The organism is Streptomyces sp. YIM 121038 (assembly GCF_006088715.1).
Classification (GTDB): Bacteria; Actinomycetota; Actinomycetes; order Streptomycetales; family Streptomycetaceae; genus Streptomyces.
Genome location: NZ_CP030771.1, coordinates 8,199,516 through 8,257,186 on the forward strand (window position 1 = coordinate 8,199,516; position 57,671 = coordinate 8,257,186).

At 74.7% G+C, this 57,671-nt stretch carries 15 protein-coding genes (2 of these 15 cut by a window edge); 14 read left to right on the forward strand and 1 reads right to left on the reverse strand.

Annotated elements, in window-relative coordinates; all coding sequences use genetic code 11:
- From C9F11_RS48950 to C9F11_RS34590, 14 genes are all read left to right on the forward strand, one after another.
- Nucleotides 1-8,099 carry the 3' portion of a type I polyketide synthase gene (locus C9F11_RS48950; protein WP_275940277.1) on the forward strand. 9,109 nt of this gene lie to the left of the window's left edge, so only the last 8,099 of its 17,208 coding nucleotides appear in the window; its start codon lies beyond the left edge, outside the window; its stop codon occupies nucleotides 8,097-8,099.
- Nucleotides 8,100-8,130: 31 nt separating this feature from the next.
- Nucleotides 8,131-18,945, forward strand: coding sequence for a type I polyketide synthase (locus C9F11_RS49715; protein ID WP_138963135.1), 10,815 nt, complete (start codon nucleotides 8,131-8,133; stop codon nucleotides 18,943-18,945).
- Between the two features lie 36 nt (nucleotides 18,946-18,981).
- A complete protein-coding gene (locus tag C9F11_RS34535; protein ID WP_138963137.1) occupies nucleotides 18,982-29,934 on the forward strand; it encodes a type I polyketide synthase in 10,953 nt (3,650 codons plus the stop codon).
- Nucleotides 29,935-30,005: 71 nt separating this feature from the next.
- Complete coding sequence (locus tag C9F11_RS34540) at nucleotides 30,006-35,543, forward strand: type I polyketide synthase (protein WP_138963139.1); 5,538 nt, start codon at nucleotides 30,006-30,008, stop codon at nucleotides 35,541-35,543.
- Between the two features lie 77 nt (nucleotides 35,544-35,620).
- A complete protein-coding gene (locus C9F11_RS34545; protein WP_138963141.1) occupies nucleotides 35,621-46,231 on the forward strand; it encodes a type I polyketide synthase in 10,611 nt (3,536 codons plus the stop codon).
- 28 nt (nucleotides 46,232-46,259) lie between these two features.
- The gene (locus C9F11_RS34550) at nucleotides 46,260-47,129 is read left to right on the forward strand and encodes an arylamine N-acetyltransferase (protein ID WP_138963143.1); all 870 of its coding nucleotides are present in this window, start codon (nucleotides 46,260-46,262) and stop codon (nucleotides 47,127-47,129) included.
- 47 nt (nucleotides 47,130-47,176) lie between these two features.
- Entirely contained in the window at nucleotides 47,177-48,250 is a 1,074-nt protein-coding gene (locus C9F11_RS34555) for a 3-dehydroquinate synthase family protein (RefSeq protein ID WP_249401998.1), read from the forward strand.
- 56 nt (nucleotides 48,251-48,306) lie between these two features.
- Nucleotides 48,307-49,530 (forward strand): 3-deoxy-7-phosphoheptulonate synthase, encoded by a 1,224-nt coding sequence (locus tag C9F11_RS34560; RefSeq protein ID WP_212767923.1) that lies wholly within the window; start codon nucleotides 48,307-48,309, stop codon nucleotides 49,528-49,530.
- Nucleotides 49,527-50,411, forward strand: coding sequence for a shikimate dehydrogenase (locus C9F11_RS34565; protein ID WP_138963149.1), 885 nt, complete (start codon nucleotides 49,527-49,529; stop codon nucleotides 50,409-50,411). Before C9F11_RS34560 ends, C9F11_RS34565 begins: the two co-directional genes overlap by 4 nt.
- Nucleotides 50,412-50,636: 225 nt before the next feature.
- Nucleotides 50,637-51,797, forward strand: a complete 1,161-nt coding sequence (rifK, locus tag C9F11_RS34570) for a 3-amino-5-hydroxybenzoate synthase (RefSeq protein ID WP_138963151.1) — start codon at nucleotides 50,637-50,639, stop codon at nucleotides 51,795-51,797.
- Nucleotides 51,794-52,894: a Gfo/Idh/MocA family oxidoreductase gene (locus C9F11_RS34575; RefSeq protein ID WP_138963153.1), complete on the forward strand. Its 1,101-nt coding sequence runs from the start codon at nucleotides 51,794-51,796 to the stop codon at nucleotides 52,892-52,894. Before rifK ends, C9F11_RS34575 begins: the two co-directional genes overlap by 4 nt.
- Nucleotides 52,895-53,007: 113 nt before the next feature.
- A complete protein-coding gene (locus C9F11_RS34580; protein WP_249402259.1) occupies nucleotides 53,008-53,637 on the forward strand; it encodes an HAD-IA family hydrolase in 630 nt (209 codons plus the stop codon).
- A gap of 14 nt (nucleotides 53,638-53,651) precedes the next feature.
- Nucleotides 53,652-54,629 carry an ROK family protein gene (locus tag C9F11_RS34585; protein ID WP_249401999.1) on the forward strand — a complete coding sequence of 326 codons (978 nt, stop codon included), beginning with the start codon at nucleotides 53,652-53,654 and terminating at the stop codon, nucleotides 54,627-54,629.
- A gap of 247 nt (nucleotides 54,630-54,876) precedes the next feature.
- On the forward strand, nucleotides 54,877-56,121 hold the full coding sequence (locus tag C9F11_RS34590; RefSeq protein ID WP_138963155.1) for a cytochrome P450: 1,245 nt from the start codon (nucleotides 54,877-54,879) through the stop codon (nucleotides 56,119-56,121).
- 70 nt (nucleotides 56,122-56,191) lie between these two features.
- On the opposite strand, the gene C9F11_RS34595 is transcribed toward C9F11_RS34590, so the two are convergent.
- Nucleotides 56,192-57,671, reverse strand: the 3' portion of a protein-coding gene (locus C9F11_RS34595; protein WP_212767855.1) for a bifunctional 3-(3-hydroxy-phenyl)propionate/3-hydroxycinnamic acid hydroxylase. It continues 146 nt past the right edge of the window; only the last 1,480 of its 1,626 coding nucleotides appear in the window; its start codon lies off the right edge, out of view; it ends in the stop codon at nucleotides 56,192-56,194.

The window sequence follows — 57,671 nt, forward strand, 5'->3', positions numbered from 1 at the left end:
CGGCACCCAACGGCCCCGCGCAGCAGCGCGTGATCCGCAAGGCCCTGGCCCACGCGGGCCTCGGCACGTCGGACGTGGACGCCGTGGAGGCGCACGGCACGGGCACGACGCTCGGCGACCCGATCGAGGCGCAGGCGCTGCTCGCGACGTACGGACAGGACCGGCCCGCCGAACGACCGCTGTGGCTCGGGTCGGTGAAGTCGAACATCGGGCACACCCAGGCGGCGGCGGGCGTCGCGGGCGTGATCAAGATGGTCATGGCCATGCGCCACGGCACGCTCCCCAGGACGCTGCACGTGGACCGCCCCTCGTCCCGCATCGACTGGTCCGCGGGCGCGGTGGAGCTCCTGACCGAGGCGCGGGAGTGGCCGCGCGACGGCCGTCCGCGCCGGGCCGGGGTGTCGTCCTTCGGCATCGGCGGCACCAACGCGCATGTCGTCCTGGAGGAGGCCCCCGATCCGGAGGTCCCCGATTCGGAGGTCCCCGATCCGGAGGTGCGCGATTCGGAGGCTTCCGGCCAGGTGGCCACGGGCCCGCAGGTCTCCGGCCAGCAGGTTCCCGGCCCGCCGGTCCCCGACCACGCGGCGGCCGTCGAGCCCGAGCCCGGCGCCCGGCGTGCGGACGGCCCGCCCCCGGCCCCGGCCCTGGTCCCGGACCCGGCCTCGGTCCCGGTCCTCGTGTCGGCCCGTACCCCCGACGGCCTCCGCGGCCAGGCCGGCCGGCTCGCCCGCTTCCTCGACGACCGGCCCGACGTACGCCTCGCCGACGCGGCGCACGCCCTCGCCACCACGCGCGCCCGGCTCGACCACCGTGCCGTCGTCCTGGCGTCCGGCCGGGGGCAGGCCGGCGCGGACCTCCGCGCCTTCGGCAGGGGCGAGGAGAGCCCCGCCGTGGTCTCCGGCACTCCCGTCCCGGGCAAACTCGCCGTCCTCTTCACCGGGCAGGGCAGCCAGTGGCCCGGCATGGGCCGCGCACTCGCCGCGGCGCACCCGGTCTTCCGCGACGCCTTCGCCGCCGCGTGCGCCGCCGTGGAGGCGCACCTGGGCGGGCACGCGGCACGCCCGCTGCACGAGGTGGTGTTCGCCGAGCACGGGGCGCCCGGCAGCGAACTCCTCGGCCGGACCATGTACACGCAGGGCGCCCTGTTCGCCCTGGAGACGGCGCTGTTCCGGCTCTTCGAGTCCTGGGGGGTACGGCCGGACCTCCTCGCGGGACACTCGATCGGGGAGATCACCGCCGCGCACGTCTCCGGAGTCCTCGGCCTGGCCGAGGCGGGCGAACTCGTCGCCGCGCGCGGCCGGTTGATGCAGGCCCTCCCCGCGGACGGCGCGATGGTCGCCGTCCGGGCGACGGAGGCCGACGTCGAGCCGCTGCTCGCCCGGGCGCGGGGCACGGTCTGCGTGGCCGCGGTGAACGGCCCCGACGCCCTGGTGCTCTCCGGCACCGAGGACGCCGTACTGGCCCTCGCCGACGAACTGGCACGCCAGGGCCGCAAGACGCGGCGGCTCCCGGTCCGCCACGCCTTCCACTCGCCGCTCATGGAGCCCATGCTCGACGAGTTCCGCACGGTCGCGGAGCGCCTGTCGTACCGCACGGGCGAACTCCCCGTCGTCTCCACGCTGACCGGCGCCCTCGCCCGGGACGGGCGCCTCGCCACCCCCGGCTACTGGGTCGACCAGGTGCGCGGCACCGTACGGTTCGGCGACGCCGTCACCGCGCTCGGCGGCCTCGGGGCGACGACGTTCCTCGAACTGGGCCCGGGCGGGGCCCTCGCCGCGATGGCGCTCGGCACCCTCGGCGCGCCGGAGCGGAGCTGCGTCGCCACCCTGCGCAAGGACGGCGCGGAGGCCGCCGACGTCCTGACCGCGCTCGCGGAACTGCACGTCCGCGGCACGGCCGTGGACTGGACGGCCGTACTCGCGCCCCCGGCCACGGCGGCCGGAGCCGACCTGCCCACGTACGCGTTCCAGCACCAGCGGTACTGGGTCGACTCCGACTCCGCCGCACCGGCCGGAGCGGAGGCGCTGGGCGCCACCGGCGCCCGGCACCCGCTGCTCGGCACCGTCATCGACGTGCCGGGCGACGACGGCGGCAGCGGTGGCGTCGTGCTCACCGGGCGGCTCGCACCCCACGGCCCGGGCCGCCTCCCCGGCCCGAAGGGCGCCGACGGCACCACCGCGATCCCGGCCGCCGTACTCCTGGACATGCTCGTCAGGGCCGGTGACGAGGTGGGCTGCGGCAGCCTCGAACAGGTCGCGGTCGAAGAGCCGTTGACGGTGCCGGGCCGCAGCCACACCCACGTACGGGTGTCCGTGGCGGCCCCGGCGCCGGACGGCCGCCGCCACGCCACCGTCCACGGCCGCCCCGCGGGCCCGGAGCAAGGGCCCTGGACGTGCCACGCCCGAGCCGTCCTCGTCCCCGGAACCCCGCACCCCGCCTTCGACGTGCGCACCTGGCAGCCGCCCGAGGACAACACCGCGCTCCTCGCCGGGGCGCGCGTGTGGCAGCAGGGCGACCACACCTGCGCCGAGATCACGCTTCCGTCCGAACTGGCCGACGAGACAGACCGGTTCACCCTCCACCCCGTGCTCGTCGACACCGCGCTGCGCGTCCTGGCCGCACGTACGGGAGCGGACCCGGCGGCGGACGCCGACGACCTCGCCGACTGCGCCGGTCTCGCGGTGTACGCGGAGGGCGCCGCCTCGCTGCGGCTGCGGATCACACCGGGGCGGGACGGCCGCCATCTGCTGGAGCTCGCGGACCCGGACGGTGAACCCGTGGCGGCCCTGGGCCCGTTGAGCCTGACCGCCCCGGCCGGGCGCGGCGCGGCTCCCGCGTCGTGCGTCGGCGGCACCGCCGACGCACCCGCGGCGACCGGGGCCGTCGCCCGCCGCGTGGTCGCGCGTCGGGAAGGCGCGGAAGCCGCCTTCGCCGACCGGCTGGCCGGGCTCTCCGCCGCAGAGCAGCACCGTGTGGTCCTCGACCTGGTCCAGGAGAGCGCCGCGGTCGTGCTCGGCCACCGCGCACAGGACCGCTTCGACGAGGACCAGCCCTTCAAGAACCTCGGCTTCGACTCCCTCGGCGCGGTCAGGCTCCGCAACCGCCTGCGCGACTTCACCGGCGTGGAGCTGCCCAGCACCCTGGTCTTCGACCACCCGACCCCCGCCCTCCTCGCGGCCTTCCTGCGGGCCGAACTCCTCGGCGAGCGGCCCGACACGCCCGCCCCGGGCCCGGCAGCGATCGCCGACGAGCCCATCGCGATCGTCGCGATGAGCAGCCGCCTTCCGGGCGGAGCGGACAGCCCCGAGGAGCTGTGGACGCTGCTCGTGGAAGGCCGGGACGCGATCTCCGGCTTCCCGGTGGACCGCGACTGGGACCTGGAAGGGCTGTACCACCCGGACCCGAGCCACCCGGGCACGAGCTACACGCGCTCCGGCGGCTTCCTCCACGAGGCGGCGCGGTTCGACGCCGGACTCTTCGGGATCTCCCCGCGCGAGGCCCTCGCCATGGACCCGCAGCAGCGGCTGCTCCTGGAAACCTCCTGGGAGGCCCTGGAACGGGCGGGCGTCGACCCGCTGTCGGCCCGCGGCGGCGACATCGGCGTCTTCACCGGAATCGTCCACCACGACTACGTGACCCGGCTGCACCAGGTGCCCGAGGACGTGCAGGGCTACCTCATGACCGGTACGGCGTCGAGCGTGGCGTCGGGCCGCGTGTCGTACGTCTTCGGCTTCGAGGGCCCGGCGGTCACCGTGGACACCGCCTGCTCCTCGTCCCTGGTCGCCATGCACCTGGCGGCGCAGGCGCTGCGGCAGGGCGAGTGCTCGATGGCCCTGGCCGGGGGAGCGACCGTGATGGCGAGCCCGGACGCCTTCCTGGAGTTCTCCCGGCAGCGGGGCCTGGCCGCCGACGGCCGGTGCAAGGCCTTCTCGTCCGGCGCCGACGGCACCGGCTGGTCCGAGGGCGTGGGAGTGGTCGTACTGGAACGCCTCTCCGTCGCACGGGAACGCGGCCACCAGGTCCTCGCCGTCATCCGCGGCAGCGCGGTCAACCAGGACGGCGCCTCCAACGGCCTGACCGCCCCCAACGGCCCCTCCCAGCAGCGCGTGATCCGCAGGGCCCTCGACGCGGCGGGACTCACCCCCGCGGACGTGGACGTCGTGGAGGCCCACGGGACCGGCACGGCCCTGGGCGACCCGATCGAGGCCCAGGCGCTCCTCGCGACGTACGGGCAGGGTCGGGAGCCCGAACAGCCGCTGCAGCTCGGCTCGTTGAAGTCGAACATCGGTCACACGCAGGCCGCCGCGGGCGTGGCGGGCGTGATCAAGATGGTCATGGCGCTGCGGCACGGCCTCATGCCTCCCACCCTGCACGTGGACGAGCCCACGACCGAGGTCGACTGGTCGGCGGGCGCGGTCGAGCTTTTGACGGAGGCGCGCGCGTGGCCGCGCGAGGGCCGTCCGCGCCGGGCGGGTGTGTCCGCGTTCGGTGCCAGCGGCACCAACGCCCATCTGATCCTGGAGGAAGCTCCCGCCGAGGAGGTGTGGCCCGCCCCCGGGCAGTCGGGCGTGGTACCGCTGGTGGTGTCGGCGCACAGCGCCGGATCGCTGGCGGGCCAGGCCGGTCGCCTCGCGTCGTACGTGGAGTCCGGTGCCGCCGGGGTGCCCCTCGCGGGCGTGGCCGGAGCGCTGGCGTCGGGCCGTGCCGCCCTGGCCGAGCGCGCCGTGGTGGTGGCCGACGCCCCGGCGGAGGCGCTCGCCGGGCTGCACGCGCTGGCCCGGGGCGAAGGCGGACCGAACGTGGTGACCGGCAGCGCGACCGGCTCGGGCACGCTCGGCAAGATCGTGCTGGTGTTCCCCGGGCAGGGGTCGCAGTGGGCGGGTATGGGCCGTGAACTCCTGGACGCTTCCGCGGTGTTCGCGGAGCGGGTGGGGGAGTGCGCGGCGGCGTTGGAGCCGTGGGTGGACTGGTCGCTCGTCGATGTCCTACGGGGTGACGCTGATCCCGAGCTCCTTGAGCGGGTGGATGTGGTGCAGCCCGCGAGCTTTGCGGTGATGGTGGGTTTGGCTGCGGTGTGGGAGTCCGTCGGGGTCCGCCCGGACGCGGTGCTCGGTCACTCGCAGGGGGAGATCGCGGCCGCGTGTGTGGCGGGGGCGCTGTCTCTCGACGACGCGGCCCGTGTGGTGGCCTTGCGCAGTCAGGCCATCGCCACGGAGCTGGCCGGGCGGGGCGGCATGGCGTCCGTCGCGCTCGGCGAGGAGGACGCGGCCGCGCGCCTGGAGCGGTGGGCAGGCCGGGTCGAGGTGGCCGCGGTGAACAGCCCGTCCTCCGTCGTGGTCGCCGGTGACGCCCAAGCCCTGGACGAGGCCCTGGCGGCCCTCGACGCCGAGGGCGTCCGCACCCGGCGCGTGGCCGTGGACTACGCCTCCCACTCCCGCCACGTCGAGGACATCCGCGCCACCCTCGCCGAGGCCCTGGACGGGGTGAACGCCAAGGCCCCGGTGGTGCCGTTCCACTCGACCGTGACCGGCGACCGGGTGGCGGACGCCGAGGTCCTCGACGGCGCGTACTGGTACCGCAACCTGCGCGGGCAGGTGCGGTTCGGACCCGCCGTGAGCGAGCTGCTGCGGCAGGGCCACGGCGTGTTCGTGGAGGTCAGCGCCCACCCGGTCCTCGTGCAGCCCGTCACCGAGGCCGTCGACGGCGCGGACGCCGAAGCGGTGGTGACCGGGTCGCTGCGCCGCGAGGACGGCGGCCCGCGGCGGCTCCTCGCCTCGATGGCCGAGCTGTTCGTGCGGGGCGTGGCCGTCGACTGGTCGGCCGTGCTGCCCGCCGGGACCGCGGCCGCGGCCCGCTCGGCGCGCGCGGACCTGCCGACGTACGCCTTCGACCACCAGCACTTCTGGCTGCGCGAGGCCGCGGCCGACGACGACACCGCCGACGCGGCGGAGGGCGCGGACGCCGACTTCTGGGCCGCGGTCGAACACGCCGACGTGGACTCCCTCGGCGCCCTGCTCGACACGGCGGCGGCCGACCAGCTCGGTGCCCTGAACACCCTCGTGCCCGTACTCGCCGAGTGGCGCGGGAGGCGCCGCCGGATGTCGACCGCCGAGAAGCTGCGCTACCACGTCACCTGGCAGCCGCTCGCCCACGAGGCCGCGGGCGTGCCCGGCGGCCGGTGGCTGGTCGTCGTACCCGCCGGACGCAGCGACGACAGCGGCACCGACGCGCTCCTGGCGGAACTGACCGGCCTCGGGCTCACCGCCGTGTCGCTGGAGGTGGGCGCCGCCGATGGCACCCGCGAGCGGCTCGCCGAGCGCCTTGGCGCGGTCCTCGCCGAGCACGACGTGACCGGCGTGCTCTCGCTGCTCGCCCTGGACCGGGGCGCGCGCGGCGGCCCGCAGGACCCGGCCGCCGTCACGGCCTCGTCGCTCGCGCTGATCCAGGCCCTGGGGGACACCGGCGCGACACCGCCGCTGTGGTGCCTGACCCGGGGCGCGGTGAACACCGGCATCCACGACACCCTCACCTCGCCCGCCCAGGCGGCGCTGTGGGGCCTCGGCCGCGCCGCCGCGCTCGAACGGCCCGACCGGTGGGGCGGCCTGATCGACCTGCCCGCCGCGACCGGCCCGCGCACGGCCCGGCAGCTCCTCGGCGTGCTGAACTCCGCGGCCGGTGAGGACCAGCTCGCGGTCCGGCGGTCGGGCGCGTACGCGCGCAGGCTGGTCCGCAAGGCCGCGCCGGACACCACCGGCGACGGCGGCTGGCGGCCCCGGGGCACGGTCCTGGTGACCGGCGGCGCCGAAGGGCTCGGCAGGCACGTCTGCCTGTGGCTCGCGCTCGCCGGCGTCGAACGGCTCCTCGTCACCACCACCGCGCACGCGCCCGACGGGAGCGTTCCCGAACTGCGCGCCGAACTCGCCGCGTCGGGCCTCCCCGCGGTGGTGGAGACCTGCGCCGACACCGACCGGGACGCCCTCGCCCGCCTCCTGGCCGCCAAGGACCCGGAGCGGCCCCTCACGGCCGTCGTGCACGCGGCCGACCTCACGTGGACCAGCGCCGTCGACGACACAGGGGCGCACGACCTCGCCGAGGTGTTCGCGGCCAAGGTGGACACGGCGGTGTGGCTCGACGCGCTGTTCGAGGACACGCCGCTCGACGCGTTCGTCGTCTTCTCCTCCATCGCCGGGGTGTGGGGCGGTGGCGGCCAGGGCCCGTCCGGAGCGGCGAACGCCGTCCTCGACGCCCTGGTCGAACGGCGCCGCGCCCGGGGGTCGCGGGCCACGTCGATCGCCTGGGGCGCCCTCGACGGCATCGGCGTGGGCATGGACGAGGCGGCCCTCGCCCAGCTGCGCCGCCGGGGTGTCCTGCCCATGGCGCCGCAGCTGGCCGTGACGGCGATGGCGCAGGCGGTGCGGGGCAACGAGAAGTCCGTGACGGTGGCCGACATGGACTGGCGCGCCTTCGTCCCCGCCTTCACGTCGGTACGCCCCAGCCCTCTCCTCGCCGATCTGCCCGAGGCGCAGGCGGTGCTCCAGGCCGCGGGGGACGACGGCCAGGACAGCGGCACCGCGGCATCCCTCGCGGACTCCCTGCGGGCGGTCCCCGACGCCGAGCGGAACCGCCTCCTGCTGCGCCTGGTCCGCGGCCACGCCTCGACGGTCCTCGGCCACGGCGGCGCGGAGGGCATCGGCCCGCGCCAGGCGTTCCAGGAGGTCGGCTTCGACTCGCTGGCCGCCGTGAACCTGCGCAACAGCCTGCACGCGGCCACCGGGCTCCGCCTGCCCGCCACCCTGATCTTCGACTACCCCACCCCGGAGGCCCTGGTCGGGCATCTGCGCACCGAACTCCTCCGGGAGCCCGACGACGGCCTCGCCGGGCGGGAGGACGACCTCAGGCGGGTCCTCGCGTCCGTGCCGCTGACCCGGTTCAAGGAGGCCGGGGTGCTCGACGCCCTCCTGGGCCTCGCCGAAGCCGAGGCCGAGGCCAAGGCCGAGGCCCGGGCCACCACAGGACTGCCGACCGCCGCCGACGCCGAACTGATCGACGCGATGGACGTGGCCGGTCTGGTGCAACGGGCCCTGGGCAAGACGAGCTGACCACCTGTGAACGAGTCCCGGAAGGATGGCTATGTCGGCGCCAGACGAGCAGGTCATCGAGGCACTGCGTGCCTCGCTGAAGGAGAACGCCCGGCTTCAGCAGGAGAACAGCACACTCGTCGCGGCCGCCGCGGAGCCCGTCGCGATCGTCTCCATGGCCTGCCGCTACGCCGGTGGCATCCGCGGCCCGGAGGACTTCTGGCGCGTGGTGTCCGAAGGCGCCGACGTCTACGGCGCCTTCCCCGACGACCGGGGCTGGGACGTCGAGGGCCTCTACCACCCGGACCCCGACCACCCCGGGACGACGTACGTGCGGCAGGGCGCCTTCCTGCACGACGCGGCGCGCTTCGACGCCGGGTTCTTCGGCATCTCCCCGCGCGAGGCCCTCGCGATGGACCCGCAGCAGCGGCAGCTCCTCGAAGTGTCCTGGGAGACCTTCGAACGCGCCGGGATCGACCCGCACGCGATGCGCGGCGGCGACGTCGGCGTGTTCGCGGGGATCGTGCACCAGGACTACGCCCCCGACCTCAGCGGCTTCGAGGGGTTCCTCAGCCTGGAGCGCGCCCTCGGCACCGCGGGCGGCGTCGCCTCCGGGCGCGTCGCGTACACCCTGGGGCTCGAAGGTCCCGCGGTGACCGTCGACACCATGTGCTCCTCGTCCCTCGTGGCGATCCACCTCGCCGCGCAGGCGCTGCGCCGGGGCGAGTGCGCGATGGCCCTCGCGGGCGGCTCGACGGTGATGGCGACGCCGGGCGGATTCGTCGGCTTCGCACGGCAGCGGGCGCTCGCCCTCGACGGCCGCTGCAAGTCCTACGCCGCGGGCGCCGACGGCTCCGGCTGGGCCGAAGGCGTGGGCGTGGTGCTCCTGGAGCGCCTCTCGGCGGCCCGTGAGCACGGCCACCAGGTCCTCGCCGTCATCCGTGGCAGCGCGGTCAACCAGGACGGCGCCTCCAACGGCCTGACGGCACCCAACGGCCCCGCGCAGCAACGCGTGATCCGCAAGGCCCTCGACACGGCGGGACTCACCCCCGCGGACGTGGACGCGGTGGAGGGCCACGGCACGGGCACGGTCCTCGGCGACCCGATCGAGGCCCAGGCCCTGATGGCCACGTACGGGCAGGGCCGGGACCCGCGGCGGCCGCTGCTGCTCGGCTCGGTGAAGTCCGTCATCGGACACACGCAGGCGGCGTCCGGCGTGGCCGGTGTGATCAAGATGGTCCAGGCGCTGCGGCACGGCGTGCTCCCGGCGACCCTCCACGTGGACGCGCCGACGCCGCAGGTCGACTGGTCGGCGGGCGCGATCGAGCTCCTGACCGGGGCGAGGGACTGGCCGCGCGAGGGGCGTCCGCGCCGGGCCGGGATCTCCGCGTTCGGCGCCAGCGGCACGAACGCCCATCTGATCCTGGAGGAAGCCCCCGCCGAGGAGGAGCGGCCCGCCCCCGAGCCGTCGGGCGTGGTGCCGCTGGTGGTCTCGGCGGCCACCACGGCCTCGCTCGCGGCCCAGGCCGAACGCCTCGCCGCGCATCTGGAGCCGGGCGCCGGCGCGGCGCCGCTCACGGCGGTCGCGGGGACGCTCGCGGCGGGTCGGGCCGTCCTCGGTGAGCGTGCGGTGGTCGTGGCGGGCTCGGGCGAGGAGGCGCTGACCGGGCTGCGGGCCCTCGCGCGCGGGGAGCACGCGGCCGGTGTGGTGACGGGGACGGGTACGCCGGGCAAGGTGGTGTGGGTGTTCCCGGGGCAGGGGTCGCAGTGGGTGGGGATGGGCCGTGAACTCCTCGATACCTCTGCGGTGTTCGCGGAGCGGGTGGGGGAGTGTGCTGCTGCTCTTGAGCGGTGGGTGGAGTGGTCGCTCGTCGATGTCCTACGGGGTGACGCTGATCCCGAGTTTCTTGAGCGGGTGGATGTGGTGCAGCCCGCGAGTTTCGCGGTGATGGTGGGTTTGGCTGCGGTGTGGGAGTCCGTCGGCGTGGAGCCGGACGCGGTGCTCGGCCACTCGCAGGGGGAGATCGCGGCGGCCTGCGTGGCGGGGGCGCTGTCTCTCGACGACGCGGCCCGTGTGGTGGCCCTGCGCAGTCAGGCCATCGCGGCGCGGCTCGCCGGGCGGGGCGGCATGGCGTCCGTCGCGCTGAGCGAGGAGGACGCGGCCGCACGCCTGGCACCCTGGGCGGACCGCGTCGAGGTCGCCGCCGTCAACGGGCCCTCGTCCGTGGTGGTCGCGGGCGACGCCGAAGCCCTGGACGAGGCGCTGGAGGCACTGGACGACCAGGGCGTGCGCATCCGGCGGATCGCGGTGGACTACGCCTCGCACACCCGGCACGTGGAGGACGTCCGCGACACCCTGGCCGAGGTGCTCGCCGGGATCCGCGCCCAGGCGCCCACGGTGCCGTTCCGCTCGACCGTCACCGGCGGCTGGGTGGCGGACGCCGGAGTCCTCGACGGTGCGTACTGGTACCGCAATCTGCGCGAGCGCGTGCGGTTCGGCCCGGCCGTCGCCGAACTGCTCGGCCAGGGCCACGGGGTGTTCGTGGAGGTCAGCGCCCACCCGGTGCTCGTCCAGGCCATCACCGAGACCGTCGACGCCACCGACGCCGATGTGGTGGTCACCGGATCCCTGCGGCGCGAGGACGGCGGCCCGCGGCGCCTCCTCACGTCGATGGCCGAGCTGTTCGTCCGCGGAACCACGCTGGACTGGACCGCGACGCTGCCCGCCGGGGCCGCGTCCCGGCGCGTGGACCTGCCGACGTACGCCTTCGACCACCAGCACTACTGGCTCCGGATGGCCGACGCCGCCACGGACTCCGCGTCGCTCGGCCTCACCGGGGCCGACCATCCGCTGCTGGGCGCGGTCGTGCCGCTGCCCCAGTCCGACGGCCTGGTCTTCACCTCACGCCTCTCCCTTCGCACCCATCCGTGGCTCGCCGACCACGCCATCGGCGGTGTGGTCCTCGTCCCCGGCACGGTGTACGTCGACCTGGCGGTGCGCGCCGGGGACGAGTTCGGCCACGGCCTCCTGGAGGAACTCGTCATCGAGGCACCGCTGGTGCTGCCCGACACCGGCGGCGTACGGGTCCAGGTCGCGGTCAGCGGCCCTGGCACGACCGGCGCGCGGACCGTGGACGTGTACTCCCAGCGTGAGGACGCCGAACCCGACGGCGGCGCCGACGCGTGGACGCGGCACGCCACCGGCCTCCTGGCGGCCCCGCCGACGGCGCAAGCGACGGGCCGGGACGTCGACTTCACGGCCTGGCCGCCGCCCGGCGCGGAACCGGTCCCGGTGACGGACTTCTACGCCGACCTGGTCGAGCGCGGCTACGCGTACGGGCCCGCCTTCCAGGGCCTGCGCGCGGTGTGGCGGCGCGGCGACGAGGTCTTCGCCGAGGCCGCCCTGCCCGAGGAGCAGCGGGACGAAGCGGGCAGGTTCGGCATCCACCCGGCGCTCCTCGACGCCGCCCTGCACACGAACGCCTTCGCCCGCCCGGACGACGACCGCAAGGTGCTGCCGTTCGCGTGGAACGGGCTGCTGCTGCACGCCGTGGGTGCCTCCGCGCTCCGCGTGCGGGTCGCGCCGTGCGGCCCGGACGCCCTGTCCTTCCACGCCGCCGACGACACCGGCGGGATGGTCCTCACGATGGACTCGCTGGTGTCCCTGCCCGTCTCCGCCGACCAGCTGGACACCGCGGCGGCGGACGGAACCCGCGACGCGCTGTTCGGAGTGGAGTGGACCGAACTGCCCCCGGCCCAGGGGGACGCACCGCCCTGGGCGCCGGTGGCCACGGCCGCCGACGTGACGGCCCTGACCGCAAGCACGGCCACCCCGCCGATGGCCGTCCTGGAGGCCTTCGGCGCTGACGGCGACGACGCCGTACTCGCCCTGACCTCCCGCGTGCTGGGAGCGGTGCAGGCGTGGCTGGCCGGGGCGGGCTCCCCGGAGTCGCGCCTGGTGGTCGTCACCCGGGGTGCGGTGCCCGCGGGCACGGGTGTGGTGAGCGATCCGGCGGGAGCGGCGGTGTGGGGCCTGGTGCGCGCGGCGCAGGCGGAGAACCCGGACCGGATCGTCCTGCTGGACACCGACCCCACGGCGGGCGGCCCCCTGGACGCGGTGCTGGGAGCGGTGCTTGAGGCCGGTGAGCCCCAGGTCGCGGTGCGTGGAATGAGGTACTCCGCGCCCAGGCTCGCCCGTGTCACCGGTGAGGTGTCGGATGTGCCGAACAAGTTCGGCTCTGGAAAGAGCGTTCTACTCACTGGTGGAACTGGTTCTCTGGGTGGCCTGGTGGCTCGTCATCTGGTGGCCCGGCACGGTGTACGGCATCTGCTTCTTGCCAGCCGCCGGGGCGCGGAGGCCGAGGGTGCGGCGGAGTTGGTGGCGGAACTCGTCGGGCAGGGTGCGACGGTGTCGGTCGTGGCGTGCGACGTGTCCGACCGCGAGCAGGTGCGGGCGTTGCTGGCGTCCGTACCGGACGAACACCCGCTGGGCGCGGTCGTGCACACCGCGGGCGTGCTGGACGACGGGGTGATCGGCGCGCTGACGCCGGAGCGCCTCGCGGGGGTGTTCGCGCCGAAGGTGGACGCGGTGCGGCACCTCGACGAGCTGACCCGGGGCCTCGACCTCGACGCGTTCGTGGTGTTCTCGTCCGCCGCCGCGCTCATGGGGTCGGCGGGCCAGGGAAACTACGCGGCGGCCAACGCCTTCCTCGACGGGCTGATGGCCCAGCGGCGGGCGGCGGGTCTGCCCGGGCTCTCCCTCGCCTGGGGCCTGTGGGAGCAGGCCGCGGGCCTGACCGCACACCTCAGCAGCGTCGACCAGGCGCGGATGAGCCGCGGCGGCGTCCTGGCGCTGACTCCAGCCGAGGGCCTGGGCATCCTCGACGCGGGCCTGCACATGGGCCAGGCGCTCCTCGTGCCGATCAAACTGGACCTGCGCACGCTGCGGACCCAGGCGGCGGCGGGCGGCGCGGTGCCGCATCTGCTGCGCGGCCTCGTCCGCACGGGCCGGCGCGTGGCACGGGCGGCGGCCGGGGACAGCGGCGGCCTGGCCCGCCGCCTCGCCGGGCTGCCCCAGGCCGAGCAGGAGGCGCTCCTGCTGTCCGTCGTGCAGGGCGAGGCGGGCGGCGTACTCGGCTTCAGCGGCCCCGAACTGACACAAGGGACAAGGGGGTTCGGCGACATCGGCTTCGACTCCCTGACCGCGGTCGAGCTACGGAACCGGCTCAGTGCCGCGACCGGAGTGAGGCTGCCCGCCACCCTCGTCTTCGACTACCCGACCCCCGTGGCGCTCGCCCGCTACCTGCGCGAGGAGCTGGCCGAGACGGCGGACGGCGCCGCTGTCCCGTCCGTGTCGTCCGTGGCCGTGGATCGGGACGAGCCGATCGCGATCGTCGGCATGGCGTGCCGTCTGCCCGGTGGGGTGGCGGACCCTGAAGGCTTGTGGCGGCTGGTGCGGGAGGGCCGCGAGGGCATGGCACCGTTCCCGGAGGACCGTGGCTGGGACCTGGAGGGGTTGTTCGACGCGGATCCCGACAACGCCGGTACGTCGTACGCCAGTCAGGGCGGCTTCCTCCAGGGCGCGGGCCTCTTCGACCCAGGGTTCTTCGGCATCTCCCCGCGCGAGGCGCTGGCCATGGACCCGCAGCAGCGGCTGCTCCTGGAAGCCTCCTGGGAGGCCCTGGAGCGGGCGGGCATCGACCCGACCACGGCACGTGGCGGCGACATCGGCGTCTTCTCCGGCGTCTCCATCCACGACTATCTGGAATCCCTCAGCAACATGCCCGCCGAACTCGAAGGCTTCGTCACCACCGCCACAGCGGGCAGTGTCGCCTCGGGCCGGGTGTCCTACGCCTTCGGTTTCGAGGGCCCGGCGGTCACGGTGGACACCGCCTGCTCCTCGTCCCTGGTCGCCATGCACCTGGCGGCGCAGGCGCTGCGGCAGGGCGAGTGCTCGATGGCACTCGCCGGTGGCGTGGCCGTGATGGGGTCCCCGATCGGCGTCCTCGGCATGTCGCGGCAGCGCGGCCTGGCCGCCGACGGCCGATGCAAGGCGTACGCGGACGGCGCGGACGGCACGGTGCTGTCGGAAGGCGTCGGCCTGGTGGTCCTTGAGCGCCTGTCGGTGGCCCGCGAGCGCGGCCACCGGGTGCTCGCGGTGATCCGGGGCAGCGCGGTCAACCAGGACGGCGCCTCCAACGGCCTCACCGCCCCGAACGGCCCCTCCCAACAGCGCGTGATCCGCAAGGCCCTGGCCCACGCGGGCCTCGCCCCCTCCGAGGTGGACGTGGTGGAGGGCCACGGCACCGGCACCACCCTGGGCGACCCGATCGAGACCCAGGCGCTCCTGTCGACGTACGGGCAGGGCCGGGATCCCGAACGGCCGCTGTGGCTGGGCTCGTTGAAGTCGAACATCGGGCATGCGCAGGCCGCCGCGGGCGTGGCCAGCGTGATCAAGATGGTCGAGGCGCTGCGCCACGGCGTCCTGCCGCCCACGCTGCACGCGCAGGAGCCCACCCGCCAGGTGGACTGGTCGGCGGGCGCCATCGAGCTGCTGACCGAGGCCCGGGAGTGGCCGCGCGCCGGCCGTCCGCGCCGGGTCGGGGTCTCCTCGTTCGGCATCAGCGGCACGAACGCCCATCTGATCCTGGAGGAGGCGCCCGAGGAGCCGGTCGCGGAGGAGCCGGTGCCGGTGGGCGTGGTGCCGTTGGTGGTGTCGGCGCGCGGCGCGGCTTCCCTGGCGGGTCAGGCCGGTCGCCTCGCGGCGTACGTGGAGTCGGACACCGACGGGGTGTCCTTGGCAGGTGTGGCCGGAGCCCTGGTCTCCGGCCGCGCCGTCCTCGACGAGCGTGCGGTGGTGGTGGCGGGCACGGACGACGAGGCCCTCGCCGGACTGTACGCGCTGGCCCGGGGCGAGGACGCGTCCGGTGTGGTGACCGGCAGGGCCACGGGGTCCGGTGTGCCGGGCAAGGTGGTGTGGGTGTTCCCGGGGCAGGGGTCGCAGTGGGCGGGTATGGGACGTGAACTCCTGGATTCCTCTGTGGTGTTCGCGGAGCGGGTGGGGGAGTGTGCTGCCGCCCTGGAGCGGTGGGTGGATTGGTCGCTTGTCGATGTCCTACGGGGTGAGGTGGAGCCCGGTCTGCTGGAGCGGGTGGATGTGGTGCAGCCCGCGAGTTTCGCGGTGATGGTGGGTTTGGCTGCGGTGTGGGAGTCCGTCGGGGTTCGGCCGGATGCGGTGCTTGGTCACTCGCAGGGGGAGATCGCGGCGGCGTGTGTGGCGGGGGCGTTGTCTCTCGACGACGCGGCCCGTGTGGTGGCGTTGCGCAGTCAGGCCATCGCCACGGGGCTGGCCGGGCGCGGTGGGATGGCCTCGGTGGCGCTGAGCGAGGCAGAGGTCACCGCACGCCTTGGGCCCTGGGCGGGTCGGGTGGAGGTCGCGGCTGTCAACGGGCCCTCGTCCGTGGTGATCGCGGGCGATGCCCAGGCTTTGGACGAGGTGCTGGAGGTCCTGTCCGGCGATGGTGTTCGTACGCGCCGGGTGGCGGTGGACTATGCCTCGCACACTCGTCACGTCGAGGACATCCAGGCCGCCCTTGCCGGAGCGCTGGTGGGGGTGGACGCGAAGGCCCCGGAGGTGCCGTTCTACTCCACCGTGACCGGCGGCTGGATCGAGGAGGCCGGAGTCCTGGACGCCGGGTACTGGTACCGCAACCTGCGCGGTCAGGTGCGGTTCGGCCCGGCTGTGACCGACCTGCTGGGTCAGGGGCACGGGGTGTTCGTGGAGGTGAGTGCTCACCCGGTCCTCGTGCAGCCGGTGACCGATGCCGTGGACGCGGGCGATGTGGACGCGGTGGTGACCGGGTCACTGCGCAGGGACGAAGGCGGTCTGCGGCGGCTCCTCGCCTCGATGGCCGAGCTGTTCGTGCGGGGCGTGGCCGTCGACTGGTCGGCCGTGCTGCCCATGACGGGTTCGGCGCGCGTGGACCTGCCGACGTACGCCTTCGACCACCAGCACTACTGGCTCACACCGGCCGCGCGGGCGACCGACGCGGTGTCGCTGGGGCAGGCGGCGGCGGATCATCCGCTCCTGGGCGCGGTGGTGCGGCTTCCGCAGTCCGACGGCCTGGTGTTCACGTCGCGGCTTTCGCTGCGGTCGCACCCGTGGCTGGGCGATCACGTGCTCGGCGGTGCGGTGCTCCTGCCGACGACGGCTCTGGTGGAGCTGGCGGTGCGGGCCGGGGACGAGGCCGGGTGCGGGGTCCTCGAAGAGCTGGAGATCGAGGCCCCGCTGGTGGTGCCCGAGCGCGGCGGTGTCCGGGTGCAGGTCGCGGTGGGAGCCCCGGAGGAGGACGGCTCGCGGGCCGTGGAGGTGTACTCCCAGGGCGAGGACGAGACGTGGACGCGGCACGCGGCCGGGGCCCTGTCGGCCGACGGTCCGGCCGGTGGCGGCGGCCCCCGCTTCGACTTCACGGCCTGGCCGCCGTCCGGAGCCGAGCCGCTCGGGACCGGGGAGTTCTACGCCGACCTGGCCGAGCGGGGCTACGCGTACGGCCCGGTGTTCCAGGGTGTGCGGGCGGTGTGGCGACGCGGCGACGAGGTGTTCGCCGAGGTCACGCTGCCCGAGGAGCAGCACAAGGGCGCGGGGGACTTCGGTATCCATCCCGCTCTCTTCGACGCGGCCCTGCACGCCGGGGTGTTCGCCGACCCCGGCGATGGAGGCCCCGGAGACCTCCAGGCGCCGCGGCAGCCGCTCGACTGGCACGGCCTGGTGCTGCACGCCGCGGGCGCCTCGGCGCTACGCGTGCGGCTCGTGTCCGGCGGGCCCGACACCGTGTCGCTGGAGGCGGCGGACGAAACGGGTGGCCTGGTGGTGACGGCGGACTCGTTGACGTGGCGGGAGATGTCCGTCGACGAGGGGGAGACGGCGGACACGGTGGTCGCCGACTCGCTCTTCGGCGTGGAGTGGACGGAGCTGCCCCCGGCGCGGGGAGCGGGTGCGTCGCTGTCGTGGATGCCGGTGACCGCCGCCGACGAGGTGGCGACGCTGACGGAGGAAGTGGCGTCGGGCGCGGCAGTCCCGACAGCGGCGGTCCTTGAAGCCTTCGGCGGTGACGGCGAGGGCGCGGTACTCGCCCTGTCCGCCCGGGTGCTGGAAGTAGTGCGGGCCTGGCTGGCCGGGGCCGGTGTCGAGGACGCGCGGCTCGTGGTCGTGACCCGGGGCGCGATGCCCGCGGGCGAGGGCGCGGTGACGGACCCGGCGGGAGCCGCCGTCTGGGGCCTGGTGCGGGCCGCGCAGGCCGAGCACCCGGACCGGATCGTCCTGCTCGACCTCGACCCGGGCTCCGGCGACGGCGACGGAACGGGACCCGTACTGGACACGGTGCTGGGAGCGGTCCTCGCCACCGGGGAGCCCCAGATCGCGGTGCGCGGAGGGGCCTTCGCCGCTCCCCGGCTCGTCCGGCAACCCGCGCAAGGGGCGGAGGGCGAGGCGCTGTTCAGGCCGGGCGGCACCGTCCTCGTCACCGGCGGCACCGGGGCGCTCGGCGGCCTGGCGGCCCGGCACCTGGTCACCCGGTACGGCGTACGGCATCTGCTGCTTGCCAGCCGTCGGGGTCCGGACGCCGAGGGCGCGGCGGAGCTGGTGGCCGGGCTCGCCGAGCTGGGCGCGGTGGCGTCGGTGGTGGCGTGTGACGTGTCCGACCGCGACCAGGTGAAGGCCCTGCTCACGGGCGTACCGGACGGGCACCCGCTCACCGGCGTCGTGCACACCGCGGGCGTACTGGACGCGGGTGTCATCGAGGCGCTGACGCCGGAGCGCCTTGAGCGGGTGTTCGCGCCGAAGGTGGACGCGGTGCGGCACCTGGACGGGCTGACGCGTGAACTGGGCCTGGAGTTGGACGCGTTCGTCGTCTACTCGTCCGTGTCGGGTGTCTTCATGGGCGCGGGCAGCGGCAGCTACGCCGCCGCGAACGCCTTCCTCGACGGGCTGATGGCCCAGCGGCGGGCGGCAGGCCTGCCCGGCCTGTCCCTGGCCTGGGGCCTGTGGGAGCAGACCACCGGCATGGCCGCCCACACCGACGACCTCACCCGCAACCGGATGAACCGCCGGGGCGGCCTGCGAGCGATGACGCTGACGGAGGGCATGGAACTGTTCGACGCGGCCATGGGCTCCGGGCAGGCCCTGCTGGTTCCCGCCAGGCTCGACCTGCAGGGCGTACGCGCCGACGCGGCCGCCGGTGGCGCGGTGCCGCACCTGCTGCGCGGCCTCGTCCGCCCCGGGCGGCAACTGGCGCGGGCGGCGGGCGGCGGTGACGCGCGGCGCCGCCTGACCGACCGGCTCACCGGGCTCGCGGCGGCGGAGCGGGAAGCCCTGCTCCTGGACCTCGTCCGGGGCCGGGCGGCGGCCGTGCTCGGGCACGCCGGGCCGTCGGACGTGCGCGCCGACCTGGCGTTCAACGAGGCCGGGTTCGACTCGCTCACGGCGGTGGAGCTGCGCAACCGGCTGCGCGAGGCGACCGGCCTGAAACTGCCCGCCACCCTGGTCTTCGACTATCCGAACCCGCTCGCCCTGGCCCGCCATCTGCACCGCGCCCTGCTCCCGGACGGCGACGCGGGGGGTGCCGCGAGCGGACAGGAGCCGGACGAGGCACGGCTGCGGCACGCACTCGCCTCCGTCCCGCTGGCCCGCTTCCGGGCGGCCGGACTCCTGGACGCCCTGGTCGAGCTCGCCGCCGCGGGCGACGGCGGACCGGGCACGGGCACGACCGACGGGGCCGACGGGGCCGACGGGGCCGAGGGGGCCGACGGCGAGCGGGCGATCGCCGAGCTGGACGTCGACGACCTCGTGCACCTGGCGCTCGGCGACTGAGACCTTCCGAAACCGCTGGCTGATTGGGGAATTCAAGTGAGCGCGTCGTATGAAACAGTCGTCCAGGCGCTGCGGAAGTCACTGGAAGAGGTCGGCTCGCTGAAGCAGCGGAACCGGCAGCTCCGCGACGCTTCCCGTGAGCCGGTGGCGATCGTGGGGATGGCGTGCCGGCTGCCGGGCGGTGTTGCGGGCCCTGAGGACTTGTGGCGTCTGGTGTCCGAGGGCCGGGACGCGGTGTCGGGGTTCCCCGAGGACCGGGGCTGGGACCTGGAGGGCCTGTTCGACGCGGACCCCGAAAGCACCGGCACGTCGTACACCCGGCGGGGCGGATTCCTCCACGAGGCGGGTCTCTTCGACGCGGGCTTCTTCGGCATCTCCCCGCGCGAGGCCCTGGCGATGGACCCCCAGCAGCGCCTGCTCCTCGAAACCTCTTGGGAGGCCCTCGAAGCGGCCGGGATCGACCCGGGCTCGCTGAAGGGCGCCGACGTCGGGGTGTACTCCGGGGTGTTCACCCAGGGGTACGTCGCCCCGGGGGCCGGCGGGGTGACGACGGAGGTGGAGGGCTTCGCGGGCACCGGAGGCTCGACGAGTGTGGCGTCGGGCCGGGTGTCGTACGTGCTCGGTTTCGAGGGCCCGGCGGTCACGGTGGACACGGCGTGCTCGTCGTCGCTGGTGGCGATGCACTTGGCGGCGCAGGCCCTGCGGCAGGGCGAGTGCTCGATGGCTCTGGCCGGGGGCGCGACCGTGATGGCGACGCCCGGGGCGTTCGTGGAGTTCTCCCGGCAGCGCGGGCTTGCCGCTGACGGCCGGTGCAAGGCGTTCTCGTCGTCGGCGGACGGCACGGGCTGGGCCGAGGGCGTGGGCGTGGTCGTACTGGAGCGCCTGTCGGTGGCCCGGGAGCGCGGGCACCGCGTGCTGGCCGTGCTGCGCGGCAGCGCGGTCAACCAGGACGGCGCCTCCAACGGCCTGACCGCCCCCAACGGCCCCGCGCAGCAGCGCGTGATCCGCGGAGCCCTGGCCAACGCGGGCCTCTCCCCGTCCGAGGTGGACGTGGTGGAGGGCCACGGCACGGGCACGACCCTGGGCGACCCGATCGAGGCGCAGGCGCTCCTGGCGACGTACGGGCAGGGTCGGGAGCCCGAACGGCCTTTGTGGCTGGGTTCGTTGAAGTCGAACATCGGGCATGCGCAGGCCGCCGCGGGTGTGGCCGGTGTGATCAAGATGGTCCAGGCGCTGCGGCACGGCCGCCTTCCGGCGACCCTTCACGTGGACGCGCCCACCCCCCAAGTCGACTGGTCCGACGGCGCGGTGGAGCTCCTCACCGAGGTCCGGGAGTGGCCGCGGAACGGCCGTCCGCGCCGGGCGGGGGTGTCCGCGTTCGGCATGAGCGGGACGAATGCGCATCTGATCCTGGAGGAGGCGCCGGAGGAGCCGGTCTCGGAGGGTTCAGCCGCTGTGGGTGTGGTGCCGCTGGTGGTGTCCGCGCGGAGCCGGACCTCACTCGCGGGCCAGGCGAAGCGCCTCGCCGCGTACCTGGAGTCCGGCACCGCCAGCGGGGTGTCACTGGCCTCGGCGGCCGGATCCCTGGTGGCGGGCCGAGGGGTGTTCGGCGAGCGCGCGGTGGTGGTCGCGGGTTCGGCGGACGAGGCCCTCGGCGGCCTGTGGGCGTTGGCGCGGGGCGAGAGCGGCCCGCATCTGGTGTCGGGCAGCGGGGGTGCGCCGGGCAAGGTGGTGTGGGTGTTCCCGGGGCAGGGGTCGCAGTGGGCGGGTATGGGACGTGAACTCCTGGATTCCTCTGTGGTGTTCGCGGAGCGGGTGGGGGAGTGTGCGGCTGCCCTGGAGCGGTGGGTGGACTGGTCGCTTGTCGATGTCCTGCGGGGTGAGGTGGAGCCCGAGCTTCTTGAGCGGGTGGATGTGGTGCAGCCCGCGAGCTTTGCGGTGATGGTGGGTTTGGCTGCGGTGTGGGAGTCCGTCGGGGTTCGGCCGGATGTGGTGCTTGGTCACTCGCAGGGGGAGATCGCGGCGGCGTGTGTGGCGGGGGCCCTCTCGCTTGAGGATGCGGCCCGTGTGGTGGCGTTGCGCAGTCAGGCCATAGCTGCGGGGCTGGCCGGGCGCGGTGGCATGGCTTCGGTGGCGTTGAGTGAGGCGGAGGCGGCCGGATGGCTTGGGCCCTGGGCGGGCCGGGTGGAGGTCGCGGCTGTCAACGGGCCGTCGTCCGTGGTGGTCGCGGGTGACGCCGAAGCCTTGGACGAGGTGCTGGAGGCCCTGTCCGGCGACGGTGTTCGTACGCGCCGGGTGGCGGTGGACTACGCCTCGCACACCCGCCACGTCGAGGACATCCAGGACGTGCTGGCCGAAGCGCTGGCGGAGGTGAACGCACAGGCGCCGACGATCCCGTTCTACTCGACTGTCACGGGCAGTTGGGTGGCGGACGCCGGGGTGCTGGGCGGGGACTACTGGTACCGCAACTTGCGCGGGCGGGTGGGCTTCGGCCCGGCCGTGGTCGAGCTGCTGGGTCAGGGTCACGGGGTGTTCGTGGAGGTGAGTGCTCACCCGGTCCTCGTGCAGCCGGTGACCGATGCCGTGGACGCGGGCGATGTGGACGCGGTGGTGACCGGGTCACTGCGCCGGGACGAAGGCGGTCTGCGGCGGCTGCTGGTCTCGATGGCTGAGCTGTTCGTGCGGGGCGTGGCCGTCGACTGGGGCGGTGTGCTGCCCGCGACGGGTTCGGCGCGCGTGGAGTTGCCGACGTACGCCTTCGACCACCAGCACTACTGGCTCACACCGGTCGCAGAGGCCACCGACGCGGCGTCGCTGGGGCAGGCTGCGGCGGATCATCCGCTCCTGGGCGCGGTGGTGCGGCTTCCGCAGACCGACGGGCTCGTGTTCACCTCGCGCCTTTCCCTGCGGACACACGCCTGGCTGGCCGACCACAGGGTCGGCGGCGTGGCGATCCTGCCCGGTACGGGGCTGGTGGAGCTGGCGGTGCGGGCCGGTGACGAGGCCGGGTGCGGGGTCCTGGACGAGCTGGTGATCGAGGCCCCGCTGGTGGTGCCTGAGCGCGGCGGTGTGCGGGTGCGGGTGACTCTGGCCGCGCCCGGGGAGAACGGCACGCGCACGGTGGAGGTGTACTCCCAGCGCGAGGACGACGCCGATGCCGGGGACAGCGCCGGTGCCGATGCGTGGACGCGGCACGCCACCGGCCTCCTGTCGGCCACGGCCCGGCCGGACGGTACCGGCACCGGCATCGGTACCGGCACCGGTACCAGCTTCGACTTCGCCGCCTGGCCGCCGCCGGGTGCGCAGCCGGTCGAGGTGGGGAACTTCTACCAGGCGTTGGGCGAACGCGGTTACGGCTACGGTCCGGCGTTCCAGGGTGTGCGGTCGGTGTGGCGGCGTGGCGAGGAGGTGTTCGCGGAGGTCGCCCTGCCGGAGGAGCAGCGTAGGGATGCGGGCCGGTATGGCATCCATCCCGCGTTGCTCGACGCGGCGCTTCAGGCGGGCACGGTCGGTGCGGCGGCTCCGGCGGCGGATTCGGCGGCGGGCGGTGGTGGGGAGCCGGTGCTGGCCTTCGCGTGGAACGGCCTGGTGCTGCATGCGGCTGGGGCTGCGGCGCTGCGGGTACGGGTGGCGCCCAGTGGTCAGGATGGTCAGGACGCGCTGTCGGTCGAGGCGGCGGACGAGACCGGTGGCCTGGTGGTGACCATGGATTCGCTGGTGTCCCGGCCGGTGTCCGCCGACCAGTTGGGGGCCGGGACGGTCGCCACCTCGCTGTTCCACGTGGACTGGACCGAACTGCCCCCGGCGCGAGGAGCGGCACCGTCCCCGCCATGGGCGCCGGTGGCCTGCGCCGCCGATGTGGCGCTCCTGGCCGGTGAGGTGCCCCCGGCGGGCGCCCTGGAAGCCGGTGACGGGCCAGTGGTGGGCGTCCTGGAGGTCGTCGGCGGCGACGAGGAAGACGCCGTGCTGACCCTGACGTCCCAGGTCCTCGCGGTACTTCAGGCGTGGCTGGCCGAGACGGCCCTTGATCAGTCGCACCTGGTGGTGGTGACCCGGGGCGCGGTCGCTGCCGGTGGGGAGGACATGGTCACGGACCCGGCGGCGGCCGCGGTGTGGGGCCTGGTGCGGGCCGCGCAGTCCGAGCACCCGGACCGGATCGTCCTGGTGGACACCGACCCCACGGCGGACAGCACGGTGGACGCGGTACTGGGAGCGGTCATGGCCAGCGGGGAGCCGCAGCTCGCGGTGCGCGGGACGGCGCTCTCCCTGCCCCGGCTGGGCCGTGTCGCCGGTCATGTCACGGACGGGCCCGCGGTGTTCGGGCCGGAGGGCACCGTGCTGGTCTCAGGAGCCGGATCGCTGGGCGCCCTGGTGGCCCGCCACCTCGTCACCCGGCACGGCGTGCGGAGTCTGGTGCTCGCCAGTCGGCGGGGCCCGGACGCCGAGGGCGTACCGGAGTTGGTCGCCGAGCTCACCGGGCAGGGCGCGACGGTGGCGGCGGTCGCCTGTGACGTGTCCGACCGCGACCAGGTGCATGCCCTGCTGGCGGCCGTACCGGAGGAGCACCGGCTGACGGGTGTCGTGCACACCGCGGGCGTGTTCGACGACGGGCTGATCGAGGCGCTGTCACCGGAACGGCTGGCGGGGGTGTTCGCGCCGAAGGTGGACGCGGTGCGGCACCTCGACGAGCTGACGCGCGACCTGGACCTCGACGCGTTCATCGTGTTCTCGTCCGTCGCGGGCCTGTCCGGAGGCGCGGGCCAGGGCAGCTACGCGGCGGCCAACGCCTACCTCGACGGGCTCATGGCGGGCCGCCGGGCGGTGGGCCTGCCCGGCCTCTCGCTGGCGTGGGGCCTGTGGGAGCGGAGCCTCGGCATGGCCGGTCACCTCACCGACGTCGACCAGGCGCGGGCGAGCCGCGGCGGTGTGCGGGCGATCGCGGCGGCCGAGGGCATGGAGCTGTTCGACGCCGCCGCGGGGTCCGGGCAGGCGCTGCTCGTGCCGGTCAAACTGGACCTGCGGGGCGTGCGTGCCGCCGCGGCGTCCGGCACGGCCGTGCCCCCGCTGCTGCGCGGCCTCGTCCGCGCGGGCCGGCACCTGGCACGGGCGGCGGGCACCGGAGACGGGCACCGGCAGCTGTCCGCACGCCTCGCCGGGCTCGCGGCGGCCGAACAGGAGGCCGTCCTCCTGGATCTGGTCCGGACCGAAGCCGCGGTCGTGCTCGGGCACGCCGGACCGGGAGGCGTACAGGCGGACATCGCCTTCAGGGACGCAGGGTTCGACTCGCTCACCTCGGTGGAGCTGCGCAACCGGCTGCGCGAGGCCACCGGCCTGAAGCTGCCCGCCACGCTCGTCTTCGACTACCCGACCCCGCAGGCCCTGGCCCGCCATCTGCGCGACGAGGCGGGCGGCGGGGCGGACGGCGGGGCGGACGGCGGGGCGGGCGACGTGTCGCGGACGCCGACGCGCCCGACGGCCGCGGCGGCCGACACGGGTGAGCCGATCGCCGTCGTGTCGATGGCGTGCCGGTATCCGGGTGGTGTGGGGTCGCCGGAGGAGTTGTGGCGGCTGGTGGCCGACGGGGTGGATGCGGTCTGTGACTTTCCGGAGGACCGGGGTTGGGATGTGGAGGGGTTGTTCGACCCGGATCCTGACCATGCGGGTACGTCGTACACGAGCCGGGGTGGTTTCCTGCGTGGGGCGGGGCTCTTCGACGCGGGTTTCTTCGGCATCTCCCCGCGCGAGGCGCTGGCCATGGACCCGCAGCAGCGGCTGCTTCTGGAGACGTCCTGGGAGGCCCTGGAGGGGGCCGGGATCGACCCGGGCTCGCTGAAGGGCACCGACGTCGGGGTCTTCACCGGCGTGGCCGGCCAGGGCTACGGCACCGGAGTGATCGCCCCGGAGGTCGAGGGCTTCGCGGGCACGGGCCTCGCGGGCAGCGTCGCGTCGGGCCGGGTCTCGTACGTGTTCGGCTTCGAGGGCCCGGCTGTGTCGGTCGACACCGCCTGTTCGTCATCCCTCGTGGCGATGCACCTGGCGGCACAGGCGCTGCGGCAGGGCGAGTGCTCGATGGCACTCGCCGGGGGCGCGATGGTGATGGCCACCCCCGGTGCCTTCATGGCGTTCTCCCGGCAGCGGGGCCTGGCCGAGGACGGCCGGTGCAAGGCGTTCGCGGACGGCGCGGACGGCATGGGCCTCGCCGAGGGCGCGGGCGTGGTGGTCCTGGAGCGCCTCTCGGTCGCCCGCGAGCGCGGGCACCAGGTCCTGGCCGTGTTGCGCGGCAGCGCGGTCAACCAGGACGGCGCCTCCAACGGCCTGACCGCCCCCAACGGCCCCTCCCAACAGCGAGTGATCCGCAAGGCCCTCGACGCGGCAGGGCTCACCCCCACGGACGTGGACGTCGTGGAGGGCCACGGCACGGGCACGGCCCTCGGCGACCCGATCGAGGCGCAGGCGCTTCTCGCGACGTACGGGCAGGGTCGGGAGCCCGAACGGCCGCTGTGGCTGGGCTCGTTGAAGTCGAACATCGGGCATGCGCAGGCCGCCGCGGGCGTGGCCAGCGTGATCAAGATGGTGCAGGCGCTGCGCCACGGCGTCCTGCCGCCGACGCTGTACGTCCAGGAGCCGTCGCACCAGGTGGACTGGTCGGCGGGCGCGGTGGAGCTCCTGACGGAGGCGCGGGAGTGGCCGCGGAACGGCCGTCCGCGCCGGGCAGGTGTGTCCTCCTTCGGCGTGAGCGGCACGAACGCGCATCTGATCCTGGAGGAGGCCCCCGACGAGCCGGTCTCGGAGGATGCCGCCTTCGTGGGCACGCCCGTGGGCACGGTGCCGCTGGTCGTGTCGGCACGGAGCCGGAAGTCGCTGGCGGAGCAGGCCGTTCGCCTCGCGGCGTTCGTTGAGGCCGCCGCTGGTGAGGTTCCGCTGACGGACGCGGCCGGGGCGCTGGTGTCGGGCCGGGCGACCTTCGGCGAGCGCGCGGTGCTGATCACCGACTCGGCCGAGGAGGCACTGACCGGGCTGCGGGCCCTCGCGCGGGGCGAGAGCGCGCCGCAGCTGGTGTCGGGCAGCGCGGGCGTGCCGGGCGACCTTGTGCTGGTGTTCCCGGGGCAGGGGTCGCAGTGGGTGGGGATGGGCCGTGAACTCCTGGACTCGTCGCCGGTGTTCGTGGAGCGGGTGGGGGAGTGTGCGGCTGCTCTTGAGCGGTGGGTGGATTGGTCGCTCGTTGGCGTTCTGCGGGGTGAGGTGGAGCCCGGTCTGCTGGAGCGGGTGGATGTGGTGCAGCCCGCGAGTTTCGCGGTGATGGTGGGTTTGGCTGCGGTGTGGGCGTCCGTCGGCGTGGAGCCGGATGCGGTGCTTGGTCACTCGCAGGGGGAGATCGCGGCGGCGTGTGTGGCGGGGGCGTTGTCTCTCGACGACGCGGCCCGTGTGGTGGCGTTGCGCAGTCAGGCCATCGCTGCGGGGCTGGCCGGGCGTGGTGGCATGGCTTCGGTGGCGCTGAGTGAGGCGGAGGTCATCGCCCGCCTTGAGTCCTGGGTGGATCGGGTGGAGGTCGCGGCTGTCAACGGGCCCTCGTCCGTGGTGATCGCGGGCGATGCCCAGGCTTTGGATGAGGTGCTGGAGGCCCTGTCCGGCGACGGTGTTCGTACGCGCCGGGTGGCGGTGGACTACGCCTCCCACACTCGTCACGTCGAGGACATCCAGGACGCGCTTGCCGAAGCGTTGGTGGGGGTGGACGCGAAGGCCCCGGAGGTGCCGTTCTACTCCACCGTGACCGGCGGCTGGGTGGCGGAGGCCGGGGTCCTGGACGCCGGGTACTGGTATCGCAATCTGCGTGGTCAGGTGCGGTTCGGCCCGGCCGTGGCCGACCTCCTGGGCCAGGGCTACGGCGTGTTCGTGGAGGTCAGTGCCCACCCCGTACTCGTACAGCCGATCACTGAGATCGTGGATGGCGCCGACAGTGCGGCGGTGGTGGCGGGCACGCTGCGGCGCGAGGAGGGCGGACTGCGGCGGCTGTTGAGCTCGATGGCCGAGCTGTTCGTCAAGGGAGTGCGCGTGGAATGGGCGGGTGTGCTGCCCGCCGGAGCCGGGCACGCGCGCGTGGAGTTGCCGACGTACGCCTTCGACCACCAGCACTACTGGCTCACCTCGGGCCTGGAAGCGACCGACGCGGCGTCGTTGGGGCAGGCCGCGGCGGATCATCCGCTGTTGGGCGCGGTGGTGCGGCTTCCGCAGTCCGACGGGCTGGCCTTCACCTCGCGCCTGTCGCTGCGGACGCATCCGTGGCTGGCCGACCATGCGATCGGCGGGGTGGTGCTCCTGCCGGGCACGGGGCTGGTGGAACTGGCGGTGCGGGCCGGGGACGAGACCGGCTGCGGGGTCCTCGAAGAGCTGGTGATCGAGGCGCCGCTCGTGGTGCCTGAGCGTGGCGGGGTGCGCGTGCAGGTCGCGGTGGGCGGACCGGGCGAGACGGGTTCGCGCACGGTGGAGGTGTACTCCCAGCGCGAGGACGACGCCGATGCCGGGGACGGTGCCGATGCGTGGACGCGGCACGCCACCGGCCTCCTGTCGGCCACGGCCCGGCCGGACGGCACCGGCACCGGTACTGGCTTCGACTTCGCCGCCTGGCCGCCGCCGGGCGCGGAGCCGGTCGAGCTCGGGGACCTGTACGGCGGCCTCGCCGAGCACGGCTACGCGTACGGTCCGGCGTTCCAGGGTGTGCGGTCGGTGTGGCGGCGTGGCGAGGAGGTGTTCGCGGAGGTCGCCCTGCCGGAGGAGCAGCGTAGGGATGCGGGCCGGTACGGCATCCATCCCGCGCTGCTCGACGCGGCGCTTCAGGCGGGCACGGTCGGTGCGGCGGCTCCGGCGGCGGATTCGGCGGCGGGCGGCGGTGGGCAGCCGGTGCTGGCCTTCGCGTGGAACGGCCTGGTGCTGCATGCGGCTGGGGCTGCGGCGCTGCGGGTACGGGTGGCGCCCAGTGGTCAGGATGGTCAGGACGCGCTGTCGGTCGAGGCGGCGGACGAGACCGGTGGCCTGGTGGTGACCATGGATTCGCTGGTGTCCCGGCCGGTGTCCGCCGACCAGTTGGGGGCCGCGACGGTCGCCACCTCGCTGTTCCACGTGGACTGGACCGAACTGCCCCCGGCGCGAGGGGCGGGCTCCGCGCTGTCGTGGATGTCGGTGTTCGCCGCCGACGACGTGGCGATGCTGACGGACGAGGTGGCGTCGGGCGCGGCCGTGCCGATGGCGGCGGTCCTTGAGGCCTTCGGCGGTGACGGCGAGGACGCGGTACTCGCCCTGTCCGCAAGGGTCTTGGAGGTGGTCCAGGCGTGGCTGGCCGGGGCCGGGCTTGAGGAGTCGCGGCTCGTCGTGCTGACGCGGGGCGCGGTGCCCGCCGGGGACGGCGCGGTCACGGATCCGGCGGCGGCCGCGGTCTGGGGCCTGGTGCGCGCCGCGCAGTCCGAGAACCCGGACCGCCTGGTCCTCCTTGACCTCGACCCGGCCGCTGACGACGACCCCGGCTCCGTGCTGGACACGGTACTCGCCGCGGTCCTCGCCACCGGTGAGCCCCAGATCGCCCTGCGGGGCACGGGACTCTCCGTGCCCCGGCTCGCCCGCGTATCGGATCAACCCACCGACGCGAAGGCGTCGTTCGGGCCCACGGGAACCGTGCTGGTCTCGGGCGGCGGGTCGCTGGGCGCCCTGGTGGCCCGGCACCTCGTCACCCGGTACGGAGTGCGGAGTCTGGTGCTCGCCAGTCGGCGGGGCCCGGACGCCGAGGGCGTAGCGGAGTTGGTCGCCGAGCTCACTGGGCAGGGCGCGGCGGTGGCGGCCGTGGCGTGTGACGTGTCCGATCGCGATGAGGTGAAGGCCCTGTTGGCTTCGGTCAGCACGGACGGACAGCCGCTGACGGGTGTTGTGCACACGGCGGGTGTCTTCGACGCGGGTGTCATCGGGGCGCTGAGTGCGGAGCGTTTGGCGGGGGTGTTCGCGCCGAAGGTGGACGCGGTGCGGCATCTCGACGAGCTGACACGGGACCTGGGCCTGGAGGCGTTCGTCGTCTACTCCTCCGCGTCGTCCGTGTTCATGGGAGCGGGCAGCAGCGGTTACGCGGCGGCGAACGCCTACCTGGACGGCCTGATGGCGCACCGGCGGGCCTCCGGCCTGCCCGGGACCGCCCTCGCCTGGGGCCCCTGGGAGCAGACCACCGGCATGGCGGACACCATCGACGACCTCACCAGGACACGGATGAGCCGACGCGAGGGACGCGGCGGTGTCCTGGCGCTGAAGTCCGGCGAAGGCATGGAGCTGTTCGACGCCGCCCTGGCGTCCGGGCGGCCGCTGCTCGTGCCGGTCAAACTGGACCTGCGGGAAGCGCGTGCGGACGCGGCGGCGGGCGGAGTCCCGCCCCTGTTGCGCGGGCTCATCCGCGCGGGCCGGCAGCAGGCCCGGGCGACCGGGGGCACCGGCGGCGACCACCGGCAGCTGTCCGAGCGCCTGGCCGGGCTGCCCGCGGCCGAGCGTACGAAGTTCCTGCTGGACCTGGTGCGTACGCAGGCCGCGGTGGTGCTCGGGCACACGGGCCCGGGGAGCGTCCGGCCGGACACGGCGTTCAACGAGGCCGGGTTCGACTCGCTCACGGCGGTGGAGCTGCGCAACCGGCTGCGCGGGGCGACCGGCCTGAAGCTGCCCGCCACGCTCGTCTTCGACCATCCGACGCCGCAGGCCCTCTCCGCGTACCTGCTCGGCGAACTCGCCGTCGGCAGCGCGTCTCCCGCCGATCCGGTCCTCGCCGGACTCGCCGGACTGGAGGCGGCCATCGACGCGGCGGCGGGCGACGAGGAGGCCCGGGACCGGATCACCGTACGCCTGCGGGAACTGCTGAAGGCCGCAGAGGCGGCCGAGGCGGCGGGCGGCGGCGACGCGGCGGACGAGGACCTCGACACCGCGAGCGACGAGGAACTGTTCGCGATCTTCGACCGGCTCGACTGAGCGGGACCGTACGGCGCCTCGCGCCCCACGCACAGCAATCGCACACATCGAATTCCTGGGAGCTGAATTCAGTGGCTGACGAGGTACAACTCCGCGACTACCTCAAGAGGGCCATCGCCGACGCCCGCGACGCCCGCAAGCGCCTGCGCGAGGTCGAGGACCAGGCGCGGGAGCCGATCGCCGTCGTGTCGATGGCGTGCCGGTATCCGGGTGGTGTGGGGTCGCCGGAGGAGTTGTGGCGGCTGGTGGCCGATGGCGTGGATGCGGTCTGTGACTTTCCGGAGGACCGGGGTTGGGATGTGGAGGGGTTGTTCGACCCGGATCCTGACCATGCGGGTACGTCGTACACGAGCCGGGGTGGTTTCCTGCGTGGGGCGGGGCTCTTCGACGCGGGTTTCTTCGGCATCTCCCCGCGCGAGGCACTGGCCATGGACCCGCAGCAGCGGCTGCTCCTGGAGACCTCCTGGGAGGCCCTGGAGCAGGCGGGCATCGACCCCCTGTCGCTGAAGGGCATCGACGTGGGGGTGTTCTCCGGCGTGTCCAGCCAGGGCTACGGGGCCGGTGCCGGGGTGGTGACACCGGAGTCGGAGGGCTTCGCGGGCACGGGCGCGACGCCGAGCGTGGCGTCGGGCCGCGTGTCGTACGTGTTCGGCTTCGAGGGCCCGGCGGTCACGGTGGACACCGCCTGCTCCTCGTCCCTGGTCGCCATGCACCTGGCGGCGCAGGCGCTGCGGCACGGAGACTGCTCGATGGCCCTGGCCGGGGGCGCGATGGTGATGGCCACACCCGGCAACTTCGTGGCGTTCTCCCGGCAGCGGGGCCTGGCCGAGGACGGCCGGTGCAAGGCGTTCGCGGACGGCGCGGACGGCATGGGCCTGGCCGAGGGCGCGGGCGTGGTCGTCCTCGAACGCCTCTCGGTCGCCCGCGAGCGCGGGCACCAGGTCCTGGCCGTACTGCGCGGCAGCGCGGTCAACCAGGACGGCGCCTCCAACGGCCTGACCGCCCCCAACGGCCCCTCCCAACAGCGGGTCATCCGCAGGGCCCTGGCCAACGCGGGCCTCTCCCCGGCCGACGTGGACGTGGTGGAGGGCCACGGCACGGGCACGGCCCTCGGCGACCCGATCGAGGCGCAGGCGCTCCTGGCGACGTACGGCCGGGACAGGGATCCCGAACGGCCGCTGTGGCTGGGCTCGTTGAAGTCGAACATCGGCCACACGCAGGCCGCAGCGGGCGTGGCCAGCGTGATCAAGATGGTGCAGGCGCTGCGCCACGGCGTCCTGCCGCCCACGCTGCACGTGCGGACGCCCACGACCGAGGTCGACTGGACCACGGGCGCGGTCGAGCTCCTGACGGAGGCGCGGGAGTGGCCGCGCGACGACCGTCCGCGCCGGGCGGGTGTGTCCTCGTTCGGTGTGAGCGGCACGAACGCCCACCTGATCCTGGAGGAGGCCCCCGAGGAGCCGGTCTCGGAGGGTTCAGCCCCGGTGGGTGTGGTGCCGCTGGTGGTGTCGGCACGGACTCCCGGGGCGCTGCCGGGGCAGGCCGGGCGTCTCGCGGCGTTCATCGAGACGGCCGACGGGACACCGCTGGCCACGGTGGCCGGGGCCTTGGTGTCGGGCCGGGCGCTCCTCGACGATCGCGCGGTGGTCGTGGCGGACTCGGCCGAGGACGCGCTCACCGGGCTGCGGGCGTTGGCGCGCGGCGAGAGCGGCCCGAACGTCGTGTCCGGGAGCGTCACCGGTTCCGGTGTCCCGGGCGACCTTGTGCTGGTGTTCCCGGGGCAGGGGTCGCAGTGGGTGGGGATGGGCCGTGAACTCCTGGATTCCTCTGTGGTGTTCGCGGAGCGGGTGGGGGAGTGCGCTGCTGCTCTTGAGCGGTGGGTGGACTGGTCGCTCGTCGATGTCCTACGGGGTGACGTTGATCCCGAGGTTCTTGAGCGGGTGGATGTGGTGCAGCCCGCGAGTTTCGCGGTGATGGTGGGTTTGGCTGCGGTGTGGGCGTCGGTAGGTGTGGTTCCGGATGCGGTGCTTGGTCACTCGCAGGGGGAGATCGCGGCGGCGTGTGTGGCGGGGGCGTTGTCTCTCGACGACGCGGCCCGTGTGGTGGCGTTGCGCAGTCAGGCCATCGCTGCGGGGCTGGCCGGGCGCGGTGGGATGGCCTCGGTGGCGCTGAGCGAGGCAGAGGTCACCGCACGCCTTGGGCCCTGGGCGGGCCGGGTGGAGGTCGCGGCTGTCAACGGGCCCTCGTCCGTGGTGATCGCGGGCGATGCCCAGGCTTTGGACGAGGTGCTGGAGGCCCTGTCCAGGGATGGTGTTCGTACGCGCCGGGTGGCGGTGGATTACGCCTCGCACACTCGTCACGTCGAGGACATCCAGGCCGCCCTTGCCGAAGCGTTGGTGGGGGTGGACGCGAAGGCCCCGGAGGTGCCGTTCTACTCCACCGTGACCGGCGGCTGGGTGGCGGAGGCCGGGGTCCTGGACGCCGGGTACTGGTATCGCAATCTGCGTGGTCAGGTGCGGTTCGGCCCGGCCGTGGCCGACCTCCTCGCGGAGGGCTACGGCGTGTTCGTGGAGGTCAGTGCCCACCCCGTACTCGTACAGCCGATCACCGAGATCGTGGATGGCGCCGACAGCGCGGCGGTGGTGGCGGGCACGCTGCGGCGCGAGGAGGGCGGACTGCGGCGGCTGCTGAGCTCGATGGCCGAGCTGTTCGTGCGGGGCGTGGCTGTCGACTGGCGTGGGGTGCTACCCGCGACGGGTTCGGCGCGCGTGGAGTTGCCGACGTACGCCTTCGAGCACCACCACTACTGGCTCACCCCGGGCGAGGAAGCGACCGACGCGGCGTCGCTGGGGCAGGCCGCGGCCGAACACCCGCTCCTTGGCGCGGTCGTGAGCCTTCCGCAGACCGACGGGCTCGTGCTCACGTCCCGCCTCTCGCTCCGCGCTCACCCCTGGCTGGCCGATCACGCGGTCGGCGGGGTGGTGCTCCTGCCGGGCACCGCGCTCGTGGAGCTGGTGGTGCGGGCCGGGGACGAGACCGGCTGCGGGGTCCTCGAAGAGCTGGTGATCGAGGCGCCGTTGGCCGTTCCCGAGCACAGTGGGGTACGGGTACAGGTCGCGGTGGGCGGACCGGGCGAGACCGGGGCGCGGGCCGTGGAGGTGTACTCCCAGCGCGAGGACGGCCCCGGTACCTGGACACGCCACGCCACCGGCCTGGTGACGGCACCGTCGGCCACGGCCGGGGAGGGGCCGGAGCTCGACTTCGCCGCCTGGCCGCCGCCCGGCGCCCAGAAGGTCCAGGTGGAAGCGGGTGACTTCTACGACGGTCTGGCCGCGCGGGGGTTCGGCTACGGCCCGGCGTTCCGGGGCGTGCGCGCGGCGTGGCGGCGCGGCGACGAGGTGTTCGCCGAGGTCGCCCTGCCCGAGGAACAGCGCAAGGATGCGGGCCGGTACGGCATCCACCCCGCACTCCTCGACGCGGCCCTGCAGGTGGGCACGTTCGCCGCCGCCGCGGACCCGGCGGCGGAGGACTCCGGGGAACCGGTCCTCGCGTTCGCGTGGAACGGCCTGGTGCTGCACGCTGCCGGGGCCGCGGCACTGCGGGTGCGGGTCGCGCCGTGCGGCCCGGACACGTTGTCCGTGCAGGCGGCGGACGAGACCGGAGGCCTGGTCGTGACCATGGACTCGCTGGTGTCCCGGCCGGTGTCCGCCGACCAGGTGGAGGCCACGGCGGACGCGACGGCCGCCACCGCACTGTTCGGCGTGGACTGGACCGAACTGCCGCCGCCGCAGAGCGAGCCACAGGCCTGGGTGTCCGTGGCCACCGCTGACGAGGCGGTGGCCCTGGCCGGGAGCGCCGACGTACCCCCGGTGGCCGTCCTGCGAGCCGTCGGCGGCGACGGCGAGGACGCCGCGCTCGCCGTGACCGCCCAGGTGCTCGCGGTCGTACAGGCGTGGCTGGCCGAGGCCGATCTCGAAGAGTCACGCCTGGTGGTGGCGACCCGGGGCGCGGTCGCCGCCGGGAGCGACGCCACCCTCACGGATCCGGCGGCGGCCGCGGTCTGGGGCCTGGTGCGCGCCGCGCAGGCCGAGAACCCGGACCGCCTTGTCCTCCTGGACCTCGACCCGGCCGCCCCGGAGGGGGGCGTGGAATCCGTTCTGGGGCCGGTGCTCGCCAGCCGTGAGCCCCAGGTCGCGGTGCGCGGAACGACCTTCACCGTGCCCCGGCTCGCCCGCGTGGCAGATCAACTCACCGGTACGGAAGCTTCGTTCGGGCCCGCGGGAACCGTGCTGGTCTCGGGCGGCGGGTCGCTGGGCGCCCTGGTGGCCCGGCACCTCGTCACCCGGTACGGAGTGCGGAGTCTGGTGCTCGCCAGTCGGCGGGGCCCGGACGCCGAGGGCGTAGCGGAGTTGGTCGCCGAGCTTGCCGGGCAGGGCGCGGCGGCGGCGGCCGTGGCGTGTGACGTGTCCGATCGCGATGAGGTGAAGGCCCTGTTGGCTTCGGTCAGCACGGACGGACAGCCGCTGACGGGTGTCGTGCACACGGCGGGTGTCTTCGACGCGGGTGTCATCGGGGCGCTGAGTGCGGAGCGTTTGGCGGGGGTGTTCGCGCCGAAGGTGGACGCGGTGCGGCATCTCGACGAGTTGACGCGGGGCCTGGACCTGGAGGCGTTCGTCGTCTATTCCTCGGCGTCGTCCGTGTTCATGGGAGCGGGCAGCAGCGGTTACGCGGCGGCGAACGCCTACCTGGACGGCCTGATGGCGCACCGGCGGGCCTCCGGCCTGCCCGGGACCTCCCTCGCCTGGGGCACGTGGGAGCACGCCACCAACATGACCACGCACCTCAGCTCCGCCGACCGGACGCGGATGAACCGGCGCGCCAACCGCACCGGCGTCGTGGGCATCAAGCCCGCCGAGGGCATGGAACTCTTCGACGCCGCCCTGGCGTCCGGGCGGTCGCTGCTCGTGCCGGTCAAACTGGACCTCCAGGGCGTGCGGGCCGGAGCGGCGGGCGGCGGCGGGGTGCCGCCCCTGCTGCGCGGCCTCGTACCGGCGGGCAGGCAGCAGGCGCGGGCGGCGGCCGCCGGCGACGGCGAGCTGGTGCGCCGCCTGGCCGGGCTCGCCGCGGCGGAGCAGGAGGCCCTGCTGCTCGACCTGGTGCGGACGCAGGCCGCGGTCGTGCTCGGACACAGCGGGCCGGGAGGCGTGCGGGCGGACACGGCGTTCAAGGACGTCGGGTTCGACTCGCTCACCTCCGTGGAGCTGCGCAACCGGCTGCGCGAGGCGACCGGCCTGAAGCTGCCCGCCACGCTCGTCTTCGACCAGCCGAACCCGCTGGTCCTCGCCCGGCACCTGCGCGACGGCCTCGGCGTGAGCGACGACGTGCTCGCCCGCGTGCACGCGAGGATCGAGGACGTCGAGGCGCTGATCGGTGCCCTGCCCCTCGACGCCGCCATGAAGTCCAGCGTCGCGCTTCGCCTGCAGGGCCTGGTGGCCAGGTGCAACGGCGTGGTCGGGCGGACGGACGCCGCCACGGTCGCGGAGCAGCTGGAATCCGCGTCGGCCGACGAAGTCCTCGACTTCATCGATGACGAACTGGGGCTCGTGTGAGACCGGCACGCGCCAGGACCCGTCCGGGACCGGCGCGAGACTCCGCGGTTCCACCCAACCTTCGTGAGGACTGAACCATGGCCACGGACGAAAAGCTCCTCCAGTACCTCAAGCGCGTCACGACCGAACTGCACCAACTGCGGAAACAGGGCTCCTCGCACGCGGGCGAGCCGGTGGCGATCGTGGGGATGGCCTGTCGGCTGCCGGGCGGGGTGACGGGGCCGGAGGAGCTGTGGCGCCTGGTGCGCGAGGGCCGGGACGCGGTGTCGGGATTCCCCGACGACCGGGGCTGGGAGCTGGACGGCCTCTTCGACCCGGACCCCGACAACCCCGGTACGTCCTACACCGACCAGGGCGGCTTCCTGCGCGGCGCGGGCCTCTTCGACGCGGGGCTCTTCGGCATCTCCCCGCGCGAGGCACTGGCCATGGACCCGCAGCAGCGGCTGCTCCTGGAGACCTCCTGGGAGGCCCTGGAGCAGGCGGGCATCGACCCGGTGTCGCTGAAGGGCAGCGACGTCGGGGTGTTCTCCGGCGTGTCCAGCCAGGGCTACGGAGCCGGTGCCGGGGCGATCGCCCCGGAGCTGGAGAGCTTCACCGGCACGGGCGTGGCGGGAAGCGTGGCCTCCGGCCGGGTGTCGTACGTCTTCGGCTTCGAGGGCCCGGCGGTCACCGTGGACACCGCGTGCTCGTCGTCGCTCGTGGCGATGCATCTGGCGGCGCAGGCGCTGCGGCAGGGCGAGTGCTCAATGGCCCTGGCCGGGGGCGCGATGGTGATGTCGACGCCCGGCACCTTCGTGGCGTTCTCGCGGCAGCGCGGCATGGCCTCCGACGGCCGGTGCAAGGCGTACGCGGACGGCGCCGACGGCATGGGCCTCGCCGAGGGCGCGGGCGTGGTGGTCCTGGAGCGCCTCTCGGTCGCCCGCGAGCGCGGCCACCAGGTCCTCGCCGTCATCCGCGGCAGCGCGGTCAACCAGGACGGCGCCTCCAACGGCCTCACCGCCCCCAACGGCCCCTCGCAGGAGCGCGTGATCCGCAAGGCCCTGGCCGGAGCCGGACTCGTCCCCGCGGACGTGGACGTCGTGGAGGGCCACGGCACCGGGACCGCCCTGGGCGACCCGATCGAGGCCCAGGCGCTCCTCGCGACGTACGGGCAGGGCCGTGACCCGCGACGGCCCCTGTGGCTCGGCTCGTTGAAGTCGAACATCGGGCACACGCAGGCCGCCGCAGGTGTCGCCAGTGTGATCAAGGTGGTGCAGGCGCTCCGGCACGGCGTCATGCCGCCCACGCTGCACGTCCAGGAGCCCACGGCCGAAGTGGACTGGTCGGCGGGCGCGGTCGAGCTCCTGACGGAGGCGCGGGAGTGGCCGCGCGACGACCGCCCGCGCCGGGCCGGAGTCTCCTCCTTCGGGATCAGCGGCACCAACGCGCACCTGATCCTGGAGGAAGCACCCCCGGAGGCGGGTGAGCCGCTCCCCGAGCGGGCGGAGCCCGGCGGCGCGGTGCCCCTGGTGGTCTCGGCGAGCGGCGCCGGAGCGCTGGCGGGCCAGGCCGCACGGCTGACGACGTACCTCCAGTCGTGGGAGCCCGGTGACTCCGGTGGCGTGGACCTCGCGGACGTCGCCGGTGCGCTCCTGTCCGGCCGGGCCCTGCTCGGCGAGCGCGCCGTGGTCGCCGCCCGCTCGGCCGAGGAGGCGCTGACCGGCCTCCGGGCGCTCGCGCGGGGCGAGAGCACCACCGGTGTCGTGTCCGGCCGGGTCACCGGGTCGGGCGACGTGGGCAAGGTCGTCTGGGTGTTCCCCGGGCAGGGCTCGCAGCGGGCGGGGGCGGGCCGGGAGCTGTACGAGCGGTACCCGGTGTTCGCGGAAGCCTTGGACGAGGCCTGCGAGGAGCTGGACGCGCGCCTCGCCGGATGGGTCGACCACCCCGTACGGGACGTGGTCCTGGGCACGGTCGCGGGCAGCGCCGACCTGCTCGACCAGACGGTGTTCACCCAGGCGGGCCTCTTCGCCGTGGAGAGCGCCCTGGCCCGCCTCGTGGAGTCCTGGGGCGTACGGCCGGACGCGGTGATCGGACACTCGATCGGTGAGGTCACCGCCGCGTACGTGGCGGGCGCCCTCACGCTGCCGGACGCGGCCCGCCTGGTCGCGGCCAGGGGGCGGCTCATGCAGGCGCTGCCGCCGGGCGGCGCCATGGTCGCGGTGGCCGCGCGCGAGGAGCAGGTCGCCGGGCTGCTGCGCGAGGGCGTGGAGGTCGCGGCGGTCAACGGCCCGGCCGCCCTGGTGCTCTCCGGCGACGAGGACGCCGTCCTCGCGGCGGCCGGTCCGCTGCGCGAGCGGGGGTACAAGACGAAGCGCCTCGCGGTGTCGCACGCGTTCCACTCCCCGCGGATGGAACCGATGCTGGCCGACTTCACCGCGGAGCTCGCCGACGTGGCGTGGCAGCGGCCCGCGATCCCGGTGGTCTCGAACGTGACCGGGCGGCTCGCCGGCCCCGACGAGCTGTCCGACCCCCACTACTGGGCCGCACACGTGCGCCGGCCGGTGCGGTTCGCCGAGGGCGTCGCGGCCGCCGCGGAGTTCGGCGGCACCCTGTTCGTGGAGCTGGGGCCCGGCGCGGCCCTCACCGGCCTGGTCGAGGAGACGGCCACCGCCACCACCGCCGAGGTGACGTGCGTCGCCGCCCTGCGCGAAGGCCGCCCGGAGGAGGTGACGCTGCTGGCCTCGATGGCCGAGCTGTTCGTCCGGGGCGTGGCCGTGGACTGGGCGCGCCTGTTGCCCGCCGGGGCCGCGTCCCGGCGCGTGGACCTGCCGACGTACGCCTTCGACCACCAGCAGTACTGGCTCAAGCCCGGCGCGTCGGCCACGGACGCCGCGTCGCTCGGGCAGACGGCGGCGGACCACCCCCTGCTCGGCGCGGTGGTGCGCCTTCCGCACTCCGACGGCCTGGTCTTCACCTCGCGCCTCTCGCTGCGCACGCACCCGTGGCTGGCCGATCACGCGGTCGGCGGCGTGGTGCTCCTGCCGGGGACCGGCCTCGTGGAGCTGGCGGTGCGGGCCGGTGACGAAGCCGGGTGCGGGAGCCTCGAAGAGCTGGTCGTCGAGGCCCCGTTGGCGGTGCCCGCGCGCGGTGCGGTGCGGGTGCAGGTCGCGGTGGGCGCCCCGGGCGAGACGGGCACGCGCACCGTGGAGGTGTACTCCCAGCGCGAGGACGACGGCGACGCGGACACCTGGACGCGCCATGCCGCGGGCCTCCTGTCGGCCACCGCCCGCCCCCGCGGCCGGGACGGCTTCGACTTCACCGCCTGGCCGCCGCCCGGCGCGCGACCGGTGGACGTGCACCCCGGCGACTTCTACGACGACCTGGCCGAACGCGGCTACGGCTACGGCCCGGCCTTCCGCGGTCTGCGGACGGTGTGGCGGCGCGGTGACGAACTCTTCGCCGAGGTCGCCCTGCCCGAGGAGCAGCGCGAGGAGGCCGACAGGTTCGGCATCCACCCCGCGCTCCTAGACGCGGCCCTGCACGCCGGGATGCTCGCCGCCACGGCGGACCCGGCGGGGGAGGAACCCGCGCGGCCGGTGCTGCCGTTCGCCTGGAACGGCCTCGTGCTGCACGCCGTCGGCGCCTCGGCGCTGCGGGTGCGCCTGACGCCCGGTGGCCCCGGCGCCGTGGCCCTCGCGGCGGCGGACGAGACCGGCGGCCCCGTCGTGACGATGGACTCGCTCGTGTCCCGGCCGGTGTCCGAGGGCCAGCTGGAGAGCGCGGCGGACACGGCGGCCGCCACCGCGCTGTTCGGCGTGGAGTGGACCGAGCTGCCCCCGCCGCAGGGGGAGCCACAGCAGTGGCTGCCGGTGGCCACCGCCGACGAGGTGGCGGCCCTGGCCGCGCGCGCCGACGTACCCCCGGTGGCCGTCCTGGAAGCCGTCGGCGGCGACGGCGAGGACGCGGTACTCGCCCTGACAGCACGGGTGTTGGAGGTCGTCCAGGCCTGGCTGACCGAAGCCTCCCTTGAGGAGTCGCGCCTCGCCGTCGTCACCCGGGGTGCGGTGCCCGCGGGCACGGGTGTGGTGAGCGATCCGGCGGGAGCGGCGGTGTGGGGCCTGGTGCGCGCGGCGCAGGCGGAGAACCCGGACCGGATCGTCCTGCTGGACACCGACCCCGCGGCGGGCGGCCCCCTGGACGCGGTGCTGGGAGCGGTGCTTGAGGCCGGTGAGCCCCAGGTCGCGGTGCGTGGAATGAGGTACTCCGCGCCCAGGCTCGCCCGTGTCACCGGTGAGGTGTCGGATGTGCCGAACAAGTTCGGCTCTGGAAAGAGCGTTCTACTCACTGGTGGAACTGGTTCTCTGGGTGGCCTGGTGGCTCGTCATCTGGTGGCCCGGCACGGTGTACGGCATCTGCTTCTTGCCAGCCGCCGGGGCGCGGAGGCCGAGGGTGCGGCGGAGCTGGTGGCGGAACTCGTCGGGCAGGGTGCGACGGTGTCGGTCGTGGCGTGCGACGTGTCCGACCGCGAGCAGGTGCGGGCGTTGCTGGCGTCCGTACCGGACGAACACCCGCTGGGCGCGGTCGTGCACACCGCGGGCGTGCTGGACGACGGGGTGATCGGCGCGCTGACGCCGGAGCGCCTCGCGGGGGTGTTCGCGCCGAAGGTGGACGCGGTGCGGCACCTCGACGAGCTGACCCGGGGCATCGACCTCGACGCGTTCATCGTCTACTCCTCCGCGGCGGGCGTGTTCGGGTCGGCGGGCCAGGGCAACTACGCGGCGGCCAACGCTTTCCTCGACGGGCTGATGGCCCAGCGGCGGGCGGCGGGTCTGCCGGGGCTCTCCCTCGCCTGGGGCCTGTGGGAGCAGGCCGCGGGCATGACCGCGCACCTCGACGACGTCGACCAGGCGCGCGCGAACCGCGGCGGCGTGCTGGCCATCACGGCTGCCGAAGGCATGGAGCTGTTCGACGCCGCGGCGGCGGCCGGGCAGCCGCTGCTGGTCCCGATCAAGCTGGACCTGCGGGGAGCCCGCGCCGGTGCGGCGTCCGGCGGCGCGGTCCCGCACCTGCTGCGCGGCCTCGTCCGGGCGGCCCGACAGCAGGCGCGGGCCGCCTCCGCCGGCGACGTCGAGCTGTCCCGGCGCCTGGCCGGGCTCACCGCGGCGGAACAGGAGGCCCTGCTGCTCGACCTGGTCCGCACCCAGGCCGCGGTCGTCCTCGGGCACACGGGGCCCGGCGGCGTACGGCCGGACACGGCCTTCAACGAAGCCGGGTTCGACTCCCTCACCTCGGTGGAACTGCGCAACCGACTGCGCGAGGCGACCGCTCTCAAGTTCCCCGCCACCCTCGTCTTCGACTACCCGACCCCCGTGGCGCTCGCCCGCTACCTGCGCGAGGAGCTGGCCGAGACGGCGGACGGTGCCGCTGTCCCGTCCGTGTCGTCCGTGGCCGTGGATCGGGACGAGCCGATCGCGATCGTCGGCATGGCGTGCCGTCTGCCCGGTGGGGTGGCGGACCCTGAAGGCTTGTGGCGGCTGGTGCGGGAGGGCCGCGAGGGCATGGCACCGTTCCCGGAGGACCGTGGCTGGGACCTGGAGGGGTTGTTCGACGCGGATCCTGACAACGCCGGTACGTCGTACGCCAGTCAGGGCGGCTTCCTCCAGGGCGCGGGCCTCTTCGACCCCGGGTTCTTCGGCATCTCCCCGCGCGAGGCGCAGGCGATGGACCCGCAGCAGCGGCTGCTCCTGGAAACGTCCTGGGAGGCCCTGGAGCAGGCGGGCATCGACCCGGTGGCGCTGAAGGGCACCGACGTCGGAGTGTTCTCCGGGGTGTCCACCCAGGGCTACGGGATGGGCGCGGACGCGCGGGACGTGGAGGGCTACACGGGCACCGGCTCGGCGCCGAGCGTGGCCTCGGGCCGGGTGGCGTACGCCTTCGGTTTCGAGGGCCCGGCGGTCACCGTGGACACCGCCTGCTCCTCGTCCCTGGTCGCCATGCACCTGGCGGCGCAGGCGCTGCGGCAGGGCGAGTGCTCGATGGCACTCGCCGGTGGCGTGGCCGTGATGGCGACGCCCGGGGCCTTCGTGGAGTTCTCCCGGCAGCGGGGCCTGGCCACCGACGGGCGCTGCAAGTCCTACGCGGCGGGCGCCGACGGCACCGGCTGGTCCGAGGGAGTCGGCCTGGTGGTCCTTGAGCGCCTGTCGGCGGCGCGCGAGCGCGGGCACCGCGTGCTGGCCGTGCTGCGCGGCAGCGCGGTCAACCAGGACGGCGCCTCCAACGGCCTCACCGCCCCCAACGGCCCCGCGCAGCAACGCGTGATCCGCAAGGCCCTGGCCCACGCGGGCCTCACCCCCTCCGAGGTGGATGTGGTGGAGGGCCACGGCACGGGCACGACCCTGGGCGACCCGATCGAGGCGCAGGCGCTCCTGGCGACGTACGGCCGGGACAGGGAGCCCGAACGGCCGCTGTGGCTGGGCTCGTTGAAGTCGAACATCGGGCATGCGCAGGCCGCCGCGGGTGCGGCCGGTGTGATCAAGATGGTGCAGGCGCTGCGCCACGCGGTCATGCCCCCCACCCTGCACGTGGACGCGCCCACGGCCGAGGTCGACTGGTCCCTGGGCGCGGTGGAGCTCCTCACCCAGGCACGGGACTGGCCGCGCGACGGGCGCCCGCGCCGGGCGGGGGTGTCCGCGTTCGGCATCAGCGGCACGAACGCCCACCTGATCCTGGAGGAGGCGCCCGAGGAGCCGGTCTCGGAGGGTTCAGCCCCTGTGGGTGTGGTGCCGTTGGTGGTGTCGGCGCGGAGCCGGGCTTCGCTGGCGGGGCAGGCCGGTCGCCTGGCGTCGTATGTGGAGTCGGGCGCTGGCGCGTTGTTGCCCGCCGTGGCCGGGGCGTTGGTGTCGGGGCGGGCTGTGCTGGGCGAGCGCGCGGTGGTGGTCGCGGGCTCGGGCGAGGAAGCCCTGGCCGGGTTGCGGGCGCTTGAGCGGGGTGAGAGCGGTCCGGGGCTGGTGTCGGGCAGCGGGGGTACGCCGGGGGATCTCGTGCTGGTGTTCCCGGGGCAGGGGTCGCAGTGGGCGGGTATGGGCCGTGAACTCCTGGACGCTTCCGCGGTGTTCGCGGAGCGGGTGGGGGAGTGCGCGGCGGCGTTGGAGCCGTGGGTGGACTGGTCGCTTGTCGATGTCCTACGGGGTGACGCTGATTCCGAGGTTCTTGAGCGGGTGGATGTGGTGCAGCCCGCGAGCTTCGCGGTGATGGTGGGTTTGGCTGCGGTGTGGGCGTCGGTAGGTGTGGTTCCGGATGCGGTGCTTGGTCACTCGCAGGGGGAGATCGCGGCCGCGTGTGTGGCGGGGACCCTCTCCCTTGAGGACGCGGCCCGTGTGGTGGCGTTGCGCAGTCAGGCCATCGCCACGGAGCTGGCCGGACGCGGTGGCATGGCCTCGGTCGCTCTGAGCGAGGCAGAGGTCACCGCACGCCTTGAGTCCTGGGCGGGCCGGGTGGAGGTCGCGGCTGTCAACGGGCCGTCGTCCGTGGTGATCGCAGGTGACGCCGAAGCCTTGGACGAGGTGCTGGAGGCCCTGTCCGGCGATGGTGTCCGTACGCGCCGGGTGGCGGTGGACTACGCATCGCACACTCGTCACGTCGAGGACATCCAGGCCACCCTTGCCGAAGTGCTGGTGGGGGTGGACGCGAAGGCCCCGGAGGTGCCGTTCTACTCCACCGTCACCGGCAGCTGGATCGAGGAAGCCGGAGTCCTGGACGCCGGGTACTGGTACCGCAACCTGCGCGGCCAGGTGCGGTTCGGCCCGGCCGCGGCCGACCTCCTGGGCCAGGGCTACGGCGTGTTCGTGGAGGTCAGCGCCCACCCCGTACTCGTACAGCCGATCACCGAGATCGTGGATGGCGCCGACAGCACGGCGCAGGTGACGGGCACACTGCGGCGCGAGGAGGGCGGACTGCGACGGCTGCTGAGCTCGATGGCCGAGCTGTTCGTCAAGGGAGTGCGCGTGGAATGGGCGGGTGTGCTGCCCGCCGGAGCCGGGCACGCGCGCGTGGAGTTGCCGACGTACGCCTTCGACCACCGGCACTACTGGCTCAAGCCCGCCGAGTCGGCGACCGGCGCGGCGGCACTCGGCCTCGCCGGGGCCGGTCACCCGTTGCTGGGCGCGGTGGTGCGGCTTCCGCAGACGGACGGGCTCGTGTTCACCTCGCGCCTCTCCCTGCGGACGCATCCGTGGCTGGCCGACCACGCGGTCGGCGGTGTCGTACTCGTCCCGGGCACGGGGCTGGTGGAGCTGGCGGTGCGGGCCGGTGACGAGGCCGGGTGCGGGATCCTGGAGGAGCTGGTGATCGAGGCGCCGCTCGTGGTGCCCCGGCGCGGCGGGGTGCGCGTGCAGGTCGCGGTGGGCGGACCGGGCGAGACCGGAGCGCGGACCGTGGAGGTGTACTCCCAGCGCGAGGACGACGGCGGCGCCGACACCTGGACGCGGCACGCCACCGGGCTCCTCGCGACCACCGCCCACCCCCGTGACCTGGGCGGCCACGACTTCACGTCCTGGCCGCCGCCCGGCGCGGAACCGGTGGACATCGGCGACGGCTACGGTCGCCTCGCCGGGGACGGCTACGGGTACGGCCCGGCGTTCCAGGGCGTGCGCGCGGTGTGGCGGCGCGGCGACGAGGTGTTCGCCGAGGTCGCCCTGCCCGAGGGGCAGCGGGAGGAAGCGGGCCGGTACGGCATCCACCCCGCCCTCCTCGACGCGGCCCTGCACTCGACCATGCTGAACGCCGTGGCGGCGGTCACGGCGGCCGCCGGTGACGGCGACGCGGACGGCCTTGAGCTGCGGCTGCCCTTCGCCTGGAACGGGCTCGCACTGCACGCGGCGGGCGCGTCGGCGCTGCGGGTCCGCGTGGCGAAGCCCGAGCGCGACGCCCTGTCGCTGGAGGCCGTGGACGAGGCCGGTGGCCTGGTCGTGACGTTGGACTCGCTGGTGGGCCGGGTGGTGTCCGCCGAGCAGTTGGAGACGGCGTCGGACACGGCGCGCGTCGACTCGCTGTTCCGGGTGGAGTGGACGGAGCCGCCCCCGGTGCGCGAGGCGCGGCCCTCGCCGTCGTGGGTGGCCGTGGCCACGGCGGAGGAGGTGGCGACGCTGGCCGACGACGTGGAGTCGGGCGCGGCGGCCCCGGCCCTGGCGGTCATGGACGCCGTCGGCGGCGACGAGGAGGGGGCCGCACTGTCCCTGGCCACCCGGGTCCTGGACGTCGTGCAGTGCTGGCTGGCCGGGACCGGGCTCGAAGAGTCGCGGCTGCTGGTGGTCACCCGGGGCGCGGTGCCCGCCGGTGGCGAGGCCACCGTGCGGGATCCGGCAGGGGCGGCCGTGTGGGGCCTGGTGCGCGCCGCACAGGCCGAACACCCGGACCGCATCGTCCTGCTGGACGTCGACGCGACCACGGGCGCGGAGCCCGTCCTGGGCGCGGTCCTCGCCGGCGGCGAGCCGCAGATCGCCGTGCGCGGCCCCGCCCTCCGCGTCCCTCGCCTCGCCCGCGTCAGCGGCCAAACCCCCGACGCGGCACCGGTGTTCGGGCCGGAAGGCACCGTCCTCATCTCGGGTGCCGGATCGCTGGGCGCCCTCGCGGCCCGGCACCTGGTCACCCGGTACGGCGTACGGCATCTGCTGCTCGCCAGCCGTCGGGGTCCGGACGCCGAAGGCGTGCCGGAGCTGGTGGCCGAGCTCCGCGAGCAGGGTGCGACGGTGACGGTCGTGGCGTGTGACGTGTCCGACCGCGACCAGGTGAAGGCCCTGCTGACGGGCGTACCGGACGAGCACCCGCTCACCGGCGTCGTGCACACCGCCGGTGTGACGGACGACGGAGTGATCGGGGCGCTGACGCCGGAGCGCCTTGAGCGGGTGTTCGCGCCGAAGGTGGACGCGGTGCGGCACTTGGACGGGCTGACGCGTGAACTGGGCCTGGAGTTGGACGCGTTCGTCGTCTACTCGTCCGTGTCGGGCGTCTTCATGGGCGCGGGCAGCGGCAGCTACGCCGCCGCGAACGCCTTCCTCGACGGGCTGATGGCCCAGCGGCGGGCGGCAGGCCTGCCCGGCGTCTCCCTGGCCTGGGGCCTGTGGGAGCAGACCAGCGGGATGGCCGCCCACACCGACGACCTCACCAAGAGCCGGATGAGCCGCCGGGGCGGGCTGCGGGGGATGACTCCGGCGGAGGGCATGGAACTGTTCGACGCGGCCGTGGGCTCCGGGCAGGCCCTGCTGGTTCCCGCCAAGCTGGACCTGCGGGGCGTACGCGCCGGGGCGACGGCCGGTGGCGGGGTGCCGCACCTGCTGCGCGGCCTCGTGCGCGCCGGACGGCAACTGGCGCACGCGGCGGGCGGCGACGAGCACCGGCAGCTGTCCGAGCGGCTCGCGGCACTGCCCGCGGCCGAGCAGGCGACGCTGCTGCTCGACCTGGTGCGGAGCCAGGTCGCGGCGGTCCTCGGCCACGGCACGACGTACCACATCGACGCCGACCAGGGGCTCTTCGAGATCGGCTTCGACTCCCTCACGGCCATCGAGCTGCGCAACCGGCTGCGCACCCTCACCGAGCGGAAGCTCGCCCCCGGCCTCGTCTTCGACCACCCGACGCCAGGAAGGCTCGCCGCGCACCTGCACGCGCTGATGTGCGGCGAACAGGCCACGACCCCGGTGGCGCTCTCCGTATGAACCCAGCGGCCCCCCTGCGAAAAAACCCATGGAAAGAGGCGACGACGTGTTCGACGTGAGCGACTACCTCCAGCGGATCGGCTGCGCCGGAGCGACCGGCGTGGACGCCGAGACGCTGCGCAGGCTGCACAAGAGCCACCTCATGGCGATTCCCTACAACGGCGCCGCCCAGGACCTCCGCGACGGGATCCGCCTCGTCGACCTCGACGAGGACGCCCTGTTCGAGACGAGCGTCGTCGACGGGCACGGCGGCACCTGCTTCCAGCTCGCCCGGCTCTTCCACCGGCTGCTCGGTGAACTCGGCTACGACGTCACCCTGATGGCGGCCAGCACCGCCGAGGGCCGCGAGAACTTCGGGCTCGACGTGGAACACATGTTCAGCCGCGTCGCCCTGGACGGCGAGGAGTGGCTCGTCGACGTCGGCTACCCGGGGCCCAACCACATCGAGCCGCTGCGGATCACCGGCACGGTGCAGACCCAGTACGGATGCCAGTACCGCCTGGTCGAGAACGCCTCCGGGTTCGCCCTCCAGCGCCGGGGGCGGGTCAGCCGGTGGAGCGTCGTCTACACCTTCACGACGAAGCCCCGGCAGTGGAGCGACTGGAAGGAACTGGAGGAGCACCTCAACCGGGAGTACGCGGCCACCGCCGCCACCGCGCCCGAAGCGTGCCCCATCGCGCGCGGAACGGACCGCATCTTCGGGGAGATCGAGGCGGCCACCGGGACGCACGACGGCCTGGACGTCCTGTGCGGGCGCGCCTTCGACGACGGCCAGATCGTCCTGAAGGGACGGCGCTGTCTCACGGTCCGCGGCGGCCGCGAGGAAGTCCGCACGATCAAGGACGACGACGAACACCGCGACCTGGTCTTCCGCATTCTGTCCGGTGAATTGAGCTGACCTCGCGCCGCGGGCACCGCCCGCGCGGCGCCCCGAAGGGGGACATGATGGCTTCCGTACCGCTGCGCCTCACCGACCACGCGTACGACGTGCGGATCGGCCCGGGGGTCCGCGCGTCGCTCCCCGACGTGGTCCGGCGCCTCGGCGCCGGGCGGGCCGTCGTCGTGTCGGCGCGCCCGCGGGAGTGGGTGCCCGACACCGGCGTCGAGACGCTGCTGCTGCCGGCCCGGGACGGCGAGCGGGACAAGACGCTCGCCACGGTGGAGGCGCTGTGCGGCGAGTTCGTACGGTTCGGACTCACCCGGTCCGACGTCGTCGTGTCCTGCGGCGGCGGGACGACCACCGACGTGGTCGGCCTCGCGGCCGCGCTGTACCACCGGGGCGTGCCGGTGGTGCACCTGCCCACCTCGCTGCTCGCCCAGGTCGACGCCAGCGTCGGCGGCAAGACGGCGGTGAACCTGCCCGCCGGGAAGAACCTCGTCGGGGCCTACTGGCAGCCCAGCGCCGTGCTGTGCGACACCGACTACCTCGCGACCCTGCCGCGCAGAGAACTCCGGAACGGTCTCGGGGAGATCGCCCGCTGCCACTTCATCGGCGCCGCCGACCTGCGCGGACTGCCGCTCGTGGAGCAGATCACCGCGAGCGTCACCCTCAAGGCCCGCATCGTGGAGGCCGACGAGCGGGACACCGGGGTGCGGCACATCCTCAACTACGGCCACACGCTGGGCCACGCCCTGGAGAAGGAGACCGGCTACGCCCTGCGCCACGGCGAGGCGGTGGCCGTCGGCACCGTCTTCGCGGGCCGCCTCGCCGGGGCCCTGGGCCGGATCGGCCCGGCCCGGGTGGCGGAACACCAGGACGTCGTCCAGTACTACGGGCTGCCCACCGCGCTGCCCGCCGAGGCCGACCCCGCCGCCCTGCTGCGGCTGATGCGGCACGACAAGAAGGCCCTCACCGGCCTCGCGTTCGCCCTGGACGGCCCCGCCGGGGCCGAGCTGGTGAGCGACGTGCCGCAGGAGGTCGTCGCCCGCGTGCTGGAAGGGATGCCCCGGGCGCCCCTCGCCGAGCTCGTCGGCGCCGCCGAGCCCGGGCTCCCCGCGACCGAAGCGGCCCGGACGTGAACCGCCCGCCCCGGCCCGAGGCGGGACCCGACGCCGCCGGACCCGCGCACCGCCTCCTGGCCGACCGGCTCGCCGCGGCCCTGGCCAGGCCGGTCGCGCAGCAGCCTGACTGGCCGGACCCGGAGCGGGCGAGGGCCGTGGTGGCGGCCCTGAGCCGGGCCGAGCCGCTCGTCACCCCCGCCGAGACCGCGCGCCTGGCGGAGCGGCTCGCCGCGGTCGCGCGCGGCGAGGCGTTCCTGCTCCAGGGCGGCGACTGCGCCGAAGCCTTCGCCGAGAACACCGAGGCCCACCAGCGGGCCAACCTGGGCCTGCTCACGGACATGGCCGCGGTGCTCGCCCGGCGCACGGGACTGCCCGTGGTCACGGTCGCCCGGATGGCCGGGCAGTACGCCAAACCGCGCTCCCGGCCCCTGGACGCACGGGGCCTTCCCGTCTACCGCGGCGACCTGGTCAACGCGATCCAGCCCACGCCCGCGGCCCGCACACCGGACCCCTCCCGGATGCTGCGGGCCCGCGCCGACGCCGCGGGCGCCATGGCCGTGGTCCGGGACTTCGAGGCCGGTCCGCGGGCGCTGCCCGACGGCGGCGGCCCCTACGTCAGCCACGAGGCGCTCGTGCTCGACTACGAGCGGACCTCGCTGCGGGCGGACCTCAGCGGACCCGAGCCCCGGTTCGCCAGCGGCCTCGGGCACTTCCTGTGGGTCGGCGAGCGCACCCGCGACCTCGACGGCGCGCACATCGCGTTCGCGGAGCTCCTGTCCAACCCGATCGGCCTCAAGCTCGGCCCCCGCACCACCCCCGAGCAGGCCCTCGACTACGTGCGCAGGCTCGACCCGCACGGCGAACCGGGACGCCTCACACTGATCAGCCGCATGGGGCACACCCGGGTCCGCGCCGTCCTGCCGGCGATCGTGGAGAAGGTCACCGCCTCCGGCCACCAGGTGGTCTGGCAATGCGACCCGATGCACGGCAACACGTACACGTCGGCAGGCGGCCACAAGACCCGCGCGGTCCGGCACATCGCCGACGAGATCTCCGGGTTCTTCGAGGTGCACCGGCGCCTCGGCACCCACCCCGGCGGCCTGCACGTCGAGCTGACCGGCGACGACGTCACGGAGTGCCTCGGCGGCCCCCGCGGCCTCACCGAGGCCGACCTGCCCGCCCGCTACCGCACGGCCTGCGACCCGCGCCTCAACGCGGAGCAGTCGATGGAACTCGCCACCGCCGTCGCGGAGCTGGCGGCGGCCGCCGCCACGGACAGAAAGGTGAGGCTGCGATGACCGGACCTCCTCCCGAGCAAGGACCTTCCCCCGCCACGGGGCACCCTCCCGCCCAAGGGCCGTCTCCCGGCACGGAACCCCCTCCCGCCACGCCCATCACGGGCACCACCCGGCTGTACGCCGTCCTGGGCGACCCCGTCGCCCAGGTCCAGTCGCCCGCCCTGATGAACCCGCTCTTCGCGCGCCTCGGCCGGGACGCGGTCCTCGTGCCGGTGCACGCCCGGCCGCCGCACCTCGAAGCCGTCGTACGCGGCCTGCGGCGGATCGACAACCTCGACGGCATGTTCGTCACCGTCCCGCACAAGGCGGCCGTACGCGCGCTCGCCGACCGGCGCGGCCCCACCGTGGACATCGTCGGCAGCGCCAACGTGCTGCGCCGGGAGGCCGACGGCGGCTGGCTCGCGGAGAACTTCGACGGCTCCGGCTTCGTGACGGGACTCGTCGCCGCCGGACACGAACCCAAGGGCGCCCACGTGGCGCTCGTCGGGACGGGCGGCGCGGGCAGCGCCATCGCCGCGGCCCTCCTCGCGGCGGGCGTCGACCGCCTCTCCGCGTACGACACGGACACCGCGCGGCTCGGCGCCCTCGTCGCCCGCCTCGACGCGCACTGGCCCGGCCGGGTCCGCGCGCTGACCGGACCGCACCCGCGGGGCGCCGACATCGCCGTGAACGCCACCCCGCTCGGACTGCGCCCCGACGACCCGCTGCCCTTCCCGCCGGACTCCCTGCGGCCGGGCGGCGTGGTGGCCGACATCGTCATGAAGCCCCGCGAGACGAGACTCCTGCGCGAGGCGGCCGCCCTCGGACACCCCGTCCATCACGGCATTCACATGCTGGAGGGCCAACTCGACGCCTATCAGGCCTTCTTCGGCCTCGCCTAGCGGCCGGTCCGACTACCTGACCGAGGGATGCGGGGGCGCCGCCGGGCCTCTACTTTGGACCTGTTGGTCAGCTTTTCTTCCGACACATGACGCCGCACGGGGCGGAGTGTGCGCGACGTCCGCGACCCCGACGGCGAGTGCCCTCGCGCGCCCGCGTCCCTCTCCGCGGCACGCGGCCCCGACCGCCCCGCAGCCCGCGTCGAGCCCATCCACGGTTGGAGAAACATGAACGTGCGACAGGCGCCGGAGTACCCCGCGTGGCCGCAGTACGACGTACAGGAGCGGGAAGGACTCGTCCGCGCCCTCGAACAGGGCCAGTGGTGGCGGATGGGCGGCAGCGAAGTCGACTCCTTCGAGCGGGAGTTCGCCGAGCACCACGGCGCCCCCCACGCCCTCGCGGTCACGAACGGCACGCACGCGCTCGAACTCGCCCTCCAGTGCATGGGCGTCGGCCCCGGCACCGAGGTCATCGTCCCGGCCTTCACCTTCATCTCCTCGTCCCAGGCGGCGCAGCGCCTCGGCGCGGTCGCCGTCCCGGTGGACGTCGACGAGGACACGTACTCCCTCGACGTGACGGCGACCGCCGCCGCCGTGACCCCCAGGACCCGGGTGATCATGCCCGTGCACATGGCGGGCTACATGGCGGACATGGACGCCCTCGCCAAGCTCTCCGCCGACACGGGCGTGCCGCTGCTCCAGGACGCCGCGCACGCCCACGGCGCCCGCTGGCGCGGCAAGCGCGTCGGCGAACTCGGCTCCGTCGCCGCGTTCAGCTTCCAGAACGGCAAGCTGATGACCGCCGGCGAGGGCGGCGCCGTCCTGTTCCCCGACACCGAGCTGTACGAGACCGCGTTCCTGCGGCACAGCTGCGGGCGGCCCCGCACCGACCGCAGGTACCTGCACGAGATCGCCGGATCCAATCTGCGGCTCAACGAGTTCTCCGCGGCGGTGCTCCGGGCCCAGCTCGGCCGCCTCGACCAGCAGGTGACCACCCGCCAGAAGCGCTGGGCGCTGCTGTCCGGACTCCTCGGCGCGATCGACGGAGTGACCCCGCAGCGCGGCGACGAGCGCACCGACTTCCCCTCCCACTACATGGCGATGTTCCGGGTCCCCGGCATCGGCGAGGAGGGGCGCAACGCCCTCGTCGACCGGCTCGTCGAGGCGGGCGTCCCGGCGTTCGCGGGCTTCCGCGCGATCTACCGCACCGCCGCCTTCTGGGAGTTCGGCGCGCCCGACGAGACCCCCGACGAGGTCGCCGAGCGCTGCCCCCGCACCGAGGCCATCAGCCAGGACTGCGTCTGGCTCCACCACCGGGTGCTGCTCGCCGACGAGCAGGCCCTGCACGAGACCGCCGCGATCGTCGCGGACGGTGTGGCCGCCATATGAGCGTCAGGACGGCCGTCGTCGGGCTCGGCTGGGCGGGCCGCGAGCTCTGGGTGCCCCGGCTGCGCGCGCACGCCGACTTCGACGTGGTGGCCGCCGTCGACTCCGGAGCCGCGGCACGCGCGGCGTTCGAGGCCCCGCCGGGCGTCCCCGTGCACCCGGCGGCGGACGCGCTCACCGCGGCGGACGTCGACCTCGCCGTCGTCGCCGTACCCAACCATCTGCACGCCGAGGTGGCGGGAGCCCTCCTCGGCAGGGGAGTCTCCGTCTTCCTGGAGAAGCCGGTGTGCCTGACCGCCGCCGAGGCCGACGCCCTGGCCGCCGCCGAACGCGCGGGCGGGGCCACGCTCCTCGCGGGCAGCGCTGCCCCCCACCGCGGCGACGTGGCGGCCCTCGCGGCCCTGGTGCCCGATCTGGGGCACGTCCGGCACGCCGAGCTGTCCTGGGTCAGGGCGCGCGGCGTCCCGAGGGCGGGCGGCTGGTTCACCCGGCGCGACGAGGCGGGCGGCGGGGTCCTCTTCGACCTCGGCTGGCACCTGTTCGACACGCTCGCCTCGCTGCTCGGCCCCGCCCCCTTCACCCAGGTCGTCGGCGTGACGTCGAGCGACTTCGTCAACGCCCCGGCCTGGGGCGCGGCCTGGCGGCGCGACCGGCCCGCCGCCGACGCCGTCGGCGACGTCGAGGACACCGCGCGGGGCTTCTTCGTCCGCGCCGACGGGATCTCCGTGGCGCTGCGCGCCGGGTGGGCGTCGCACGAGGCCCTGGACGTCACCCGGATCCAGCTCGCGGGCAGCGCGGGCACCGCCGAGCTACGCTGCACCTTCGGCTTCAGCCCCCACCGCGACCCCGAACCCGTCCTGACGCTGACCCGCGAAGGCACCACCACGCGGCTCCCGGTGCCGGACGAGCCGATCGGCGACGAGTACCGGCGGCAGCTGGACGGCCTCGCCGCCGTCCTGAAGGAACCGGGCAGCCGCGGCAGGGCCATCGCCGAGGCCCGTACGACGGTCCGCGTCATCGAGGACTTCTACGCCTCGGCCCGCTCCGCGCACCCGCGCGGCGGCGTGCCCGCGGGGCGGTGGACGGGGGAGAGCCAGTGACACCAGCGGCTTCGGGAGATCCGGCCGGCGCAGTGGACGGCATACGCGCGGCGGCCGGAGGGACGGGGCCGACGGCGACCGCGACGGACACGCTCGTCCCCGTCAGGCGCGCCGTGGTCTTCGACCTGGACGGCGTCATCGTCGACAGCTTCGCGGTGATGTACGAGGCGTTCGCCATCGCCTACAAGGAGGTCGTCGGCGAGGGCCCGGCCCCCTTCGACGAGTACCGGCGGCACCTGGGGCGCTACTTCCCGGACATCATGCGGATCATGGGCCTGCCCCTGGAGATGGAGGAGCCGTTCGTCCGCGAGAGCTATCGCCTCGCCCCCAAGGTGCCGGTCTTCGAGGGAGTCGTCGAGCTGCTCCTGACCCTGCGCGTCCGCGGGATCAAGCTCGCCGTGGCCACCGGCAAGAGCGGGCCGCGGGCGCGCTCCCTCCTCGAACAGCTGGGCCTGCTCCCGTTCTTCGCCCAGGTCCTCGGCTCGGACGAGGTGCCGAGGCCCAAGCCCGCGCCGGACATCGTGGAGCACGCCCTGCGCCTCTTGGGCGTGAGCGCCGAGGAGGCCGTCATGGTCGGTGACGCGCCGACCGACCTCGCCAGCGCCCAGGGCGCCGGAGTGACCTCGGTCGCCGCGCTGTGGGCCGTCGACGACCCGGACGAGCTGCTCGCAGCCCGGCCGGACGCCGTCCTGCACCGCCCGGCCGACCTGCTGGACCTGTGCCCGCCCGTGCCCGGCGCCTGAGGCGGGCGCACGGCATGGGCGACGGCACGGGCACGGGCATGGACACCGGTATGGACACCGGCATGGGCGACGGCGAGGCGGACGCCGCGTACCTGGGCGTCGACATCGGGGGCACCAAGGTCGCCCTCCGGGTGGAGACCGGCGACCGGTGCGTCCACGAGCGGGCGTTCTCCTGGCCCCCGCGCCACAGCGCGGCCCGCGACCTCGGCCGCCTCGCCGAGCAGGTCGCCGAGGTGCGGGCGGACCTCGGTGTCTCCTTCCGCGCGGTGGGCGTCGCGATGCCCGCCACGGTCGGCCCTGCCGAGCGCGTCACCGCCTGGCCGAGCCGCCCCGAGTGGACCGGCACGGACCTGGGCGCGGCCCTGCGCCCGCTGTTCCCCGGGGCGGCCGTCGCCTGGGCGGACGACGGCGACCTCGGCGCGCTCGCGGAGTCCCGGGCCTCGGGCTGCGCCGACCTGCTCTACCTCGGTGTCGGTACGGGCGTCGGCGGCGGCCTCGTCCTGGCGGGCGAGCCGTGCCCCGGCCTGGGCCGCGGCTCCTTCGAGGTCGGGCACATGGTCGTCGAGCTCGGCGGCCCGCGGTGCGACTGCGGCCGCCGGGGATGCCTCCAGGCCGTGGCCTCGGGTCCGGCGACGCTGCGCCGCGCGAGCCGACAGCGGGGGAGCACGGCCGCCTTCGACGACCTGGTCAAGGCCTGGGGCGACGGGCGGCCCTGGGCCGTCACCGCGCTGCGCAGGACCTGCCGGGCCCTGGCCGCCGCCGCGGTGGGCGTCCAGGAGCTGCTCCAGCCGCGCCTCGTCCGCGTCGGCGGCGGCTTCGCCGACGGCATCCCCGGATTCGCCGGGCTCGTCGCCGACCACGTCACGGAACTGGCCCGCCCCGGCAGGCCCCCGCTGCCCGTGGAGGAGGCCGCCCTCGGCGGCCTGTCCTCGCTGCACGGCGCGGTGTCCCTGGCCCGTCTGCTCGTGTGCCGTGAATTCCCTCTCCCATAAAACCGGGAAAGCGGCGGGGATTCCTTATCAGGTCGAGGGATGCTCAACCGGCCGTGACTGACCTAGGGTCCCCAAGAGCCGGACCGTATCGAGGCGTCGGCACGGAACGCGCCGCGGCGCGACGGCGTACGGGAGAAAAGAGGCCGTCGGACTTCACCGCCTCGCACGGCAATTGCCCGTCCCGTGTTCCTGTCTCACGGCGGTGGGTCGGTCGGTCCATTTTCCTTGACGCAGAAGGGGTAGACCCATGACAGCCACCACCGAGAACACGACCCAGCCGATCGACCTGCTCTCGCCGGACCTGACGGCCGACCCCTTCGCGAAGTACGCGCGGATGCGGGAACAGGCGCCGGTCCTCGCGGGCACGGTCCTGGGGTCACCGATGTGGCTCGTCACCGGCTACGACGACGTGCGCCTGGTCCTCACCGACCCGCGGTTCGTCACCGACCCGTCGTCCGTGCGCAGCGGCGACCCGGACGGCGAGCACGCGATCCTGAAGCAGCTCAACATCCCCTCCGACGTGGAGGACCTCATCGCCAAGGCGATGATGAACCTCGACGGCGCCCCGCACGCCCGGCTGCGCAAACTGGTCTCCCGCGCGTTCACCGCGCGGCGGGTGGCCGAGATGCGCCCGCGCATCGAGCAGCTCACCGCGCGGCTGCTCGACGACATGGCCGCCGCGGGCCGCGACGGCACGCCCGTCGACCTCGTGGAGTCGTTCTGCTACCCGGTGCCCATCGCCGTGATCTGCGAGCTGGTCGGCATCGACGAGGCGGACCGCCCGCAGTGGTCGGGCTGGGGGCGCGTGCTGTCCCTGATGCAGGTCGAGCACCTCCCGACCATCCTGCGCGAGTGCTCCGCACACGTCACGGACGTCATCGAGCGCCGCCGCGCCGAGCCGCGCGACGACCTGATCTCGGCGCTCGTCCAGGCCCAGGAGGACGACGGGGACCGGCTCTCCGACCGGGAGATGGTCACCCTCGTCTTCACCATGGTGACCGCCGGCCACGAGTCGACGACGTATCTGCTCGGCAACTCGGTGCTCGCCCTCCTGGAGAACCCGGACCAGCTCGCCCTGTTGCGCGAGGACCCCTCCCGCTGGCAGCCTGCGGTGCGCGAACTCATGCGCCTGGGCCCCTCCCAGTTCGCGCAGCCCCGGTACGCGGCGGAGGAGATCGAGCTGAGCGGCGTACGCATCCCGGCGGGCTCGGCGGTCACTCCGCTGCTCCTGGCCGCGAACACCGACCCGCGCAAGTACGCGGACCCCGAGCGCCTCGACGTGCACAGGGGCGCGGCGAGCCACGTCGGCTTCGGGATGGGCGCGCACCACTGCCTCGGCGCGCCGCTGGCGTACCTGGAGGCGGAGGTGGCGCTCCAGGCGCTGTTCGACCGGTTCCCCGACCTGTCCCTGGCGGTGCGGCGCGAGGAGATCCCGTGGGCCCTGAGGCCCGGCTTCACCCGGGTCGCGGAGCTTCCGCTGCGCCTGGCCTGAGCCGCCCGGCCGCGCCGGGGTCCGGCCCCGGCGCGGCGCTCGCGCGCCCGCGTGCTCCCGCGACGGCCCGTCAGCCCGCCCCGTGCGGTGCGGCGGTGGGGAGCGGGGCGTACAGCTGGTCCCGCAGGTCGTCGATCAGCTCGCGGACGCCGTCGGGGCCGCTCGCGGCGCCGAAGACGTGGTAGTCCGGGCGGACGAGCAGAGCCGTCGCCGCGCACCGGGCCAGATACGGCCGGTAGACGTCGTCGGTGTCCACCACCTCGACGGCGCCGGGCACGGTGACGTCCGGCGCGTGGCCCGCCCCGGCTCCCGGCGGCAGCAGCCGCACCACGCGGGCCGCCAGCTCATCGAGGAAGGCCAGCCGTTCCGCGTCGAGCACGGCCCCCGGCTCCTCGGTGGTCAGCAGGACGAAGCCGCGGCCCACCACGTCGTCGAACAGCCCGGCGGGGCCGCCCCGGCCCACGCGCCCCTGCGGGACGACCGCTCCCGCGGGCGCGGTCGCCGCGGGCCCCCGGTGCAGCAGCCCGCAGGGCAGCGGCTTCGCGGGCTCCGGCCCCGACGGGGCGCGGCCGCGCCGGTTGGCGAGGACCGTGGCGTCCCGCTCGGCGGCGGCCACGGGGTCGGTCACACAGATCAGCCGGCCCAGCTGGACCGAGGCCAGGATCGCCTCCTTGGCCTGCGCGCGGCGCTCCTGGGCATAGCTGTCCAGGAGGGACGCGGCCGCGCGGCCGCGCAGCGTCAGATCCAGCTTCCACGCCAGGTTGACGACGTCCCGGATGCCGGAGCACATGCCCTGCCCGGCGAAGGGCGGCATGAGATGGGCCGCGTCCCCGGCGAGCAGGACGTGCCCCACGCGCCACCGGTCGGCCCAACTGGCCTGGAAGATGTACGTGGTGCTGCGCAGCAGCGTCGCCGTGTCGGGGGTGACGCCGAACGGCGCGAGCAGCCGCCAGGCCGTCTCGTCCCTGCTGAGCTCGGCCGCGCTCTCGCCCGGCAGCCGCATGAACTCCCAGCGCCGCCGCCCCGGGCCGCTGCCCACCAGGGTGGTGGGCCTCGCCGGGTCGCAGACCTGCACGTTGGTGGGGGTGAACGCGCGCGGCTCGCGCAGCTCGACGTCGCAGAGCAGCCACTCGTAGGAGAACCCGAGGTCGGTGACGGACACGTCGAGGTGGTCGCGCACGAAGCTGTTGGCGCCGTCGCAGCCCACGACCCACCGCGCGGACAGGACGCGGGTGGAGCCGTCGCCGGTGGCGGCCGTCACCTCCACCCGCCGCTCGCCGTCGGCGATCCCCACGACCTCGTGGCCGCGCAGGACCGTGACCCCGTCGAGCGCCGCGGCCCTGGCCGCGATCAGCTCCTCCAGGGCGGGCTGGTGCATCGTGTTGGCGTCCGGCCAGCCGTAGGGGCCCGCCGTCGTGAAGGGGATGTCCAGGAGCGCCGCACCGGCGGCGGTCCGCCACTGGTAGCCGTTGGCCGGTTCGGTGATCCGGCCCAGGCCGGGGCCGATGCCGGTGGTGGCGAGGAGCCGGGCCGTCTCCCCGTCGAAGCTG

What these genes read in the sequence shown, in the direction of transcription:
- C9F11_RS49715 (WP_138963135.1), top strand. Translation starts at nt 8,131, where the DNA reads ATGTCGGCGCCAGACGAGCAGGTCATCGAGGCACTGCGTGCCTCGCTG.
- C9F11_RS34545 (WP_138963141.1), top strand. Translation starts at nt 35,621, where the DNA reads ATGGCCACGGACGAAAAGCTCCTCCAGTACCTCAAGCGCGTCACGACC.
- C9F11_RS34550 (WP_138963143.1), top strand. Translation starts at nt 46,260, where the DNA reads ATGGAAAGAGGCGACGACGTGTTCGACGTGAGCGACTACCTCCAGCGG.
- C9F11_RS34555 (WP_249401998.1), top strand. Translation starts at nt 47,177, where the DNA reads ATGGCTTCCGTACCGCTGCGCCTCACCGACCACGCGTACGACGTGCGG.
- C9F11_RS34565 (WP_138963149.1), top strand. Translation starts at nt 49,527, where the DNA reads ATGACCGGACCTCCTCCCGAGCAAGGACCTTCCCCCGCCACGGGGCAC.
- rifK (WP_138963151.1), top strand. Translation starts at nt 50,637, where the DNA reads ATGAACGTGCGACAGGCGCCGGAGTACCCCGCGTGGCCGCAGTACGAC.
- C9F11_RS34575 (WP_138963153.1), top strand. Translation starts at nt 51,794, where the DNA reads ATGAGCGTCAGGACGGCCGTCGTCGGGCTCGGCTGGGCGGGCCGCGAG.
- C9F11_RS34585 (WP_249401999.1), top strand. Translation starts at nt 53,652, where the DNA reads ATGGGCGACGGCACGGGCACGGGCATGGACACCGGTATGGACACCGGC.
- C9F11_RS34590 (WP_138963155.1), top strand. Translation starts at nt 54,877, where the DNA reads ATGACAGCCACCACCGAGAACACGACCCAGCCGATCGACCTGCTCTCG.